The 57,671-nt window shown below is 55.9% G+C and carries 44 protein-coding genes (1 of these 44 running past the window's edge); 23 read left to right on the forward strand and 21 right to left on the reverse strand.

Going from position 1 to position 57,671, the window contains the following annotated elements:
• Positions 1-935: 935 nt before the first annotated feature.
• On the forward strand, positions 936-2,231 hold the full coding sequence (locus tag J3U88_RS17935; RefSeq protein ID WP_243436016.1) for an adenylosuccinate synthase: 1,296 nt from the start codon (positions 936-938) through the stop codon (positions 2,229-2,231).
• A 120-nt stretch (positions 2,232-2,351) separates the two neighbouring features.
• Here J3U88_RS17935 and J3U88_RS17940 read toward each other — a convergent pair whose 3' ends face one another.
• The gene (locus J3U88_RS17940; protein ID WP_207860312.1) at positions 2,352-3,443 is read right to left on the reverse strand and encodes a DUF6174 domain-containing protein; all 1,092 of its coding nucleotides are present in this window, start codon (positions 3,441-3,443) and stop codon (positions 2,352-2,354) included.
• A 615-nt stretch (positions 3,444-4,058) separates the two neighbouring features.
• Between J3U88_RS17940 and J3U88_RS17945 the strand changes: the two genes are divergently transcribed.
• A complete protein-coding gene (locus J3U88_RS17945; protein ID WP_207860313.1) occupies positions 4,059-5,453 on the forward strand; it encodes a PilT/PilU family type 4a pilus ATPase in 1,395 nt (464 codons plus the stop codon).
• 295 nt (positions 5,454-5,748) lie between these two features.
• Here the strand turns inward: J3U88_RS17945 and J3U88_RS17950 are convergent, their stop codons facing one another.
• Positions 5,749-5,940, reverse strand: a complete 192-nt coding sequence (locus tag J3U88_RS17950; protein ID WP_207860314.1) for a hypothetical protein — start codon at positions 5,938-5,940, stop codon at positions 5,749-5,751.
• A 393-nt stretch (positions 5,941-6,333) separates the two neighbouring features.
• Here J3U88_RS17950 and J3U88_RS17955 point away from each other — a divergent pair, with 393 nt between their 5' ends.
• The 9 genes from J3U88_RS17955 to J3U88_RS17995 all read left to right on the forward strand — a co-directional run bounded on the left by J3U88_RS17955 (position 6,334) and on the right by J3U88_RS17995 (position 15,404).
• Positions 6,334-6,708 carry a response regulator transcription factor gene (locus J3U88_RS17955; protein ID WP_207860315.1) on the forward strand — a complete coding sequence of 125 codons (375 nt, stop codon included), beginning with the start codon at positions 6,334-6,336 and terminating at the stop codon, positions 6,706-6,708.
• A gap of 13 nt (positions 6,709-6,721) precedes the next feature.
• Complete coding sequence (locus tag J3U88_RS17960) at positions 6,722-7,333, forward strand: hypothetical protein (protein ID WP_207860316.1); 612 nt, start codon at positions 6,722-6,724, stop codon at positions 7,331-7,333.
• A 3-nt stretch (positions 7,334-7,336) separates the two neighbouring features.
• Positions 7,337-9,697, forward strand: coding sequence for a response regulator (locus J3U88_RS17965; protein WP_207860317.1), 2,361 nt, complete (start codon positions 7,337-7,339; stop codon positions 9,695-9,697).
• 453 nt (positions 9,698-10,150) lie between these two features.
• Positions 10,151-11,167, forward strand: a complete 1,017-nt coding sequence (gene trpD, locus J3U88_RS17970) for an anthranilate phosphoribosyltransferase (protein ID WP_207860318.1) — start codon at positions 10,151-10,153, stop codon at positions 11,165-11,167.
• 136 nt (positions 11,168-11,303) lie between these two features.
• A complete protein-coding gene (gene trpC / locus J3U88_RS17975) occupies positions 11,304-12,092 on the forward strand; it encodes an indole-3-glycerol phosphate synthase TrpC (protein ID WP_207860319.1) in 789 nt (262 codons plus the stop codon).
• 19 nt (positions 12,093-12,111) lie between these two features.
• Positions 12,112-12,768, forward strand: coding sequence for a phosphoribosylanthranilate isomerase (locus J3U88_RS17980; protein ID WP_207860320.1), 657 nt, complete (start codon positions 12,112-12,114; stop codon positions 12,766-12,768).
• 34 nt (positions 12,769-12,802) lie between these two features.
• Positions 12,803-14,005 carry a tryptophan synthase subunit beta gene (gene trpB / locus J3U88_RS17985; RefSeq protein ID WP_207860321.1) on the forward strand — a complete coding sequence of 401 codons (1,203 nt, stop codon included), beginning with the start codon at positions 12,803-12,805 and terminating at the stop codon, positions 14,003-14,005.
• A 1-nt stretch (position 14,006) separates the two neighbouring features.
• On the forward strand, positions 14,007-14,765 hold the full coding sequence (gene trpA, locus J3U88_RS17990; protein WP_207860322.1) for a tryptophan synthase subunit alpha: 759 nt from the start codon (positions 14,007-14,009) through the stop codon (positions 14,763-14,765).
• Positions 14,766-14,927: 162 nt separating this feature from the next.
• Positions 14,928-15,404 carry a nuclear transport factor 2 family protein gene (locus J3U88_RS17995; protein ID WP_207860323.1) on the forward strand — a complete coding sequence of 159 codons (477 nt, stop codon included), beginning with the start codon at positions 14,928-14,930 and terminating at the stop codon, positions 15,402-15,404.
• Here the strand turns inward: J3U88_RS17995 and J3U88_RS18000 are convergent.
• Positions 15,393-16,043 (reverse strand): hypothetical protein, encoded by a 651-nt coding sequence (locus J3U88_RS18000; RefSeq protein WP_207860324.1) that lies wholly within the window; start codon positions 16,041-16,043, stop codon positions 15,393-15,395. The two genes, J3U88_RS17995 and J3U88_RS18000, sit on opposite strands and share 12 nt — an antisense overlap.
• Before the next feature lie 252 nt (positions 16,044-16,295).
• Here J3U88_RS18000 and J3U88_RS18005 point away from each other — a divergent pair, with 252 nt between their 5' ends.
• From J3U88_RS18005 to J3U88_RS18015, 3 genes are read left to right on the forward strand one after another with little or no spacing between them, the layout of a single operon-like run.
• Positions 16,296-18,308 carry a type I restriction-modification system subunit M gene (locus tag J3U88_RS18005; RefSeq protein ID WP_207860325.1) on the forward strand — a complete coding sequence of 671 codons (2,013 nt, stop codon included), beginning with the start codon at positions 16,296-16,298 and terminating at the stop codon, positions 18,306-18,308.
• Positions 18,305-19,621 carry a restriction endonuclease subunit S gene (locus J3U88_RS18010; protein WP_207860326.1) on the forward strand — a complete coding sequence of 439 codons (1,317 nt, stop codon included), beginning with the start codon at positions 18,305-18,307 and terminating at the stop codon, positions 19,619-19,621. Before J3U88_RS18005 ends, J3U88_RS18010 begins: the two co-directional genes overlap by 4 nt.
• The gene (locus J3U88_RS18015; RefSeq protein ID WP_207860327.1) at positions 19,612-23,601 is read left to right on the forward strand and encodes a DEAD/DEAH box helicase family protein; all 3,990 of its coding nucleotides are present in this window, start codon (positions 19,612-19,614) and stop codon (positions 23,599-23,601) included. Before J3U88_RS18010 ends, J3U88_RS18015 begins: the two co-directional genes overlap by 10 nt.
• 262 nt (positions 23,602-23,863) lie before the next feature.
• Here the strand turns inward: J3U88_RS18015 and J3U88_RS18020 are convergent, their stop codons facing one another.
• Positions 23,864-24,355 carry an MFS transporter gene (locus J3U88_RS18020; protein WP_207860328.1) on the reverse strand — a complete coding sequence of 164 codons (492 nt, stop codon included), beginning with the start codon at positions 24,353-24,355 and terminating at the stop codon, positions 23,864-23,866.
• Between J3U88_RS18020 and J3U88_RS35360 the strand changes: the two genes are divergently transcribed.
• A complete protein-coding gene (locus tag J3U88_RS35360) occupies positions 24,345-24,401 on the forward strand; it encodes a helix-turn-helix domain-containing protein (protein ID WP_423842064.1) in 57 nt (18 codons plus the stop codon). The genes J3U88_RS18020 and J3U88_RS35360 overlap by 11 nt on opposite strands.
• A 7-nt stretch (positions 24,402-24,408) precedes the next feature.
• Here J3U88_RS35360 and J3U88_RS18025 read toward each other — a convergent pair whose 3' ends face one another.
• Together J3U88_RS18025 and J3U88_RS18030 are read right to left on the reverse strand one after the other, a co-directional pair.
• Positions 24,409-25,662 carry a sialidase family protein gene (locus J3U88_RS18025; protein ID WP_207860329.1) on the reverse strand — a complete coding sequence of 418 codons (1,254 nt, stop codon included), beginning with the start codon at positions 25,660-25,662 and terminating at the stop codon, positions 24,409-24,411.
• Between the two features lie 470 nt (positions 25,663-26,132).
• Complete coding sequence (locus tag J3U88_RS18030; protein ID WP_207860330.1) at positions 26,133-28,790, reverse strand: BamA/TamA family outer membrane protein; 2,658 nt, start codon at positions 28,788-28,790, stop codon at positions 26,133-26,135.
• An 897-nt stretch (positions 28,791-29,687) separates the two neighbouring features.
• On the opposite strand from J3U88_RS18030, the gene J3U88_RS18035 reads away from it, so the two are divergent.
• From J3U88_RS18035 to aroA, 6 genes are all read left to right on the forward strand, one after another.
• Positions 29,688-30,113, forward strand: coding sequence for a YceD family protein (locus J3U88_RS18035; RefSeq protein ID WP_207860331.1), 426 nt, complete (start codon positions 29,688-29,690; stop codon positions 30,111-30,113).
• Positions 30,114-30,159: 46 nt separating this feature from the next.
• Positions 30,160-30,342, forward strand: coding sequence for a 50S ribosomal protein L32 (gene rpmF / locus J3U88_RS18040; RefSeq protein ID WP_207860332.1), 183 nt, complete (start codon positions 30,160-30,162; stop codon positions 30,340-30,342).
• 72 nt (positions 30,343-30,414) lie between these two features.
• Complete coding sequence (fabG, locus tag J3U88_RS18045; RefSeq protein WP_207860333.1) at positions 30,415-31,149, forward strand: 3-oxoacyl-[acyl-carrier-protein] reductase; 735 nt, start codon at positions 30,415-30,417, stop codon at positions 31,147-31,149.
• A gap of 58 nt (positions 31,150-31,207) precedes the next feature.
• Positions 31,208-31,444, forward strand: a complete 237-nt coding sequence (gene acpP, locus J3U88_RS18050; RefSeq protein WP_207860334.1) for an acyl carrier protein — start codon at positions 31,208-31,210, stop codon at positions 31,442-31,444.
• 91 nt (positions 31,445-31,535) lie between these two features.
• On the forward strand, positions 31,536-32,768 hold the full coding sequence (gene fabF, locus J3U88_RS18055; protein ID WP_207860335.1) for a beta-ketoacyl-ACP synthase II: 1,233 nt from the start codon (positions 31,536-31,538) through the stop codon (positions 32,766-32,768).
• A gap of 113 nt (positions 32,769-32,881) precedes the next feature.
• Positions 32,882-34,177 carry a 3-phosphoshikimate 1-carboxyvinyltransferase gene (gene aroA / locus J3U88_RS18060; RefSeq protein WP_207860336.1) on the forward strand — a complete coding sequence of 432 codons (1,296 nt, stop codon included), beginning with the start codon at positions 32,882-32,884 and terminating at the stop codon, positions 34,175-34,177.
• A 100-nt stretch (positions 34,178-34,277) separates the two neighbouring features.
• On the opposite strand, the gene J3U88_RS18065 is transcribed toward aroA, so the two are convergent.
• The 12 genes from J3U88_RS18065 to J3U88_RS18120 all read right to left on the reverse strand — a co-directional run bounded on the left by J3U88_RS18065 (position 34,278) and on the right by J3U88_RS18120 (position 50,924).
• A complete protein-coding gene (locus tag J3U88_RS18065) occupies positions 34,278-35,783 on the reverse strand; it encodes a glycosyltransferase (protein WP_207860337.1) in 1,506 nt (501 codons plus the stop codon).
• Between the two features lie 149 nt (positions 35,784-35,932).
• Entirely contained in the window at positions 35,933-36,592 is a 660-nt protein-coding gene (locus tag J3U88_RS18070; protein WP_207860338.1) for an anti-sigma factor family protein, read from the reverse strand.
• Complete coding sequence (locus J3U88_RS18075; RefSeq protein ID WP_207860339.1) at positions 36,582-37,196, reverse strand: sigma-70 family RNA polymerase sigma factor; 615 nt, start codon at positions 37,194-37,196, stop codon at positions 36,582-36,584. The genes J3U88_RS18070 and J3U88_RS18075 overlap by 11 nt, the downstream gene beginning before the upstream one ends.
• A gap of 356 nt (positions 37,197-37,552) precedes the next feature.
• Positions 37,553-39,619, reverse strand: a complete 2,067-nt coding sequence (locus J3U88_RS18080) for a tetratricopeptide repeat protein (RefSeq protein ID WP_207860340.1) — start codon at positions 39,617-39,619, stop codon at positions 37,553-37,555.
• 66 nt (positions 39,620-39,685) lie between these two features.
• Positions 39,686-40,417: a flagellar basal body L-ring protein FlgH gene (locus tag J3U88_RS18085; RefSeq protein WP_207860341.1), complete on the reverse strand. Its 732-nt coding sequence runs from the start codon at positions 40,415-40,417 to the stop codon at positions 39,686-39,688.
• Between the two features lie 21 nt (positions 40,418-40,438).
• Positions 40,439-41,386 (reverse strand): flagellar basal body P-ring formation chaperone FlgA, encoded by a 948-nt coding sequence (flgA, locus tag J3U88_RS18090; protein ID WP_207860342.1) that lies wholly within the window; start codon positions 41,384-41,386, stop codon positions 40,439-40,441.
• Positions 41,387-41,396: 10 nt separating this feature from the next.
• Entirely contained in the window at positions 41,397-42,182 is a 786-nt protein-coding gene (flgG, locus tag J3U88_RS18095) for a flagellar basal-body rod protein FlgG (RefSeq protein WP_207860343.1), read from the reverse strand.
• Between the two features lie 22 nt (positions 42,183-42,204).
• On the reverse strand, positions 42,205-42,975 hold the full coding sequence (gene flgF / locus J3U88_RS18100; protein WP_207860344.1) for a flagellar basal-body rod protein FlgF: 771 nt from the start codon (positions 42,973-42,975) through the stop codon (positions 42,205-42,207).
• Positions 42,976-43,821: 846 nt separating this feature from the next.
• Positions 43,822-45,798 carry a M12 family metallo-peptidase gene (locus tag J3U88_RS18105; protein WP_207860345.1) on the reverse strand — a complete coding sequence of 659 codons (1,977 nt, stop codon included), beginning with the start codon at positions 45,796-45,798 and terminating at the stop codon, positions 43,822-43,824.
• A 410-nt stretch (positions 45,799-46,208) separates the two neighbouring features.
• The gene (locus tag J3U88_RS18110) at positions 46,209-48,170 is read right to left on the reverse strand and encodes a M12 family metallo-peptidase (protein WP_207860346.1); all 1,962 of its coding nucleotides are present in this window, start codon (positions 48,168-48,170) and stop codon (positions 46,209-46,211) included.
• A 386-nt stretch (positions 48,171-48,556) separates the two neighbouring features.
• Positions 48,557-49,744 carry a U32 family peptidase C-terminal domain-containing protein gene (locus J3U88_RS18115; RefSeq protein ID WP_207860347.1) on the reverse strand — a complete coding sequence of 396 codons (1,188 nt, stop codon included), beginning with the start codon at positions 49,742-49,744 and terminating at the stop codon, positions 48,557-48,559.
• Positions 49,698-50,924, reverse strand: a complete 1,227-nt coding sequence (locus J3U88_RS18120) for a peptidase U32 family protein (RefSeq protein WP_207860348.1) — start codon at positions 50,922-50,924, stop codon at positions 49,698-49,700. Before J3U88_RS18120 ends, J3U88_RS18115 begins: the two co-directional genes overlap by 47 nt.
• A gap of 848 nt (positions 50,925-51,772) precedes the next feature.
• Here J3U88_RS18120 and J3U88_RS18125 point away from each other — a divergent pair.
• Positions 51,773-53,053, forward strand: a complete 1,281-nt coding sequence (locus J3U88_RS18125) for a pyridoxal phosphate-dependent aminotransferase (RefSeq protein WP_207860349.1) — start codon at positions 51,773-51,775, stop codon at positions 53,051-53,053.
• A gap of 287 nt (positions 53,054-53,340) precedes the next feature.
• On the opposite strand, the gene J3U88_RS18130 is transcribed toward J3U88_RS18125, so the two are convergent.
• From J3U88_RS18130 to J3U88_RS18140, 3 genes are read right to left on the reverse strand one after another with little or no spacing between them, the layout of a single operon-like run.
• A complete protein-coding gene (locus J3U88_RS18130) occupies positions 53,341-54,360 on the reverse strand; it encodes an MraY family glycosyltransferase (protein ID WP_207860350.1) in 1,020 nt (339 codons plus the stop codon).
• Positions 54,350-55,306 (reverse strand): NAD-dependent epimerase/dehydratase family protein, encoded by a 957-nt coding sequence (locus tag J3U88_RS18135; protein ID WP_207860351.1) that lies wholly within the window; start codon positions 55,304-55,306, stop codon positions 54,350-54,352. The genes J3U88_RS18130 and J3U88_RS18135 overlap by 11 nt, the downstream gene beginning before the upstream one ends.
• Positions 55,303-56,505: a glycosyltransferase family 4 protein gene (locus tag J3U88_RS18140; protein ID WP_207860352.1), complete on the reverse strand. Its 1,203-nt coding sequence runs from the start codon at positions 56,503-56,505 to the stop codon at positions 55,303-55,305. The genes J3U88_RS18135 and J3U88_RS18140 overlap by 4 nt, the downstream gene beginning before the upstream one ends.
• Before the next feature lie 825 nt (positions 56,506-57,330).
• Here J3U88_RS18140 and wecB point away from each other — a divergent pair.
• Positions 57,331-57,671, forward strand: the 5' portion of a protein-coding gene (gene wecB / locus J3U88_RS18145; RefSeq protein ID WP_207860353.1) for a non-hydrolyzing UDP-N-acetylglucosamine 2-epimerase. It continues 841 nt past the right edge of the window; the window shows 341 of its 1,182 coding nt (coding positions 1-341); the start codon lies at positions 57,331-57,333; its stop codon lies beyond the right edge, outside the window.

The following is a 57,671-nucleotide window of genomic DNA, read 5'->3' on the forward strand; positions in this document are numbered from 1 at the left end:
CGGTGACAGGTACGCGCAATTTGGCTTTGCGGTGACAGGTACGCGCAATTTGGCTTTGCGGTGACAGGTACGCGCAATTTGGCTTTGCGGTGACGGTTTTGCGGTGACAGGTACGCGCAATTTGGCTTTGCGGTGACAGGTACGCGCAATTTGGCTTTGCGGTGACGGTTTTGCGGTGACAGGTACGCGCAATTTGGCTTTGCGGTGACGGCTTTGCGGTGACAGGTACGCGCAAGAGTCTGTATTTGTGATGGTTGTGGATAAACGCAAGGCATTGGTTCTTTTATTTCTTAGGATGTGAGGATATTTAGAGGATGGGCGATTGAGACCGCCTGCTAGGTGGTCTCAATCGCCTTGGATGAAAACTTTACGGGAGTCTTGCGGTGACAGGCACGCGCAAGAGTCTGTATTTGTGATGGTTGTTTTGCGGTGACAGAACTTTCCGGTGACAGACAGGTGTAAGGGGCCGGCTTTGTTTGGACGGAAAGGGCAAGCGCAAGTGTTTTTGGGAAAAACGAAGGAACGGCCTTATCCGCATGCGCGATCCGTCATGCGAGGGAAACACAGCACCTCGCGATCCTGAATTCATCCTGGTTGCCAAGATCTACAGGACACCAAGTCATCCTCGATCCAAATCACCCTAACCCCAATATGTCATAGACTTTCATCGGCGGTCTGGTATGATCGGCCATCGGGTGTGAAGCGTTACGCGCGTCGTTTGGATGAACGATTGCCTGCTTTTTTTCATCACAGCTTTCGGCCCGAAAGAGACGTTTGGTGCGGTTTGTTGCCCGCCACCCTCTCTCCTCCGCCAAGCACGTGCGCCGATCCCCCAAGGCGCTGATCCGCAACCTTAGACCGCCCATCCGGGCCGCTTGGGTTTTGTCTGATTGGTTCATCGCCGGTTTCATTAACAACCGCTAGACGGGGGATTTATGAAAAACGTAGCCGTTGCAGGTGCCCAGTGGGGCGATGAAGGCAAAGGAAAAGTCGTTGACATCCTTGCCCAAAAATTTGATTTCGTCATTCGATACCAAGGTGGGCACAACGCCGGCCACTCCGTGGTTTTCGGTGGCAAGCGGTACGCCCTCCACGTATTGCCCAGCGGGGTTTTTCATCCCGATACGGTGAATATTGTCGGCAACGGGGTGGTCGTTGACCCTTTTGCCCTGCTCAAAGAAATTGAGGGGATGGCACAAAAAGGCCTGACGATCAGCCCTGATCGTCTCCTGATTTCAGATCGTGCCCACATCATTCTTCCCTATCACGGCATCATCGACCGCTGGCGCGAAAGCGGCCCGGGCAAACGTCACATCGGTACCACCGGGCGTGGTATCGGGCCCGCCTATGAATGGAAAGCGAGCCGTCGCGGCCTGCGGTTCTGCGATGCACGGGATAAAGACTTGTTCCGCAACCGAATCGAAGCGGAATACAAGGCGATTTGCGCGTTGTACGGCGATTTAGACGAACTCAAAGAATGGCCCGTCAGCCGTGTGCTTGAAGAATCCATCGCGGCCGTGGATCGGCTTTTACCCCACGTGGTTGATTCCGTTTATGTCCTGGCCGAGGCGCGCCGACAAAAGAAACGCATGCTTTTTGAAGGTGCCCAAGCGACTTTGCTCGATGTTGATTTCGGAACCTATCCCTATGTAACCTCCTCCAACTCCTGCGTCTCCGGGATTACCGCCGGCGCGGGTGTGCCGCCCGCGGCCGTCGAACGCACCATCGGCATTTGTAAAGCCTATACGACCCGTGTCGGCAAAGGCCCTTTCCCTACCGAACTCCACGATGATGTCGGCGGTCAACTTCGCGACGCCGGTCACGAATACGGCACCACCACCGGCCGGCCGCGCCGCTGTGGATGGTTGGATCTGGTCGCCCTTAAGTACACCCATCTCATCAACGAATTCACGACCTTGGCTATTATGAAATTGGATGTGATGGACAAACTGGAAGAGGTCAAACTTTGTGTGGGCTATACCATCGACGGCAAAGAGACCCAGCAATTCCCGGCCGCCCTTTCCGACTTGGAACGGGTAAAACCCGTTTACAAATCCTTTCCTGGCTGGAAAACACCGCTTCACGAGGTTCGTCGCTATGACGCGCTGCCGGTTGAAGCCAAGCGCTACTTGGAAGCGATTCAGGATTACATCGGTTGCCCAATTGGTTTGGTCAGTGTCGGCCCCGACCGTGAACAAACCATCTTCCACCACGCGGATTATTTCAACTAAATCCCATTTCTCGGGTTAAAAAGAGAAGGGCTGCGCAATAACTTTGCTGCAGCCCTTCTCTTTTTTTGCCTTTTTCTCTATTTTGCAACAGAAACGTTGCAGAAATACCCTCATCCTCGCCTATGGCTCGTTTAAGGCTTGGTTCACCAAGGTATATTCCTCGTCAGCCATACAATCAACCGGATCAACACTGATTAGGGTTGGGAACCCGGTTTCGGAATCAAACTCGGCGTACACGCCGTCGGCTCGGTCTAATTCGGCTTCGATTAAGGCGAACATTTCTTCAACGGAGTGGTACCGCTTTACCGCGGAAACGGGCACGGTTTCACCCGAATCGAGATAAGTTAAGGTATCAATCAGGGACCCGCTGACGGTGATTTGGGTGAATTGAGTTACGTCTGTTGGACAAAAACACCGATACGATTGCTGGAAGCGATAGCCGTTGGCGCGACCGCCGCCGAACCAGGTGTCTCGTGCTTTTTTCAACTCAGCACGCAAGTCCGGGAAGTTGTCCATGGCTTTGGCGAGGTTGCCCACCAAAAAACTCGTGGGTGCGGCGGCGTCTTTACTTCCTTTGACCGCGGTCGCCAACACACGGCGGTCCGCCTGCACTTGAACGTAGCTGTCGGCTTGACTTTGGAACAGTTCGCCGAGGTTCAAGGTGGCTTTGCCGCCGGGAGTGAGCGCCACCCGATGGGGTTGGCCGAGGGTGCTGCCGTCAGCCGCGTGATGGCTGACCGCGGCATTGATGTCAAGACACTGTGTGTTCAGCAGAATGAGGCCGTCAAAGGTATCCTCCCAATTTGAAGGATAGACACGCCAATGGGTTGCGGTGCGAACGGTTTCAGCAACACGCAAGGCGTTTTGTGGTTGGGCGATGGGTTCGTAAACGACACCGGCAATAACCTCTTCGGCCTTATCGAGGATCAGGTAATCAACCATCACATCCTCAAACAGATCGTGACGCCATTGCTTGGCACTTGTCCCGGCGGGGACGGTCGACTCCCGTTCCGCCACGATTTGGCCTTGATGGGAAAGGGCGCGGATTCGAATGGTCTGATCCTGGTCGGTGGGGTTTTCGAGCACGAGCGCGGAACGAAAGCGGGTATCGTCCTGAGTAATATGAGGAATATAGGTGCGGCTGCTCTGGAACGGATTAAATCCGGGTGGTTGGAAGGCTACCGTTAGCAGGAAGCCGGCGAAAACAAACATGATTCATCCTCCGAAAAACGTCATGCATGGATAAGGGGGCCGGCGATGGTGTCGGCCCACGGGGTGGGTTAAAGCGAGAGCCGTGCCGGCGAATCGACGGGGGTTTAATAACTGATACCGATTATAAAGCGCTCTGTTCAATGGGCTAATTGCGTGATGCCACAAAAGGAGCTTTTTTAAAAGCCTATTTTGTCGAACCTTGGGTGGGAGAGGGTTAGAAAAAACCGACGCGGCCAAACCGCATGTGCGGAGGGTTCGGCTTGTGGTGAAGGTTGGGTTCTGTAACCGGTGCAGGGAAGCGATGAGATGGTGTTTTAACCTAAGAAGCGCTGAAGTGAGGGGTTTGGGTTAAAGATCTGGAGCAAAATGGTTTGTAAAAAGCGGAGGTGCACCCGTTGGTTGCGGTGAGCATTTTTACAGGCCGTTGCAGCCCAGAGGTTTAGCCAAAATCGCCACGAGTTAACGCGCTTCTTAGGTTTAAGCGCGTCCCTCGATCTGCTATATTGTTGCTCTGCCTTTTTGTGATTTCGTGTTGGACGCCTTCGGACGAGGCCCTGCCGCGCGCACAAACGATTATGATCGAAACCTTTTAGTTTCAGGGTTTAGGGGGACTGATTGATTCAGCTCGATGATTTGCTTCGCGAGATGGTTTCCCAAAATGCTTCCGATTTACACATCAAGCCAATGCGACCGCCTTTGTTCCGTTTGGACGGCGTGTTGCGTCCCTCCAAGCACAACCCCATGCGGCCGGAGGAAATCAAACAAACGTTGGACGGTATTTTACAGGCCCGGCACCGTCGAGAACTTGAAGAACGCCAGGCGGTTGATGTCGGTTATTCCGTAAAAGGCGTGTCTCGCTTTCGTGCCAACATTTTTATCCAGCGAGGAACCTACGGCGCCGTTTTCCGTCGTATCCCCATTGAAATTCCCAGCTTGCTCGACTGGGGTTTGCCCAGTGTCATCGAAGAGTTCACCACGCTTCACCAGGGTTTGATTTTGGTGACCGGACCCACGGGGAGTGGTAAGTCTTCCACCTTGTCCGCGATGATTCGTCTGATTAACGAAACGCGCCCGGTCCACATCTTGACGATTGAAGATCCGATTGAATTTTTGTTTCGAGACCAAATGTCGGCGATTACCCAGCGCGAAATCGGTATGGATACACCGACGTTCCAGCAAGCGCTGCGCAACGCCATGCGCCAAGACCCCGATGTCATTATGGTTGGTGAGATGCGCGACACGCCGACCATGGAAACCGCGATTACGGCGTCGGAAACCGGACACCTTGTTTTGTCGACCTTGCACACCAACAGTGCCAGCCAATCGATTGACCGCATCATGGACGCCTTTCCCTCATCCCAACAAAAACAAGTCCGCTTGCAGTTATCGCAAGTATTGCAGGCGATTATGACGCTTAAGTTGTTGCCGAAGAAAAGCGACAACGGTCGGATCGCGGCGGTAGAGATTTGCCGCAATTCGCCGGTGATATCCAAGATGATCGCGGAGAACCGCATCAGCGAAATCGACGAGGAAATGGCGAAATCAGTCAACTACTATAAGATGCAGACCATGAACCAATCGATGATTGCCTTGGTCATTAACAGCCAGATCAGTGTTGAAACGGCGATGGCGGCTTCGCCGAACCGCGAAGAATTGGATTTGGCGTTGCGCAAAATTTTCTACAGTGCCGGCGCCGAGGGAGGCAACATGGGCGAAAGTTATTCCGACTTCTCAAAGATCGAAGAATTGATGGAATCCGCGCGTCTGTACACGGAGCTGCAAGACAAGTATAAGTTTGAGGTCGATTCCCGCGAGACCCGCATTCGTGAGTTGGAGGCCGAGGTCGGCAATTCCGAGAACCGCTTGCAACAGGCCTTCCAGCAATTGGACCGCCTGCTCAAAGAAAAAGAACAATTGGCGGCGGAAAAAGAAAAAACCCGCGAGTTTTACGAAAAGAAAATGGCCAACCTGCGCAAGCAGTTCCAAGAGCGCTTGAACCAAAAACGTTGATGAGGTTGCCGAAAGGCCTCCTCGGTGGGGGGGGCCTTGTTCGGTTTTTTGATTGGGCTTAAATCGGCAAATTTTTATCAAAAAGAACAGGATGCAGGGTGACATACATTTGGCGTGCGTCCGTTCCACATGGCAACCCGCGCGGTTGCACCGCGGTATTTAGAATGAACCAATCATGCGCTGGTTCGCGTTGTTTTTTTCGCGCCAAAAGGGTGTCCGTGGACGTTCCTTTTTGGAAGCATCAAAGGCCGGAGCGGTTGCTACACGGCCTTTGCACGGGATGACGCATCGCCCGTTAGGGGTAATAGCCGGTGGGTTCGGTGAGGTACATCAGCCAGGCAAAACCGAGGCCGGCGACAAAAAGAACACCGAAATAAAGGAAAAAATGGTGGTGCCAGGGATGGACTTTGCGGTCGAAATATAAATGATGGAAACTGGTGCTTAAGATCAAGCTGGTGATCAACATATGAAGTAAGTGGCTGTTCAACGGTATCCCCCCAGAAGGTGAATGAATCTTATACCACAAGGGCCTGGTTTTGAGATAGTCCGGCAAGGCTTGGGCTTGTTACATAAAAAAGTGCTGATGGATGAGTGCGATCGCTTAAGCTAATTCCTCGCGGTTCCCAAGAGAAAAGAGCGAAACGCAACCAAAAGGTTGCGTTTGGTGGGGCAAGGTCTCAATGCTTGGATAATTCAGTGCGGCTCACGCGTTGTAACATCCGTTGAAAAGGTGCGACTTTCCGGGATTGGTTCGGATTTGCTATACTCGGTCCATCTCTTTCCCATTTGGCTTTAACCATGGACCTGTTCCGCCGACCCGGCGGTGTCTGTCTCGCGCTATGGTCTCTCGGCGACCTGCCCCGCATAGGAGCGGAATTTAATGAAAAAGATTCTCATTGTCGATGATAGTAAAACCGCGCGCATGATGCTGAAGCATTGGCTAACCGCTTTGCGCCCCGATGCCACCATTCTTGAGGCCGACGGTGCCGACCAAGCTTTGGCGCATATGAAGCAACCGGAGGGTGAATGGATGGCCTTCATCGACTACAACATGGAAGGACTCAACGGGATGGAATTGGTCGAAGCCCTGATGCCCTTCATACCGGCGACGCGGATGGCTCTGGTGACTGCTAACTTTCAGGCCGCGGTTCAGGATCGGGCCCACGGAAAGGGTATTCGCTTTATGAAGAAACCAATGAACCCGAAGAAGGTTCAAATGTTGCTGAACCAAATGGAGCAGGCCGAGGTTCAATAATGGGATGTGAAGGTTGAAACTCTCAGAAAATCATGCGGATTTACTCAAGGAAACGCTGAACCTAGGGGTGGGGGCGGCGGCGGATGCCTTGAGTGAAATTGCAGGCGGTGAAGAGATCATCCTCACGGTACCGCAACTTCAGTTGATGTCCACCGCCCAGTTGGCGCGCCAGGTGTGCGATGTGTCGGGCGAAGAGATCTGTTCGGTAACCGAAACCTTCCGCGGCCCCTTTAGCGGGAAAGCGATGATGCTGTACTCCCAGCGCGAGAGCCTGGAGTTGGTTCGCTTGATGCTGGGTGACATGATTCCCGTGGAGCAAATTCGCGAAATGGAAGGCGAAGCCTTGTGCGAGGTTGGCAACATCGTGCTCAACGCCTGTTTGGCCTCCCTTGCGGATATGATTGGCTCGGAGCTCCAAACCGATATCCCGGAACTCAAGGTGGGGCAAATCGAGCAGGTGTTGTCCCTCGAGGACGAAGAACACAGCATTTTGTACCTGCGCATGGATTTCACCATGGCGCGTCATAACCTGCAGGGTCATATTGGTTTTGTGTTTGATTTGGACTCGGTTACGGCCTTGATTGCGTGTTTGGAAAACTACCTGAAATCCATTTTTGAGATATAACCTATGTCGAATCTACCGGAACTGCTCACTATTGCGGCCCAACAAAGCAGCCATGGCCTAATTGTGTTGGATGAATCCTTATCCGTGGTTTTTTGGAACGATTGGATGGCCAAATCCAGCGGTATCGCCGCCGAGCATTGTTTGGGCAAATCTCTGAATGACATTTTCGCCGACCCCATTGCGCCGCGGCTGCTGCACGCTTTGGAAGATGCGGTGACACGGGGTCAAAGCGCGGTGCTTTCGCCGGCGTTTACCCCCAGCCCCTTGCCTTTGGCGCACCCCAGTCATCATGTACTGCGCATGAAACAAAAAGTCGCGATTACCGCCTTTCGCAGCGAAGAGGTTCACTACTGCTTGTTGGACGTGACCGATGTCAGTTTGGCCGCCAACCGCGAGATCAAGTTGCGCGAACAAACCGAACTGCTCAACCGGACCCTCAACAAACTTTCCCACATTCTGGACGGTGTGAGTGAAGCGGTGCTGAGTACCAGTGTTGACGGGTACGTGGTGCAAACCGCGAACAAGGTGGCCGAATCCATGTTCGGCATGCCGGTTCAATCGCTGGTGGGTGCCGCGCTCGGCGAGTTGGTTGCCGATCTACCAGAACACCAAGCCGCCAAAACCGTGGTCTTAGAAACCGAAACCCGTTACGGTTGCGGCGAGAATCAGAAATCGGGGTTTCTCAGCATTACCGTGAACAGCCAGGACAAGTTCGATGTGCTGACCTGGGTCATCAAAGATATCAGTGCGCTTAAAAATACCGAGCAAACCCTGATCGAAGCCCGAAAAATGGCGGAAGATGCTTCCAACCAAAAATCGCGGTTCCTGGCCAACATGAGTCACGAGATTCGCACGCCCCTGAACGGCATCCTCGGGATGAGTGATTTACTCTGGGCGACGACCCTCGACGGCGAACAGCAGGAATACACCGAGATGATCCGCAAATCGGGTGAGACGCTGCTGGCCATCATCAACGACATCCTCGACTTCTCGAAAATTGAGTCGGACAAAATCGATTTCCAAATTGTGGATTTCTCCCTGACCGATTGGCTGGAAGATGTGATCGGTCTCGTTCGTCCTCAGGCCCATTTCAAGGGTTTGGAGATTGGTTACCATCTCGATTTCCCCCGCGGTGCCCGGGTTAAAGGGGATCCCCTGCGCATTCGCCAGGTCTTGTTTAACCTGCTTTCCAACGGCATTAAGTTTACCAACCGCGGCGGTGTGTTTGTGCGGCTTAGCATTGATATCGGCCTGGATGAACGGGCCTGGATGTATGTCGAAGTCGAGGACACCGGTATCGGGATCGACAAGAGCCGTCAGGACGAATTGTTCCAGCCGTTTGTCCAAATAGACGGAAGCTCGACCCGTCGTTTTGGTGGGACCGGGCTGGGTCTGGCCATCAGCAAGCGGCTAATTGAGCTGATGGGTGGTGAAGTGGGGCTAAACAGTGCCCTGGATGAAGGTTCTCGTTTTTTCTTCAAGATCCCGGTGGAATCGCTGCAGTTTACCCAGATCGCCCGTCCACCGATTGCGACCGAGGGACTGCATGTGCTGGTGTTGTCGGGGCATCCTTTTGCCGCACGCCACCTGGAGAACATGCTGGCTGGATGGGATTTAAAGGCAACTCTGCTCAGCAGCCTCGACGCCTTGGACGCCGCCGAAAAAGGTGCGCTCCCAGACCGTTTCCAATTGGTGTTCCTGGATTGTGATGAACGCAACATCGAGGTTTTGGCAAAGCTACGTGAGCGACCCTCCTTTCAAGACACGCGTTTTGTGTTGCTCCGTCAGGTGGCTCTGGCCCAGACGGCAAGTCAGGAAGGAACGGGTGACCCCAATGTGGTGTTTGTCCACAAGCCGCTTAAAAGCAGCGTTTTGACGCCGCTGCTAACCGGGATTCAAACCCCCGCGGGTAGCAAACCGAAGCGCGCTAAATCACCCTCCGGCAGTCGTTATGTGGAGGTTCATGTCCTGGTGGTCGAGGATAATACGGTCAATCAGAAGGTGATCAGCCGCATTCTCACCAAGGCCGGCTTCCATGTTTCCATCGCGGAGAACGGAGAGGTTGCCTTGTCGATGTTGGCCGACCAAGGTTTTGATTTGGTACTCATGGATTGCCAGATGCCGATCATGGATGGTTACGAGGCCACCGAAAAAATCCGTGAAATGTTTCGCGAAAGCAGCATCCGTGTTCCGATCATTGCTTTAACCGCGAGTGCGATGGCCGGAGATCGCGAACGCTGCCTGCGTGCCGGCATGGATGACTACTTAACCAAACCGGTCAAACAAGAGGCGTTGTTTAAGATGATTAATGAATGGATTGATCCCATGTTGCGAAACGCGGACGGCGGCACCTCCGAACCGTGAAACAGGGCACATTCCTGGTGTGGATCGCGACCGATACAGTTTCCGTGGTGGCGATGGCGATGAACAGCTGAGCAGGGGTCGGCCGGGTGGCCGGTTGCTCTTGATTCCCCTGCATCCTATTTTATTCACCGATCCAAAACCCTGCTCGCGCCGGCTTTAGATTATAATGCCCGTAAAAATGGTTGCCAGGTAGGTGGGTTGCCGGCCTTTTACCTAAGAGGCGGGATAAGAGCGAGGGATTTTGGCTAAAGATCTGGAGCGAAATGGTTTGGAAAAAGCGGACCGGGGTCGCGCCCGACCGCACCCGGTGGGTGCGGTGAGCATTTTTACAGGCCGTTGTAGCCCAGAGGTTTGGCTAAAATCACCGCGGCTTATCGCGCTTCTTAGGTTTTGCATCGGCCTTCTGCTCGTGAAACATCATCCCGCCCGTTCCTGGCCCGCGAAGGAATCACCATGAAAGAGATGCTCCGAGAAATGGCCTTGGGCCGTTGCGCCGACGGCGAAGAAACGGCCGGTGTGTTTCGTGCCCTGATGGCCGGTGAATGTGAACCGATCAGCGCCGCGACCTTCCTTGCCCTACAAATTCGCAATGGTATCGACAGTGCCCAGCTTAAGGCGGCCCGTGAAACCATGATGCGTTTCGCGCGGACCATTGATATCAAAGATGGAGATGCCGTCGACAACTGCGGAACCGGCGGCGACGGCGGCGCGTCCTTCAACGTCTCGACCACCGCGTGTTTTGTGATTGCCGGCGCGGGTTCGACCGTGGCCAAACACGGCAACCGAGCCGTTTCCTCAACGTGCGGCAGCGCCGATTTGCTCGAGGCGCTGGGAATTAATTTGGCGCTTAGCCCGCAACAGGTGGCCGCCTGTATCGACGAAGTGGGTGTCGGTTTCATGTTTGCGCCCGTGTTCCACCCCGCGGTGAAACACGCGGTTCCAATCCGTCGGGCGATGGGCATTCGCACCATTTTTAACATGCTCGGCCCGCTGGCGAACCCGGCTGGGGTGAAACGCCAGCTGATCGGTGTTTTTGCCGAGGAGCTGACCGAACTGTTCGGCGAGGTGCTGGCCGGGTCCGGCGCGACCGGCTTTGTTGTTTGGGGCGAGGACGGCTCCGACGAGGTGAGCCTCACGGGGCGCACCAAGGTCACCGAAATCAAGGACGGCCGCTTTTGGTCCCGTTTGTTTGATCCACGTCGTCACGGCTTTGATTTGGTGGAGCCGCAGCAACTGGAAGGCGGCACCTTGGCAGCCAACGAGGCCGTGTTCCGCGAGGTTCTAGAAAAGAAAAAGGACGGGCCCGCGCTCGACATGGTTGTGTTGAATGCCGGCTTCGCGCTTTATACCAGTGGCCGTTTCAACGAATTGGACGATGCCTTCGAGGCAGCGCGCCAAGCGATATACAGCGGCAAGGCTTGGGAAAAAGTGGAAGCGCTGATTGCGTGGACCCAAGCTCAAGAGGTTTAGCCCGGTTTCTCGGTCGCCCGCGCTTGGTTCCGGCCGCCAACCTCATGATGTTTGATGAGACCGGCCGCTTGACAGCGCCTGGGCGGCCCCTAATAATGCAATGCTTTAACGCTTCGTTTTCGAGTTGGGATGGGTTATGGATATTCTCAGTCAGATTGTCGCCGATACGGTGGAAACCATTAAAAAACGCAAACAAACTCTGAGTTTAAACGATTTGCAGGCTCGAGCCGGCGCATCATCCCATCCGCATCACTCGCTCAAGGCCAAGGTGGCCGCCGACCCGAAGCCACACATTATCGCCGAGTTCAAACGCAAAAGCCCGTCGCGGCCCAACATCAACATGAACGCTGATCCCGTGGCCGTGGCGCAAACCTACGAGGCCGGTGGCGCCTCGGCGATGTCGGTCCTAACCGAACCTGATTATTTCGCGGGGGCCCCGGAAGATTTACAGGCCGTTCGCCGCGCCGTCGCCATGCCGTTGCTGCGCAAGGATTTTGTGGTGGACCCTTACCAGTTGTTCGAGGCCAAGGCCTGGGGCGCCGATTTGGTGTTGCTGATTGCCCGCATTTTGGAACCCGCCCAGTTGGCCGAACTCAACGCCGCCGCCCAAGAACTCGGCTTGGAAACGCTGTGCGAGGTGCATAACCGTGAGGAACTGGCCGTGGTTGGTACCACGCCCGTCGATTTCCTCGGCGTTAACTGCCGCGATTTGAAAAAGTTCTCGACCAACCTCGACCAGCTGATCGACATCGTCGACGACCTGCCGGACCATGCCGTGTGGGTCGCCGAGAGCGGCATTGGCGGGCGCGAGGATGTCGCCCGTCTGGAAGCGGTGGGGTATCGCGCATTTTTGGTGGGCGAACATCTGATGCGCAACACCGACCCCGGCGCCGAAATCGGGAACCTACGCGGCAACCCCGCCTAAAGCAAATAAAGGAAGGACCATGACCCGCGGATCACACTTGCCACAAACAGCACGAACCCAAATCAAAATCTGTGGTCTGACCCGCGGGGAAGATGTCCACGCGGCCGTAGAAGCCGGTGCGGATCTGTTGGGTTTTATCCATGTGCCTAAAAGCAAGCGGTTTGTGGACGTCGACCAAATCGAATGCTTGCTTCAGTTGGTTCCCGATCATGTGGCAAGCGTGGTGGTGGTGCAAAACGCGGCCGAGGAAACCCTGGACATGTTGCGGGACCGCTTGCGTTTTAAGTGGATCCAATTTCACGGAGACGAGGATGTGGATGTGGTGCGGCGTTATCGCGGCTACAAAGCACAGGCGATTTACCTCGACCGTGACTTGGATGAGCCACTCGCCAAACTCGACCCGGGTGCCCCCTTTAACCTGTTGGACAGCGCCGTGGCCGGCGCAAGCGGCGGTACCGGTTTGACGTTTAACTGGTCCTTGCTGGCCGAATGGCCCGGGAACTTGATGGTTGCGGGCGGTTTAACCCCGGACAATGTCGGCGAGCTGATTCGTTCCTATGCACCCTGGGGCGTGGATGTCGCAGGCGGTGTTGAAGCCGCGCCCGGCGTCAAAGATCCTCAAAAAATACAAGCCTTTATCCAAGCCGTGCGCGACGCCGAAGTCGCGTGCGATTGACCTTCCCAAGCCTTTTCGTCTAAGGAGATGTCGTATGACACAGACCCAAGCAGAGACCTACCAGCAGCCCGATGCGTTCGGGCACTTTGGTCGGTTCGGCGGCCAGTACGTCCCCGAAACCTTGATGCCCGCCCTCCACGAATTGATCGAGGTCTACCACAACCTCGACGAATCCTTCTGGCGTGAATACCGTTCTTACCTTAAGGATTACGTGGGTCGGCCGACACCATTGTACGAGGCGAAGCGATGGTCTAGGGAAGCTGGTGGCGCGCGTATTTTCCTGAAACGCGAAGACTTAAACCATACCGGAGCCCATAAAATCAACAACACCGTCGGCCAGATTCTGTTGGCGCGGCGCATGGGCAAAACCCGCATTATCGCCGAAACCGGCGCCGGCCAACACGGCGTGGCCACCGCCACCGTGTGTGCGTTGTTCGACATGCCGTGCGTTGTGTACATGGGTGCCGAGGATGTCGAGCGCCAGTCGTTGAATGTGTACCGCATGAAGCTGTTGGGCGCGGAGGTGCGTCCGGTGACCTCTGGATCGCAAACCCTGAAAGACGCCACCAACGAGGCGATTCGCGATTGGGTGACCAACGTGGCGGACAGCTTTTACATCATCGGCAGCGTGGTCGGGCCACACCCTTACCCGGCCATGGTCCGCGATTTCCAAAAAGTGATCGGCGAGGAGTGTTTGCAGCAACTCGACGAACGGGACCTCAAGGCCGACGCCGTGGTGGCCTGTGTCGGCGGCGGTTCCAACGCCATGGGCATTTTCTACCCCTTTATCGACAAGGACACCCGTTTGATCGGGGTTGAAGCCGCCGGACGCGGGGTTGAATCCGATGAACACGCCGCTTCCATCAGCAAGGGCAAACCCGGTGTGTTGCACGGCGCCATGTCGATGCTGTTACAGGATCCCAACGGTCAGGTCGCCTTGGCCCACTCGATTTCGGCCGGGCTCGATTATCCCGGTATCGGGCCGGAACACGCGCATCTCAACGATACCGGTCGCAGCGCGTTTGTGGCCGTCACCGACGAACAGGCGCTGGAAGGCGTGGTTCGCGTTTCGCGACTGGAAGGCATCATTCCCGCGCTGGAATCGGCCCACGCCGTTGCCTACGTCGACCAGCTCGCGCGCACCATGCGCCCCGACCAGGTGATCCTGTTGAACATGAGCGGTCGCGGCGACAAAGACATGAATACCTACGAGAAACACATCAAGCCAGGAGCGTAACGTGAAGAAATTATTGGTCCCTTACCTCACCGCCGGTTTCCCGCAACGCGAATGGTTTGAGCCGATTGTGCGTGCCATGGACGAGGGTGGCGCCGACTACATCGAAATCGGTGTGCCTTTTTCCGATCCCATCGCCGACGGGCCCACCATCCAAAACGCCAGCCAGAAAGCGCTCGACAACGGCACCACGCCCCGCTGGATCTTGGACGAAATCAAACGCTTCCGCGGCGACCTCAACGCCGAGCTGATTTTCTTCAGTTACTTCAACCCGATCCTCGCCCTGGATGGTTTGGAGGGCGCGGCCAAACACCTCAAAGACGCCGGTTTCCACGGGGTGTTGGTACCCGACTTGTCCTTGGAGCAGGCCGAACACTTTGCCGGCGCCATGGCGGCCGAGGGCGTGCATTACATCCCGCTAATCGCCCCGACCACGACGGAGGAACGGCTCAAAAAAATCGCGCCGGTGACCACCTCTTTTGCCTACGGCGTGTCGGTGACGGGTGTGACCGGTGCCCGCAAAGGCGTGGCCCAAGGCCTTGACGAATACCTGGCCCGTGTGCGCAACTTGCTGCAACGTCCCTTCGTGGTGGGTTTCGGAATTTCCACGCCGGAAGATGCGCGTGCCATCGCCCGCCAAGCGGACGGCGTGGTCGTGGGTTCGGCCTTAATCCGCTTGATGGAACAAGCCGAAGACCTGGACGATTGCGTCAAGCGCGTCAAAACCTTTATTTCGGAATTGCGCCAAGCCATTGACGAATAGTGAGATTGGGTGATTGTTCCGATGGCCAACAACAACGGCGGTCCTTCCTCGGGGCCGCCGTTTTCCGTTGTAAGGGCTGTTTTTATTCACGCCGGTTCATTGGGTTGGCCGTTGTTCCGTGTTTTTTACCTAGTGTTGGTTAGACCCGAGAAGGAGGCGTTGATGCGAAGGATCCGTGTGTTGCTGTTGCTGTCCGTTGTTTTCCCGGTCGTGGCCGGTGAAGCCGAGGATAAGGCCGCGATTACCCAAACCGTGATGAATTACGTCGAGGGCTGGTACCAACAGGATGCGGAAAAAATGGCCTCGGCCATGCATCCCAAAATGGCCAAATTCCATGTGATGAAAACCAGAAAGGCCGGCGATGTGGTGCAAGTGACCAACCCGGAACAATTGACCAACTTCACCGATGCAAGCCGGGAGATGGTCAAAGATATGCCGTTTAAGGCCGACATCACCGTGCTCTACCAAGATGAACGCATGGCCATGGTGAAGTTGGAATCGTTGGTTTTCTACGATGGCATCGGTTTGATGAAACGCAACGGGGAGTGGAACATTGTTCAGGTCATGTGGGCCTTTACGGAAGAAGCCAAGACCTACTGGTCCAAAAAAGAAAATAAGCCGCTCGCGTTAGCGTTTTAGCCGCGCGGTGGCTTCTTCGAAAGCTTCTCGATCCAGGTAATACTTGGGGCATCGGTCTTTATCGAGGGCATATAAGGCGAATCCCGGCTGGGTCACGTTGACAATCATTGCGAAAGAACAGCCGCATTCACCGGCGGTCACCGAAAAGTGGTCATTGTCGTGCCATTCGAGGGAAGAAAGATCCCACACCGAATAACAGCCCTCCCTTAGCTCATGGATATCGGCCAGTGGCGTTGCCTCCCGTGGATCAGCAAAATCAAGCAATTCTTTCGTCGCGTAAATGCCGCCTTGGATGAACGCGTAGCGTCCATTTGGCGACCACATCTCGGTGGCGAAGGTGGTGCAGCCGCCGCCAATTTGGGTAATGGTCCCGCGTGACGCATTGATGAAATACGCCTTGCATGGCAAAAAGTGCGTGGGTGTGACAAATCCTTCAAAAACTTCGTAACTGTCCCAATCAAGGGTGGTTACCCAAACCAAGGGCAACGTGGGATGCGCTCCTATGTTGTGAATGCTCAGGTCAAACGCATAGGTTTGGGGTTCGCCCGACCCGTGAAGGGTGAGGACACAGTCTTCCGTTCGTTCGACCTGGATCGGCCCGGTCCAAAGCCACAAAGAGAAAAGGGCGGACAAAAGCATGGAACACCTCGTCCACCCATTTTAGTCGAAGGCATCAATCCGAGTGTGTTTTGCTGATTAAATGCACCCTTTTGGCTAATTGGTGGATGTTCTTATTTTTTTGACCGGAAAACGGCCCAGCGCTCGTGGTTTGACTGGGTGCGCGTCGCCCGGATTCTGATTGACGCCCCCACCCTACGCGTATTACTTTTGTGCGAATAAAAAACATATGGTTTTCCGCCCCGCCGGGCCCTGAACCGAGAGGATTCTTTTTTGCCGGATATCGCCAGCTTTATTTGGGGTGTTGCCGACCTCATTCGGGATTCGTTCAAACGTGGTAAGTACCAAGACGTCATCCTTCCCTTTACCGTCCTTCGCCGCATCGACTGCGTGCTGAAACCCAAACGCAAAGCCGTTTTCAGCAAATACCAAACCTTTCGGGAATCCTTGTCCGAGGACAAACTCGCCAAGGTTCTCCAACAAGCATCGGGTTTCGCCTTTTACAACGTGTCCAACTACGACTTTGAGAGCCTGCTCGCCGACGGCGATAACCTGGAAGCCAACTTAAGTAGCTACATCCAAGGTTTCTCACGCAACATGCGCGAGGTCATTGTACGCTTTGACTTCCTCAACACGATCTCCAAGCTGGAAGAGGCCGGCCTGCTGTTTAAGGTGATGGAACGCTTTAACCAAATCGACCTCCACCCCGATGTGCTGGACAACCACGCGATGGGCAGTGTCTTCGAGGAGCTGATCCGCAAATTCAACGAGGCAACCAACGAAAATCCGGGGGAACACTTCACGCCGCGCGATGTGGTGCGGCTGATGGCCCGGCTGCTGCTGGAACCGGACCGGGAAAAACTTCAGCAGGCGGGCAAAATCTGCGAAATCTGCGATCCCTGCTGTGGGACGGGGGGAATGCTCACCATCACCCGCGACCTGGCCGAGGAAATGGGATTGGGCGCGCGGTTTTACTTTTATGGCCAGGAAGTGAATCCCGAGACCTTTGCCATCTGCAAATCGGATTTGTTCATGCAGAGCACGGACGGCCGGGACGCGGAGAACATCAAATTCGGCAGCACCTTGGCGGAGGATCAGCACGAGGGCAAGGTGTTTGACTATTTGATTGCCAACCCGCCCTACGGCAAAGATTGGAAAGGCGATCAAGCCGCGGTGAAAAAAGAAGCAGCGCGGGAGGGCAGCCGTTTCTCGCCGGGCCTGCCGCGCATTAACGACGGGCAATTGTTGTTTTTGCTGCACATGGCGCACCACATCCGCCCCGCCTATCGCGGTGGCGGGCGTTTGGCGGTGATTATGAATGGTTCGCCGTTGTTCACCGGCGACGCGGGCAGCGGCGAAAGCGAGATCCGGGGTTTCCTGCTGGAACAGGATTTGGTGGAGGCGATCGTGGCGTTGCCGGAGCAGTTGTTCTACAACACGGGCATCGCCACCTACGTGTGGATCCTCAGCAGCAAGAAAGCGGGCACACCGCGCGAAGGCAAGGTACAGTTGATCCATGCGTCGGGCGAGGCCTTTTGGCAACCGATGCGCAAAAGCTTGGGCGACAAAAGGCGCGAGCTTTCCAACGCGCAAATCGAACAGATCGTCGCTCTGTACACGGCCTTTGAAGAAAACGAAAACAGTAAAATTTTTGACCGCGACGCATTCGGGTACCACAAAATCACGGTTGAGCGGCCGTTGCGCTTGAAGTTCCGCGCGGATGAAACCCATTTGGCGCTGCTGCGGGAGCACAAGGCATTTGCCGGTTTGGCGGTGAGCAAGAAAAAAAACCCGGGTCAGCAAAAGGTGGAAGAAGAAGCGGGCCGGCTGTTGCAAGAAAGCATCCTGAGGGCGCTGGGCACCTTGCCGGACGCGTGGATTATGGACCGCGCGGTATTTGAAAAACAGTTGAAGGAAGCCCTGAAGCAACGCAAACTGACGCTAAAGGCACCGGTGAAAAAAGCGATTTTGGAGTGCTTGGGCGAGCGGGATGAAACGGCCGCCATCTGCCGGAACAGCAAAGGCGAAGCGGAGCCGGACCCGGAATTGCGGGATACGGAAAACGTGCCTTTGACCGAGGATATCGAAGCCTATTTTGAGCGGGAAGTGTTGCCCCATGTACCCGATGCTTGGATCGATTGGAGCAAAGAGAAAAAGGGCTGGGAGATTCCGTTTAGCCGATATTTTTATGAATATATTCCTATAAGGCCATTGGGCGAAATCAGAGATGAAATACGCAGCCTGGATAGAGAAATAAGTACCTTAGTAAGAAAGGCGCTATTTTGAAAGAAAAATCAAACAAACATACAGCCAGCATGATACGCTTGAAATATTCCACCTCAATTAAAATAACCGATGGGCCACACGAGACACCTCAACTTATTGCCAAGGGAATCCCTTTTGTTTCCGCTGAAGCCATTAAAAATGGAAAGATAAGTTTTTCTAATGTCAGAGGGTATATTAGCCTTAAAGATCACAAAAGATATTCAAAGAAGTTCAAACCTCAGAAAAATGACATTTTCATAGTCAAGTCTGGAGCAACAACTGGCAATGCAGCCATAGCAGAAGTCTGCATTGATTTCAATATCTGGTCTCCACTAGCCGCAATCAGAAGCAACCATAACTTTCTACCTCGCTATCTCTTTTACTACATCAACTCCAAAGACTTTCAGGATGAGGTTAGAAAAAACTGGAATTACGGGACACAACAGAACATTGGAATGAGCACTTTAGGCGAGATACCAATCGCTTACCCTACCCTACAAGACCAAGCGTCAATAGTAGAGTTCTTAAATAGAAAAACAATGGTGATTGATGGGTTGATTGAGAAGAAGGAGCGCTTGATTGGGTTGCTTGAGGAGCAACGGCAGGCGCTTGTTACGCAAGCCGTCACCAAAGGACTGGATCCCGATGTCCCCATGAAAAACTCCGGCATCGATTGGCTTGGCGACATCCCCGCTCATTGGCAGGTAATTAAACTAAAACGCCTTGGACGTATTCGTTCTGGTTTAGCGATTGGAAAAAATTATGGAGATCGTGAAACAACGCCCTACCCCTATCTAAGAGTTGCCAATGTTCAAGATGGATTTTTGAACCTCGAAAAAATGAAAACAGTAAACGTGCCTACCAATGATGCCCTTCGCTACGCCTTAAAAAAAGGTGACGTACTAATGAATGAAGGTGGCGATTACGACAAACTCGGGAGAGGTGCTGTTTGGAATGAAGAGATTGAGAAATGCCTACATCAAAATCATGTTTTTGCTGTACGTTTATATGACCGATCTTTATCCACTTGGATATCTATTACCACTCAAACCAACTACCTAAAGCGATATTTTCAAGGGAAAGCGGTAAGAAGTACCAACTTAGCTTCAATATCATCCACAAACATTAAACATGCACCCATTGTTCTCCCTCCGAAAAAGGAACAGTTTGCTATTTTGAGTTTCCTCGATGATAAGCTCAATCATTCAGATCAAGCTAAACAACTGATAGAAAAGCAAATCGCTCTTCTCAAAGAATACAGGCAGGCGCTGATTACCGCGGCGGTGACCGGTCAGATTGATGTTAGCGCCGAGGAGCCGGACCCATGTCCCTAACACCGGATGAAACCGACTTTGAGGCCGCCATCGAAGCCGCGCTGATCCGAAACGGCTACAGCAAACGGCTGCCGGCCCACTACGACGAACAGCTTTGTCTCGACAGCGCGCTCCTCCTTAATTTCATCCGCGCTACCCAACCCGCGGCATGGGCCAAGGCGCAAAAACGCGAGACCCGCCCCGCCCAAGTGATCCTCGACCGCGTTAGCCGCGACCTCGCCAAACACGGCGCGCTCCACGTGTTGCGCCACAAGGTGCGCGCCTGTGGCGAAAGCTTCCGACTGGCCGCTTTTAAACCGCGCACCAACAAAAACCCCGCCGAACAACACGCCTACGCCGCCAACTGCTTCTCGCTGATCCGTCAGCTCGTTACCGACAAAGGCGAAGTCCCCGACTTGGTTCTTTTCCTCAACGGCCTGCCGCTGTTCACGGTGGAACTCAAAAACCAAACCAGTGGGCAAAACGTGAAACACGGCCTGCTTCAGTTCAAAAACGACCGCAACCCGAGCGGCGGCCTTTATGCGCCGGCACGCTGCCTGGCCCATTTCGCGGTGGACACGGATTTAGCCTACGTCACCACGGTCCTCGCCAAACAAAAAACCCAGTTCCTCCCCTACAACCGCGGCCACCAATTCGGCGCGGGCAACCCGCCCACCCCCAACGACTTGCGCACGGCCTATCTGTGGGAGGACCTGTGGACACCCGACAGCGTGTTGGAACTGGTTGATCGGTTTATCCATCGCAAGGAAGACAAAAAAGGCCGGGCCGGCAAAGGCGACCTGATCTTTCCCCGCTACCATCAGCGCGACGCGGTGCGCCGCCTGATCGCGGACGCGGGCCAACAAGGACCGGGCAAACGTTACTTGATTCAACACAGCGCGGGCAGCGGCAAAAGCTACACAATCGCCTGGCTGGCACTTCGCCTGGCGCAACTTTTCGACGACCAGGGCGAACGCGTGTTCCACACGATTGTGGTGTTAACCGACCGCCGCGTGCTCGACCGCCAGCTCCAAAACACCATCGGCGGCATGCAGCGGTTTAACGGCCAGGTCGAGAACATCGACCAAACCTCACGGCAATTGCGCCAGGCCATTAGCGACGGCAAAAACATCATCGTCACCACCCAGCAGAAGTTCCCCGTGATTGAGGACGAGGCACGGGCCACGCCGGGCAGACGCTTCGCGATCATCATCGACGAGGCGCACAGTTCCCAAGACGGTGAAACAAGCAAAAGCGTGCGCAAGGTGCTGGGCGACCTGGCCGAGGCTGAGGCGCTGGAAACGGCGGCACAAAACACGCTGGAAGACCGCGTGTTGCGGGAAGCGGAGGCGCGGCGCCAAGCGGCCAACACCTCGGTCTTCGCGTTTACGGCCACACCCAAAAAACGCACCCTCGAACTTTTCGGCGAGCAACAAAGCGACGGCAGTTTCCAAGCCTTCAGCCTGTACAGCATGCGCCAGGCCGTGGAAGAACGGTTTATCATGGACGTTTTGGCCAACTACACCACCTACCAGAGTTATTGGGAACTGACCAAAACCATCGAAGAGGATCCCCGTTACCAGGCGGGCAAGGCGGGTTCTCTGTTGGTGAAGTTCGTGGAACTGCACCCCCACGCGATTCGCAAAAAAGTGGAAATTATGGTGGACCATTTCGCCAACCACACCGCGCACCGCATCCACAACCGCGCCAAGGCGATGATCGTGACCCGTTCCAGGCTGCACGCGGTGCGCTACATTCAGGCCTTGCGCGGCTATTTGAAGGAACGCGGGTTGCCCTTCAAGGCGCTGGTTGCGTTCACCGACAAGGTCACGGATCCGAAGTCGGGCAAGGCGTTCACCGAGGCCCAACTGAACGGCTTCCCGGACAGCCGCACCGTGGAGACGTTCAAAGGGGACGACTATCGGTTTATGGTGGTGGCCAACAAGTTTCAAACGGGTTTTGACCAGCCGCTGTTGCACACCATGTACGTGGACAAAAAGCTGTCGGGCGTGGCGGCGGTGCAAACGCTGTCTCGGCTGAACCGCATGCATCCCGGCAAAGAGGAAACCTTTGTGCTGGATTTTGCCAACGACGGGGCCGAGATTCTGGCGTTTTTCCAGCAGCACTACCAACAGACGCGCTTGGCGAGGGCGACGGACCGCAACCAACTGTTCGATTTGGAAAACGAGTTGTTGGGTTTCCAAATTTTTGATGAGGACGATATCGGCCGCTACAACCAGATCCTGTTGACCGCCAAAAAAGCGGACACCCGCGCGGTGGGCAAACTCAACGCGGTTTTGGACGCGGTGGTGGAGCGCTACCTGGCGTTGGAGGAAGCGCGCCAAAAAGAATTCAAGGGCGTGGTGCGGGATTACGTCAAGCTGTACAGTTTTTTGGGGCAACTGTTCGATTACGCGGAAACAGGTTTGGAGAAACTCTATTACTTCGTGCGCGATCTGGCGCGCAAGCTGCCGGTCACGCGAGAAGAAATGCCGACGGCGATTTTGGATCAGGTCAACATCAAAACCTACAACCTGCGCCGCAAACAACAGGTCCCCCTGACACCGGAAAAGAAAAACGCGACGGTCGAACCGGTGGCGGGGCCGGGCGAACGGGGCCAAGGTCGCGAAGATATCGAACAGGAACTGTCGACCATTCTGGAGGATCTGAACCAAAAATTCGGGTTGGGCGAAACGCCGGCGGGCGCGGTGGCGATCCTTGCGGCGGTGGTCAACGAGATGGTCACGGATTTCAGCCTGGAAAACGCGGAACGGGCCAACGCGGAAGACAAAAACAAGTACGCGCTGGCGTTCAAACAGCTGTTTGAAGACAAGGTGATTGAACACAGCACGGAAAACAAGGCGTTTCTCGACCAAGTGCTGGTGGCGAGTTACGGCGAGGAACTGGCGTCGCGCATCATGAACAACCTGGTGCTCGATCCGTTGCACGAATGGCGCCGCCAAATTAAGGGGCACGAGGGGAAAAAGGTCGAGTTCAAGTCGACGCTGCGCTGGAACCTTCGCGAGGGCCGCAAAGACGATGTGATGATTCATTCCTGCTTGAAAAGCATCGCGGCTTTTATGAACTCGGAGGGCGGCCACCTGTTTATCGGGGTCGACGACGACGGCAAATTGCTGGGCATTGAACTGGACCAGTTTGAAGACAACGATAAGTTTGGTTTGTTTTTGGCGGAGAAGGTGCAGAACCATCTGGGAACCTTCGCGGCGCAAGACATTAACGCGGAATATCGGGCGATGGAAAACAAAACGATCTGCCGGGTGTTGTGCAAGCCGGCGGTGGACCCGGTGTTCCTGAAATGGAAAAAGCTGCAAAAAAACGCGGACGGCGATTTGTACGTGCGCACGGGGCCGTCCTCGCGCATTGTGCCCAAGGAAGAATTGAGCGATTTTATTCGGCAACGGTTCCCGACCTACTGGGAGCTTAACTACGCCAATAAATCGCGTGAAGCAAACCCAGCCAAGGCGAAGAAAAAGAAAAAGCCGGCAGCGCTTGAACTGGTAACGCATCCACCGCAAGACCAGCGCTTTACCACCTGCGTGCCCAAGGTCGACCTGCGCGCGGCGGCGGGCCTTTTCAGTGAATCCCAAGACACGGGCCTGGCCGAACTCAATGAAGCGACGACCTGGGTTAAGGTCAACCGCAAAATCGGCAAGGGCTGGTTTGCGGCGGAAGTTCACGGGCGCTCGATGGAACCCACGGTCGCCGACGGCAGCTTGTGTTTGTTTGCCCCGATCCAAGGCGCAAGCAAAAACAACAAAACGCTGCTGATCGCCTTGCGGGATCACACGGACCCGGAACACGGCGGACGGTACACGCTCAAAATTTACCGAAGCGAGAAGCAGGCAAACGAAGAGGGTACGTTGCACAATACACGCATCACCCTGGCACCGAAAAATCCAGAATTTGAAGAGATGGTTTTTACGGAGGAAGAAGCGGAAGGCCTGCGCGCCATCGGGGAGTTTCGCGGGGTTCTCGGATGAAACAGTGCATCTGCTGGGTGAACGGCCTGGTGCTGACGGCGTCTTTCGGTTGAAAAGGCACGGCGACTTGCCGATCCGCTTCAATGAACCGTCGCTAATCCGGTTACTTGCCTTTGGGAGGACCCTATGTGCGTTGAGGCGGATTTATCCAATGCCGATTGTGGGCACCCCTGTGCCGTCGCTCGGTCGTTTTCTTCGTACTCACAAGGCTTTCAGCTTCTTGCGACGAATCCTTGTGAGAATTGCGCGCTGGTCGAAAGCATCAATCCGGCCGCGTTTTGCCGATTAAATGCACCACCTTGGGCGGGTCGTCACCCTGGTGGAACGCGTTTAACCGGTCCTGTACCAGGCGATCATCCTCCGTGACCCGCTCGTGTAAGCGCAGGTGGTCGACCCAGTTGCGGTTAAAAAACGACGCCACCAAGCAGCCCGAACGGTCCGGGTCGCGGTAAACCCGCCAGCCAAAGGCACCGGAACGCAGGCGCATCTTGCGCACCGCTTCCGCCGCTTGGAAGAAGGCCGCTTCCTGATTTTCCGCGACCGCGTAGGTAATCAATACCTGAACCGGGCCGTCGTCGTCGCTTTGCGCCAACTCGGGATCGGGTGCCGGCCAATGACGGGAAGGCAGCAGGTTGGGACCGGCGCCCCGGGGTAATTTGAACCACAAGGCGCTGAGCTGCATGGTGAACAGCGCCGCCGCCGCGACGGACAAGGTCGCCGGCAACCGCGGCCGCGCCGCCGACATGCTGGGCATGAGCCGTTCCACCCTATGGCGAAAAATGAAAAAGTGGGGGCTTTAACCCGGGTTTACTTATTTAAAGATAGGATTTTTATGCCTTTGCCTGGTTCGACGAATGCGGCCAGCAGGGTTTTGTCCGGTAGGATTTCGATTTGCGGAAAGCCGCTGCCGCGACCGCCGGGGAACGGGATGTCCCAGTGTGGGAGCAGGTGTGTTTGGGTTTGTTTTGCCCGACCCTCGAACGGACGAACCCAGAGGCGAAGACCGCTTTCTGTTTCTTGGACCCAGCTTGCCCAGAGGCCGTCTTGGGTGAAAAGGAGGTCGGTGCGGCCACTTTGGTTTTTTTCACCGGTGTGGATCTTGTGCCAGGAGGTGCCGCTGTTGTCGCTCATTGCGACGCCGATGGTGCCGTCGTCTTTGCCTGAGAACCAGGCTGTTGCGATGCGGTTTCCGTGAGCGGCGAGGGCGGGGCCGTTGACCGGGCAGCCTTGGATGTTCCATTGTTCATTAAAGGCGGCCGTCATTTTTTCGGCTATGCCCGCGCGGTAGCGGATGAAGTGGATGTCGCGAATTTCGTTTTTGTCTCGATTGCGGTAGGCCGCGACCAGATCCCCGTTTTCCAAACGAACCAAATCGGTGCCGCAACATTCGCAGGTACGGTCATCCCATAGTTGTTCCGGGCTCAGTGTTTGCTTGCCGATGATGCGGAAACGCAACTGCATGTCGCCGTGTTCCTCGGCGTGGTGTTCGTGTCCGCCGCCTTCCTTGGGCTGCGCCGGCATGGCGCGGCCGTCCAACCAAATCGCGGCGATGCGTCCGTCGGCCAGGGTTGCCATCGAAACAAAACCGTGTTCCACCGGTGCTTGATCCTCATGGAGCCATTGCGATTCGGACCAGGTACGGCCTTGATCGAACGAGCGTGCGAAGCGCAGGCCATAGGCATACTGGTGTTTCATCGAAATAAATTCCGGCCAGACCCAAACCCAAAATTTGGGTCCGGGCTGCAAACGGGGATAATCGGCCCAGTTCACCAGCATCATGTCGCGTTTCGGGCCTTGAACGGGCGGTCCGAATTGGCGTTTCTCATGATCCCACTTGGCAAAAAACAGGGTGCCGCCTTGTGCGTGTTTCTCAGCCCAACTCATCAGGCGTTCGTCGCCGTGGCGGCTAAAAAAGGGAACACGGGCTTCGCTGGAGGCGTTAAACGGGACGGCGGAAACCTGGCCACTCTGTCGTTCGGAAGGTTTGGAGCCGGCCATAACCGGTGCCCCCAAAAAAAGAAACAAAGCCATCAGGATCATTATTAATGAAGAACGTTTCATGGTTGGGCAGCCTCTTAGACCAATAATCGAAACAACCCGACGACGGGCTCGCTCATCATACCCCATGCATTGGTGTTTGGTCTGACATGTCTGGTGGATCAGACAACACGGATGGAGGATGACGGGATGCGGATGATTGTGGGTGCCCTTGGTTGCCGGTACCCAACGCGGATGAAGGGGTAACGTCGGTGTGCGGGCCGGCGGTTGTTCCTCAATGATTCAAGCGATGCGGGTACGAAACAAGGTCTCTATCAAAGCCCAAGGTCCCAGGTGGACCCATTCATCCCAAGCGGAACAGGCAAAACCAAGCAGGTAAAGCTCAATCGCCTATCCTGTAAATAGCCCCATATCCTGAGAAATACCGAATACCAAGCCCCGCCCCACCGAAGCCCTCCCATCCGCCCCATCCCAAAACGAAAGAGGGCGGCCTTCGCCACCCTCAAAAAAAACCAAGCCTCAAACCATCCTCATCAGAAGATTTTGAGGAACAAGATCTGACCCGTGAAGTCGCCCGCCTCGTCCTCAAGATCCGCGTCGATGCCGTAACCGACGTTGGCGCGCAAGACCGTGCGCCACGGACCGATGAAGTTAACGCTGACGCCGATGCCGTACAAATCAACCGGATCCGCGCGGACCACCGAGCCGTCGGCCAAGAACTCGTCCCGCCAGGTACGGGCGCCGTCAAGCGAGAAACCGAGCTGGATCAGTTCCGCCACGCCCAGGTCGTAACCCAAACGCAGACGAACCGCCTCGTCGGCCTCAATCCCCGACGAACCAAAACCGGAAACCGAATTCTCGAAAAAGCCGAAATCGAAACGGGAGAAGCGGTCCTGGTCCCAACCCTTGAGGTATCGCACGTCGGCTTGAACCGAGTGGAACCCTTTGAAACGGTGGCTGTAGCTGGCGTCGAATTGCAAGGTCGACCAAGTGTCCTCCAGGGGATCGGTATTGTCAGGCAGGCCCCAGGTCTCCCACTCGCTGCGCGTGGCCGTCGAATATGCCAGCGCCGAAACGAAACGGCCGCGGTTGAAGGTCAGGCCCAGGGTGCCGGAGTGCTCCAAGTGATCGCTCGGCAACACGAATGCCTCGGCTGTGTCGTCCGCGGTGTCGTAGGATCGCGTGGCCACCGCGTAGTTGGCCGAGAACTTGAAAAAACTGTTGATGGGGATGCCGAGCGTTAGGTTAAAGGACTGATTGAGCGATTGAACCTCTTCTTCCTCAATCTCCTCGTCGCCTTGGTACACCTCATCGCCGAACTTGATCGCGGAGACAAACAGCTCCGCGGTCAAGTCCCAGCCACGACCCAGAAAGTCGGGGTTGGAGATGATGGCGTCGTTGACCAAACCCGCTACGAAGAAGTTGGCTTGCCAGCCGCGGTCGAGGAAGTCCAAGTCAATATAGTTAAAGCCGCCAAGGGGCAGCGGGAAATCGAAATTGGGATCCATCAACACACCGCCCAGCAAAAAGCGCTGTGGTGGTGTGGTTTCCTGAACGACCTCGCGTCGGCCGTCCTTTTTCTTAAGGTACCGGAACCCTTGCGCCGTATCGCGCAGGATAACCCAGTCCTCCAAGTAAGCTTGCGCCAAACGGGTTTCCAGGTCTTCTTGGTCGAAACGAAAGTTTTCGCGTCGGGTTTCAACCTGGAGGGGGATGGTTTCGCCCACCACGCTGAGTACCTGCAAGTTCTCCTCGCGTACCTGCACCCAGTAGCGTGTGCCGTCGACCGCGACCCAATCAAAAAAGGCGGTGGTTTCATTGCCGATCACCGGGGGTTCCAGCCCGCTTTGCGTAGCGCGCAGGCGGCGGTGGGCGCCGGTTTCTTGGTCGATCCAGACCGTGCCCGTGAAGAAATCGCCTTCCCCCTTGGGTTTAAAGCGGACCCGCCAGGTTTTGGCACCGTCGATGGTGTCCTCGCCCGCGTAGGTGTATTCGTAGGACTTGTCGAGGTCGATCTGCAAGGGTTCTTTGTCCAGCTTGTCGGGTTCGATCAGCGGCAGGTCGGGCAACTTTTCGTAAGGCCACTTCACGCCGCCGAAATACAAAGCGCGGCGAATGCGCTCGGTAGGTTGGTCGGCACGCATGATCAGGTCCTCGTAAAAGGTGACGTCGATGGTGGCGCCGCTGGGACCTTGGTAGCGATAGTTCTTTTTTTCCAGGGCTTCCATGGACGAGAACTTTTTGCTTTCTGCATCTTTAAAGACCTGATTGCGAACGACCAACTCGTAAGGGTCGACCGATTTGGCCTCGACAATTTTCAAGGTCTCGAGGGTGGGGCCGGGTGAAGCGGGGCGTAACTGGAAAAGATAGTAGTGCTCACCTTTGGCGAGGAAAAACTCCTGGAGCGTGCCGTAACTTTTGTGGCGATAGTCGCCATTCTCAGGATGGAGCAGGGAGACTTCCAAGCCCTCTACCAAGCGAAAGGAAAAGAGTCGGTCGGCTTCCGCGTCGCCGTAAACCGCGAGCTGGTAGTCGCCACTGCCGGGATTCAAGAAAAGCAGCGCCTCTTCCGCCGGCATGTTGGCAAAGGTGGGTTGGGTGTCGAGGCTCCCGGTATCGAGGGCGTCGATCGCTTCCAGGAACCGTTGGTGGGCCGGGCTGAGATTCAGGTTTTTGAAAACCACCGTGTTGATGCTGAGCGAGGAGGCTTCGACCAGGGTGGTCAACACCTGGGTGGTGGGGACGTCCACTTCCTGCCACAGCCGGCCGGTATCGTCCGCATCGGGAATGAAAGGATCCTCGTCAAACAGATAACCGTCGATGTAGGCGGCGGTCTCGTGTTGCATCAGCCCGTTAAGCTGGGCTTCCGAGGCGTGGATGCCCACTTGCGCCCGTTGCGATTTGGCCTTGGCGGCAACAATTAGGGCCTTTAGGTCGAAGGCGGCCTGTTTCCAGTCGGGGCGCCAGTCGGCGTCGACCCGTACAATAATATGGGTCAGGTCGGCGCGGTCAGGCGGCGTCTTTTTGAGGTCGGCGGGGACGCTGAGTTCCAGCAGGCCGGTTTGGCCGTCGTTGAGGCCGACCCAGGCGGGGAGGGTATCGCCGGCAAGCAGCGCCGGTGTGAGCAAGATGCCGACCAGGACCGTGCAGAGGAGCCTGGTGGGCGAAAGAAAGGGGCGTTGTTGAAACATCGCGAGGTTCCTTAAATGAAAAAATCCATACGGGGGAAAGTGAGAGGCAAAGGTCATGCCGGACCGAACGGCTTGGAAAATCGGTGGTGGCCCGAGCAAATGGGCCGAATGTCATGCGCATCAGCCTAAACCGATCAGTCTAGTATCCCATGCTTCGAGAACAACAGGCGGGCCGCATCTTCTTCCCGGGCGCGCTTTTTTGGCAAAAGTCGCGGGAACGGTACTCGCGGTCGTGGCAAACAAGCCTCGGGTGCTTTGGCGCCAAGCCGCGCGAGAAGCGGTGCTAGCATGCCTTTCAGTTGGTGTTGCCAACCCGCGAAATCCTTCGCAACGCCGTGAAATCCCTTGCGGCGCTGAGAAATTGGCGGGAGGGCTGGTAAAAACGACCTGTTTTTCGTACAATGGCCGGCTAATGTCTCGCATCCTGGATGCGGACGGCGGTTGGGGTTTCGCCCCGCGCCTTGTTGCTTGAAACCTAAGCGGCTCGATAAGAGTGAGGGGTTTTGGCTAAAGATCTGGAGCAAAATGGTTTGGAAAAAGCGGAGGCGCACCCGCCGGGTGCGGTGAGCATGTTTGCAGGCCGTTGCAGCGCAGAAGTTTCGCTAAAATCACCGCGAGTTATCGTGCTTCTTAGGTTGAACCCGCCTCGGCGGGCGGTACGGCCGCGGGGGGGGGTGAAACCGGAAAAACCGGGAAAACGGATCCGCGCCGCGGCGCTTTTTAGGGGATCGTCTGTGATCCAAGTGGATTTCTTGTTGGAAATTCACCTTGGTGATTGACAGGAGAAAGCGATTTCCTATAATGAAGTGTTTCGCTGCCGGGTCGGGGGATACTGTGATCAATCTGGCCACCCTTCAATCGGACAAACCACTCAACCGAGATTGTGAGTGGGAACGAATGACGTGGGAGACATCGTCGGGCATCGCCGAGTTTCATGATGTTACCTGTTCGTTTCGAATTCGCACGGACCCCATGGGGTACGTCGTCAAATACGAAGTGAAAGCCAACGTTGAAATCCCTTGTATTCGCTGCGGTCAAGCGCTGCAGATCCCGGTGGAACACGCCGATTGGGTATCCTTGCGGACGGGTCGACCCGAAGAGGGTCATGTCGTTCTCGGCAACGACGAAATGAACATCCGTTTTATTAGTGAACCCGCCTTCGACGAGGAGCAGTTTGTGGGAGAAGCCATCGAATTGGAATGTCCCACCTACCCCCGTCACGAGGAAGATGATTCTTCCTGCAAGATGTCAAACCAAGAACACCAGGAAGAATCCGAACCGGCCTCACCTTTTTCGGTGTTGTCCAAGTACCTCGATACTTGAGCGTTTTTTCCTTTTCGCGAAGTTAAGATTTCAAGGAGCTATTGTCATGGCAAACCCCAAGCGCCAAACGTCGAAACGGCGTCAACGCCAACGTCGTTCTCACCACGCACTGACCGCCACCGCCACCACCAACTGTTCAAACTGTGGTGAGCTGGTACGCCCGCACCGCGTTTGCGGTTCTTGCGGTTGGTTCGGCGGCAAGCAGGTTGTTGCTGTCGAAGAAGACTAGGTCGAGACCCTTGCCCCATTCTAAGGCGGGGGCCCGCCCCCGTCCATCATCCATCACATTGAGAGCAAACCCATGAATTCCAAAGTTGCACTTGTAACCGGCGGCTCCCAAGGGATTGGCCGCGCCATTTGTCGCCGGTTGGCAGCCGAAGGTTTTTTGGTTTTGGTTGCGAGCCGAAACCTCGAAAAGATTACCTCGGTAGCCGACGCAATCTGTGCCGACGGTTTCCAAGCGAAGCCGGTCCAATTGGATGTTCAGGCCACTGATTCCTTCAAAAATGTGATCAAAGAGATTACAACCGCTCACGGTGGGCTCCACGTGTTGGTCAACAACGCCGGAATCACCGCCGATAACTTGATGGCCCGAATTAAACCGGAAGCCTTCGACAGCGTTGTGAACACCAACTTGCGCGGCGCTTTTTTTCTGAGCCAAGCGGTTCTGCGCCCCATGATGAAACAACGCTGGGGACGAATTATCAACATCACCTCCGTTGTGGGGTTGATGGGGAACGCCGGCCAAGCCAATTACGCGGCTTCCAAGGCCGGTCTGGTAGGTGTCACGAAATCACTCGCTAAAGAAGTGGGTTCGCGCGCCATTACCGTCAATGCTGTTGCTCCAGGCTACATCGAAACCGACATGACCGGTGATCTTTCCGATCAGGTCACGTCCGCGTTTATGGAGCAGGTGCCACTCGGTCGAATGGGTCAACCGGACGACATTGCCCACGCTGTTGCGTACCTCGCAAGCGAAGGGGCGGCTTATGTCACCGGTCAGGTACTCACCGTCGACGGGGGACTTTACATGTGACGGCTGGACCGACGTCGGCCATGAAATTTGCAAAAGAGCTATTCCCTGGGAGGAAGTTATGTCAGACATTTTCGAACAAGTAAAAGTGGTGATCGCTGAAGAATTGGAAGTGGAAGAGGGTCAGATCAGCATGGAATCCATGATTGTCGACGACCTCGGCGCTGATTCTTTGGATGTCGTTGAGTTGATCATGCGTCTTGAAGAAAAGTTCGAAATTGAAATCCCCGATGAAGATGCTGAAAAAATTCAGACCGTCGGTGATGCGGTTAAATTTATCGAAGCTCGCAACAGCTAAGCCGCGTTTTGCGACCGCTTTTAGAACACCTGCCCGCCATTTTCCATTCCTGGCCGGCAGGTGTTTTTGCATCTGATTTTGGGAGGTTTTCTTGAGAAGAGTTGTCATTACCGGTCTCGGCGCGATCAGTCCCCTTGGACACGACGTCGAAACAACTTTTGCGCATCTTCTTCAGGGGCAATCGGGAATCGTTCAGATTTCTAAATTTGATGCGGCCAATTTTCCCAGCCGGATTGCCGGCGAGGTCCGTGACCTTGATATTTCGCCGTTTTTCTCGAAAAAAGAGGCCAAAAAGGTGGATGATTTCATCCAGCTTGCCGTGATCGCGGCCCATGAGGCCTTTGCCGACAGCGGCCTCGATTTGGAAAAGGTTGACCTGGAACGGTTTGGTACCATCATTGGCTCCGGCATCGGCGGGCTTCCCATGATCGAGCGCCAATACAAAGTATTGCTGGAGAAGGGACCGCGTCGCGTGACGCCTTTTTTCATTCCCTCCCTGATCATCAACCTCGCCGGCGGCCAGGTTTCTATGAAGTACGGGCTCAAGGGACCCAGTTCCGCGCCTGCTACCGCTTGTGCTACCGGAACCCACGCCATTGGCGACGCCTTCCGCTTGATTCAGTTCGGCCACGCCGACTTGATGGTGGCCGGCGGCACGGAATCCGTTGTCTGTGAACTGACCATGGCCGGGTTCGGCGCCATGAAGGCCCTTTCCACCCGCAACGATGAACCCCATCTCGCCAGCCGTCCTTTTGATACTGCCCGCGATGGCTTTGTTTTGGGCGAAGGTTGCGGTCTGTTGATTCTCGAAGAATACGAACACGCGGTGAAACGCGGTGCCAAGATCTACGCGGAAATTACCGGATACGGTATGTCCAGCGACGCGTACCACATTACCTCGCCTTCCGAGGACGGTGACGGTCCCGTTCGCGCCATGCAAGCCGCGCTTAAAGACGCCCGCATCAATCCCGAACAAATCGATCTGATCAACGCCCACGGCACCTCGACGCCGGCGGGCGATGCGATTGAAGCCCTGGCCATCGCCCGGGTGATGGGTGACCATGTCGGCAACGTCGTGGTTCATTCATCGAAATCGATGATCGGTCACATGCTCGGCGCCGCCGGTGGCATCGAAGCCGTGATCGTCGCCAAAACGATTGAAACCGGCAAGGTCCACCCCACCGCCAACTTGGAAAATGTCGACGAAAGCGTCCATTTCGACCCCATGCAGGGCGATGCGCGCGACATGTCCGTGAACATCGGGCTCTCCAACTCCTTTGGGTTTGGCGGTACCAACGGCACCTTGATCTTTCGTAAAGTTTAAGTTCAACCCATCGCAAATCGTTTGGCCGCAAGACACGCTTTGGTTCCGTGTCTTGCGGCTTTCGTTTATGATGGGCTTTCCCTGATCTACTCCGTTCCCCTGCGAGGATTGAGATGGTTTCACCCTTCGACCTGTCCCAACCGCACGCGGTCGTCTCCCCCGCCGCGCCCGTCGCCACCCGTGCCGCTGTTCCCGGCTCCAAAAGTCTGACCAATCGTTATTTGCTGCTGGCCGCCGCCGCCGCCGGTACCTCTTTTTTGAAGAACCCACTCCATAGCGACGATACCACCTACATGCGCGCCGCGCTGAAGGCGATGGGGGTGACCATCGATGAACAGCCGGAGGGCTGGTCGGTTCACGGGCGCAGCCCGTGGCAAAACCCCACCGAACCCCTGTTCATCGGCAATGCCGGCACCGCCATGCGTTTTTTGACCCCGGCTTTGCCCGCCCAAGGGGTTGCCGCCACCATTACCGGTAACGAACGTATGCTGGTCCGCCCGATCAAAGACCTGGTCGACGGTTTGCGCCAACTCAAAACCGAGGTCGCCTACCGCGGCGAGGAAGGTTTTCCACCGCTGCAATTGCAACCCCCGCTAACCGGCGGCGCCTGTCGCATCCGCGGCGACGCCTCCAGCCAGTACCTCTCCGGCTTGCTCATGGCCTTGCCCACCGCACAACAAGATTCGCTGATCGAGATCGAAGGCCCCCTGGTTAGCCGTACCTATGTCGCCATGACCTTGGACTGTATGGCGCGTTTGGGCGTGACCGTAGGCGTAAACGAGGACCATACCCGCTTCGAAATCGCCGGCGGGCAGACCTACCGCGCTACCGATATCGACATTGAACCCGACGCCTCTACCGCTTCTTATTGGTTCGCGTTGCCGCTCATGGTCGGCGGGACCCTGACCGTTCCGGCTTGTCCCGAACAAAGTCACCAGGGCGATTTCGGCCTGGTTGGGCTTTTGGCCGAGATGGGTGCCCGCGTCACACGTGACGGTGGTGAACTCACCATCAGCGATGCGCCCTTGAACGGTGTCGATGTCGACATGAACACGATGAGTGATGTGGCCCCAACCCTGGCCGTGGTCGCGACCCGTGCCCAGTCACCGACGACCATTCGCAACATCTATAATATGCGCATCAAAGAATGTGACCGTATCGAGGCCCTACAAACCGCTTTCGATCAACTCGGGCTCAAAATGGAAAACGGTCGCGATTGGATCAAAATCTATCCCGGCCGGGTGACGACGCCGGCGCTCGTTAACCCCGAGGATGACCACCGCATGGCGATGGTTTTTGCCCTGCTCGGCCTCGCCGACGGTGGTGTCGGCATCCGCGATCCCGAATGTGTCGCCAAAACCTATCCCACTTTTTACGAGGCGTTTGGCGCGGTGTTGCACCGCAAATAACGGCTGGATGCTTCACCGGGTTGTTCCCACCGCTTTGTCGCTCAATGGCTGCCGTGGCATGAACGCCCCCGCGTAAGATGGCGCCATCGTCCGATGCGGGTTAAGTGCCGGCGGGGAGTTCTTTGGCGAGTGAGCGGCGGGCCCGGTGTTGCTGCCAGGACTCCCAAATCGTCATGCCGCCGATGAAGAGGAAGCCGTTTTGGAACAGCATTAGGAACGGAATGCTGCCCCACACCCCTTCCGTGATCGCCCATATGATGGCGGCCGTGTACATCAAACCGATGGCGAACTCAAACAAACCCCAGCCACCCTTGGGCAAGCGATAGGTTTTCTTTGGCGCCACCGCGTTCGTGCCGACACTGCCCGTTTTGGGTGTGCGCACGAATTCGCTTTGTTGACCAGCCAGTGCTTCAAGTACCGCGCGGGTGTTGTTCAGGCCGAGGCCGAGGCCGATGGACATCAGTGCCGGGATGTAGCGGCGCCGGCCCTTGGCCGTGCCGAACACCGCCCGTTGGCTGGCCATGTAGAACCAAATGAAGGAAAGACTGGCGAGTGTGAACACCGGTCCATCGATCAGAATAATTTGCCACCAATCCCAATGGCCGCGCACCACCATGGAGGGGATGACCAAGAACAAGGTGTTGATCATCATGAGTACGTAAGCCAGGTTGCCCGTGAGGTGGAAGGTTGCTTCCATTTTGACCGCGAGTGGTACTTTGCCGCGCCAAATGTTGCCCAGACTTTTGAGCATGACCTGAATGGAACCTTTGGCCCAGCGGTGTTGCTGGGATTTGAAGGCGCTGGTTTCGATGGGTAACTCGGCCGGGCAAACCACGTTGGGCAGAAACCGAAAACGCCAGCCTTTGAGTTGGGCGCGGTAGCTGAGGTCGAGGTCCTCGGTGAGGGTGTCGTGGTGCCAGCCGCCCGCGTCGTCAATGGTGGCGCGGCGCCAGATGCCCGCGGTGCCGTTGAAATTGAAAAATAGGTTGGAGAAGCTGCGCGTGGCGTGCTCGATGGCGAAATGGGCGTCGAGCATAATCGACTGAACCTGGGTCAGCGTGCTGTAGTCGCGGTTGAGGTGGTCCCAGCGGGTTTGCACCATGCCGACCGCTTCGTCGGCGAAAAAGTGAATCGAACGGTGGAGGAAATCGGTTGGCGGCAGGAAGTCGGCGTCGAAGATGGCAATCAATTCGCCCTTGGCGCCGCGCATCGCGTTGTCGAGGCCGCCCGCCTTAAAACCCACGCGGTTGGTGCGGTGGATGTGTTCGATGTCCAGGCCGCGCGCCGCCCATTCGGCACATTTCGCCGCCGCCAGGGCTCGGGTTTCGTCCGTGGAGTCGTCGACCACCTGAATTTGGAACTTGTCGCGTGGGTACTCAATCGCGGCACAGGCGTCGATGATGCGCTCGACCACCAGCTTCTCGTTAAAAACCGGAATTTGCAGGGTGACCAGGGGTAGGTCGTCAAAGCGTTGTTCGGGTTCGGGTTCCCAAACCACGTTCTTGCGGAACAAGCGGGTTAAAATCAGGCGGTGTGCGCCAAAAATACACAGCACGGCCAAAATCGAAAAGTAGCCGGCCAGGATTAGGCCCGCGTATTCATCCATGAACGACCTCGGATTCCAGCGACACGTTGGGGGTGTTCGCCCGTTTCTCGAAAAACAAAAAAACTACTCTACCGCAAACGGGAAACACGGGCAATTCCCCGCGGCGGGCATGCGTGTCGTGCGCCCGCCGCGAGTCGATCAAAACCTGATTAAAATTCTTCGACCAACGCCTTTGTGTTCAAATCTTCTTTTTGAAGCAAAGCGTGTTGCTCAACGGTTTTCTTGAGATTTTTAATGCGCAGTACGTGGTACTGGTGTTGGACCTCGCCAAAAACTTCGACCTCGCTGTTGATGATGGTGTAGTCGCGAATGAAGTTTTTGCCCACGTCATCGACGGCAAAGCGGTATAAGTCGCCGCCGTCCGTACGCAAACCGAGACGGTGGCCGTCTTTGCACATCGAACCTTTGGTTAAACCCGCCATCTCGGCCAACGAACAATCGTGGCAAACGATATGGCCGACGATGGTGGTGTCCTCGAAGGTATGGCCTTGGGTCCACAATGCCGGTGTCAGAAGGCCGATGACCAAAGCCGCCGCCAACGCCAAGCCGCCGTAAACCGCCCGTTTGCGGAACATGCGCACCGTGCGCTTGCGTTCAAAGGTGCGTTGGATACGCTGTTCCAGACTTTTGGGCATTTCGACGATTTCGGCGTGCGCGCGAATGCGCTTTTTGAGGGCGCCGAAATATTCAAGCTGGGCCTTGGCCTCGGGATGAACCTCAATATACTGTTCGACCGCCATGCGATCCGCCGGGTTCAATTCGTTATCCAAGTAAGCCTGAAGTCGCTCCTCCCAATAATCACGATCCATATTGAGCTCCTCCGACCGATTTTTGATCCTTCCGGGGCGGTACCAAATTGGCGACTTTCCCCTTGATAATGCCCTTTTTACGGGCCAGTTCTTGTAATTCACCTTGGAGCGTTTTGCGAGCGCGGTGCAAGCGGCTCATCACCGTTCCGGGTGGGATTTGCAATACCTCGGCGGCATCGCGGTAACTCAGGTCTTCCATGTCGACCAGCAAAATAACTTCTAAGTAGTGCTTGGGCAAATTGGCCAAGGCGTCGCGGAGTTCGCCGTCCAACACATTGCGGAACAAAAAGTCCTCTGGGTTCTCGGGCAGATCACGGGTGTCTTCCACCAGGAGGCGGTCCACACCGGCCGCCATATCTTCGAAACTGACTTGGTGGCCCTCGCGCTTTTTCTTGCGGTACTTATTAATGAAGATGCTGCGAAGGATGACCAGCATCCATGCCAGTGGGCTGGTACCCGACTGGTATTGTTCAAATTTGTTGTACGCGCGCAGCAAGGTATCTTGAACAAGATCCTCGGCGTCCTTATCGTTTGATGTCAGGCGATAAGCGTAGCGATACAGACGATCCGACAATGGAAGGATCGCGTCGTAAAATTCCTGCACGTCCAACCTCCTCGTGCAACGGAAAACGGGAGAAGTTGGACAAATATTCCCATGGTTCCCCAAATTCCCCAAGAAAATTGCGGCGGGGATGCGCGGTGTTTTTGCTTTTAAGAAGAAGGGTTATCCTGTTTTTACCTAAGTTGATTGAGAAGTCAGCGGCCATATTGCGTTTTAAAAAAAGAAAGGCGCTCCGAGGAGCGCCACCCAATCACGAAAATAAAAACCATGCATAAATGAAAACGAACCAGTTATGAATCCATTGAAAGGTAAAATTTGTTTGTTGCCTGTTAATTTAGCAGGAACCATGCCCGTTTTTTGTTCTTGACTTAGTGACAGCTTGAATTTTTAGCAAGAGGCTAACTTGCACTGAGAGACAACAGGGCTTCTTGAAAGGCGACCGCCGCTTCTTCGCGTTCGACGAGCAGGTGACAGCTATCTTTAATTGCTTTGCGACATTGGGTTTGTGTGACTTTGTCCGTGGCAAGCCGCAGAATTTTGGTCACCCAGTCATCCGGGTCCTTGGCGACACACTGGTCGAGCAAAAGGGGATGACCCATTTGTTGGTAGCAGCCATAGGTGAAACGGCCCCGTAAAAATGTTCCGGGTAGGGTGACGATGGGGGTGCCCATCGCCAAACCTTCGAAGCTGGTATTGCCGCCGCTGAAGTGGAGACTATCGAGCAGCAGATCGCATTGCCGGACCAGGGTAAGGTAATCTCCGTAGTCGAGGCGTGGTAGGAATCGCATGCGTTCGGCGTGTGCACCTAGGTTTCGTTGCCATCGTTTCTTTAACAATGAGGTCCAGTTTTTGCGTTTCCCTTCGACAAAAACAAGAGAAATAGCATGATTTCTCTCTAAAATTTTTTCCAATAGATGATCAAAATCGGGGTGAATTTTAAATAAATTTTGTGGACAAAAAATAAACGGTTTGTCCTCGGGTATGCCGAAATCGCGGCGATTTTTTTCGGGTTGTGCACCCTGTTTCGGCGGTGTGTAATAACAGGGAATGAGCGGGAGCTGTACCAGTCGTTCGCTGTAATGATCGGGGTTGGTATCCTGCCAGGACGTTGCCGTCAGGTAGGCATCGATTGCCGGGACGCCCGTGGTTTCGGGACTGCCCCAAGAGGTGCATTGCCGTCGCGCTACCCGGAGCAGGGCCAAAAAATAATTGAGCGAATCGGAACCCACCTCCCAAAAGTAAACCAGGGAAAAGCGCTGACGGCGGATCTGCTGCAACGCTTCAACCACCTTTTCGCTAACCGGAAGCCAGGCCAAGTCTTCCCGTTGCAAGGCTTGGCGCAACCGAGCCATGGCGGCTTGTGGGGCGATGACGGTCAGCGGTGCCTTTTGTGTATCCCACTGCATAATGAGGCCTTTGCAGCAGGCGAGGAATATGCCTTCATGCCCGTGGGTGACCAGCATGCCGATGTGGTGCCCGTCCGGCGCTCCCGCTTCGCGCCAGGCAAGATCTCCTGGCTGAAACAATTGGGCGTATTGCTGTTTCAGCGCGCGGTTGTTTTCGCCTTGGTAGGCCAGTTGGAACGGGGGATGGACGTTGCTTTTTTCCAGTTCGCCCGCGTAGGCGTCCAGTTGGACCGGCGCTGTTCTATCCAGGTTCTTTTGGAAGCGTTTGCGGGCGTAGCCGACGGCTTTTGGCGATGCTGGAATCATGGGGAACACCAACAGCGGCCGCAGATTTTTCAGGGCATGATCCGGTTGATCGGCCGCCGCTTTTTTTAAGTGAACGCCCGCCTCGTGGTCACGGCCCTGCAGCAAATACACAAACGCCAGGTTTTCGTGGGCTTCGATCAACCCATCGTTGAGGCTGACCGCTTTCAGTAACCAGTGTTCCGCTTCCTCCGTTTGTTTTTCGGTTAACAGGACCGCCGCCAAATTGTTGCATGCCTCGGCATTATGGGGATCGCGCTGAACCGCATCGCGATAAAACTGCTTGGCCGCTTGCGAATCGCCCTGGGCGCGGGCCAGGTTGCCCAGATTGGCAACCACCTCGGCGTAATTTGGTTGGTGGCTCAGGGCCTGTTGGTAGGCAATTTTTGCTTCGTCCGGGCGGTTGAGGTAGACCAGGGCCGTGCCGCGATGGTTGTGGGCCTCCGCGCAGGTCGTGTCCAGCGCCAAGGCTGCATCGCAGGCCGCCAATGCCGCCGCCGCTTGTTTTTGAACCAGGAACGCGGCGCCTAGATTTGCGTGGTAAAGGGCGACCCGGGGACGGACGGAAATGGCTTTTCGAATCCAAGCAATCGCCTCATCCGCGTTGTTTTGTTGGAGATAAACCCCACCCAACAGGTGCAATGCATCGGCGTGGCGGGGCTGAACCGCGAGCAGGGCGCGGTAACCCGCGGCGGCTTGCTCCAGTCGGCCCGCTTGGTGATGGGCCAAGGCTTGTTCGAGTGAGGGTTGCGACAACGGCGGCTCTCCTGGGAAGGGGTTTGACCAAATTCTAGCCGGAGGACCGCCGTTTGGCGAGGTTGCTTAGAATGGCCAAATGGCGTGCATCACGCGGGACAACCAACCGGGATTTTGGAGTGCGCTGACCACACCACGACCGTGGTAATACACGTTGAGATCGGCGATCTGACTGGAAGTAATGCTGTTGTCTTTCTCAACCATCAACGGATTGACGATGCCTGACAGGAAAAACTGGACCTGTTCGCCGTTGACGCGCAGGTGTTTTTGGCCCTGCACCACCAGATATCCGTTGGGCAGGACTTGAATCACCCGGCCCGCCACGCTGCCCGTGAAGGACTCACTGCGTCGGGTCGTGCCCTCGCCCTCGTGGGAAGAATCGCTGGAGGCGCCGACCAGGGTTCCATCCGTGGTGCCGGCACCGAAAAACTGCGTGTGGGTTTTTTCAAGACCCAGCAAGTTGGGGACCTTCAATGAGGTTGAGTTGGTGCGTTCTGTGTCCGTGCTGGCATCCGTGGTCGCATTGAAATTCTCTTGGATGCGGATCAAAATGATGTCGTTCATGCGAAAGGCTTTGGTATCCGAGATCAAACCCGATGCCAGGTTTTGATCGCTGAACAAGCTGCCCGGTGCATAAACTTCCGGTGCCGGCGTGTAGTCGGCTTCGAAGGGTGAAACCGCCGGGGGTGGGCCTTCAATTAAGCCGTGGTGGCGCAGGGCACAGCTTTGGGTGAGCAGTGCGCAAACCGCGCACAAGGTGGTTAACCGTATGATTTGTTTTGCTTTCTGAGACATCATGACGTTCCTCCGCGTCCCTGCTTAAGGTGTCAGTTCGACGACCACGCTGCCGTCGGCGTTGACGAGGCCGACGAAAATTTTTCCGGTTTGTAGGTTCTTGAGACGGACATGGTCGCCCGCCGAGCCGTTGTCCATGGCCATCGCTTTCATGCGTACCTTCAGGCTGCCGTTGCGGGCGGTGACGCGGGTCGGTTGGTTGCGGATCACCAAGGGGGTGATCGCGACTTGGTGTTTGGTCAGGACCGAACCCGCGCGAATCATGGTGCGTGCGCTGATCTGGGAAAACTGTTCCGGGGTCACGAGCGGGGCGTTGATGTGGTCGAGGCGGCGGTAATCCCAGGTGACGTCGTCTTCACCAATGATTTGGCCTCGTTCCATGTCGCGGTTGAGCGTGGCTACCAGGCGTTCCACGCTAATCGTGGTTTGCACCAGCACCGTGCGGAACACCCGGTCGTTGACACGCAGGTCCACTGAAAGCGAGTTGCGACCCACCAAACCGCGGTTGCCGCGTTTGCGAATGTTGTAGGTTAATTTTCCCGGCGGCACTTTGCCGATGCGTGGGGTGACGATACGTTCCATGCGGTAATCGTTTTCGGGTGATGATTGCTGCTCGATCCAATGACGTACCGCCTCCTCGAGGTTTGCGGGCGAGAAGTCGCGACCGGCACGACTGACCAATACCGAACGTGCGCCCTGCCATTGGTAGTTGCCGCGGTAGCCGTTGACGCGCAGAATTTGCTCCACTTGGAAGGTTCGCAGCACCCGTTTTCCTTGGATCGGCGGGGCCGAGGTGATCGGGTAATTCTTGAAACCCATTTGCTTAACGCGTTGGTAACTGTCGCTTTGAAGAACGTCGGAAAGCGTGACCTTTTCGGCGTTGACCGTGACCTCTTGACGCAGGGCCAGCGAGAGCACGTTGTTTTCGGCGTTTGCCCAGAGCAACATGCAAAATCCCATCAGTGTCATCATGACCCGCTCCTTATCGCTTCAGACCGGTGATTTCACCGAGGACCGTGTCGGCCGTTCTCACCGAACGCGAGGTCACCTCGAACGCACGCTGGCCGATGATCAGGTTGATCATTTCTTCCGCCACATCAACGTTGCTGCTTTCCAGGAAGTTGGACTGAATTTCCCCGATGCCGGGGCTGCCCGGAACCCCTGTGACCGGTGCGCCGGAGGCGTTGGTTTCTTGGTAAATGTTGCCGCCCATTGCTTTTAAGCCGCTGGGATTAATGAAGGTCGAGAGATTGATTTGACCCAGGTTTTGCAAGTTGGCGTCGCCCGTGTCGGCGGTAACCGTGCCGTCCGTACCGATGACGATGCTGCGTGTTTCCTGGGGAATCGTGATGTTGGGGTTGAGCAGGTAACCCTGGGAGGTTACCAACTGACCGGTTGCGTCCAAGGTGAAGCTGCCGTCGCGGGTGTAACCTGCCGTGCCGTCGGGCAGGGTGACCTGGAAGAAGCCGGAGCCCGTGATCGCTAAATCGAGCGAGCGGTTGGTGTTTTTGAGGCTGCCTTGGTCGAATAAACGGTTGGTTGCCACGACTTTGGAACCCAAACCGATTTGAATGCCGTTGGGGGTTTCCGTTGTGTTGCTGGTGCCGGAGCCCGGTGCCGCCAGCGTTTGGTACAACAGATCGTGGAACTCGGCGCGGACCCGCTTGAAGCCCGCCGTATTGACGTTGGCCAAGTTGTTGGAAATCGTATCGAGGTTCTTTTGTTGGGCGTTCATACCCGAAGCCGATGTCCAAAGTGCTCTCATCATGGCGGTTACTCCTTAAGCTGCCTTAGCGTGGGCCGAGGCTTTGAATCGCGCGGTCGTTCTGCGCGTCAATGGTTTTAATCGAGCGGGTATTCATTTCGTACGCGCGCTGCATTTCGATCAGGCGCATCATCTCTTGCGCCACGTTGACGTTGCTCATTTCCAAGCTGCGTTGGTTCATCTCGCCTTGCGGCTGTTCCACGTTGACCTCGACCGCTTGGGGATCGAGGTTGGCAAGGAGGTTGTTTTCCTCCGGGACCAGCGCTGCTTTATCCTGAAAGGTCACCAGCGCAATGCGGCCGACCTCGTTTTGTTCTTGGTACACCCGGCCTGATCTGTCGATCACCAAATCGCGGGCGTTGGGGTTGAGGGTAATCGGGTTACCGTTACGTCCCAGTACCTCGTAACCTGCTTGGGTAACCAGGGTTGCGCGGTTCGCCTCCGCGCCGTTGGGGCGAATGGTAAATTGGCCGTTGCGGCTGAAACGCGGGCCGAACGGTGTGTTTAATTTAAAGAAACCCTCGCCTTGGATCGCCAAGTCCAGGTTGTTGCCTGTTTGGCGGATCGCGCCTTGCTCTGAATGAATAAAAATCCCGCCCGCGACGGGTTGGTTGTTCGTGGCGCCGTTGAGCGGGTTCCGGGGGCCGTCTTCAAGCGCAAGGTTCAGCGTGCGGAAAAACGGCGTGGTTTTGCGAAAACCCGTTGTATTGATGTTGGCCAAGTTGTTGGACGCGGCGTCCAGTTCCAATTGGCGGGCGATTAAGCCCTGCGCCGCCGTGTACAATTCTGATCGCATCGTTCACCTCGCGGCGAACTTCTAAACCAAGAACTGTGCCAAAAGTTGCAGGTTTGGGTGCTTGCCTTTTTAAGGTTTTTAAAATGAATGGGTTGTGGTCGCATTACGGCGAGGCTCTTAGCAGGGTGTTTTCCGCGAAAAAAGGCTCTGTGTAGAGTAAGTCATTTTAATAGAGTGGCTTGGGTCGCTTGTTTCTGGTTCTGGGAGAAGCATGTTGCCGGGATGCAATTTTTGCCGGGTTACTTTGGCGCTCTTTCGCGCTGAGGGGGAAAGGACCGGCTGTGCTTGATGAACTCAGATGTTGACATCGTTGGTTACGCATCTTGCGACTTAAGATGATTGCTCAATGAAAGATAAGTTAGGCGGTCATAATTCAGTGTTAGTAATATGAAATCGGCGTTTGTGAACCATGGTTGGGTTGTGTTTAGTTTTGCGTTTTTTCGCTACCCGCGCTTCTTAGGGTTTGCCCCCTCCCCACCAAACCTACTTCCCTGTCTGGGGGCTGACGGCAACAAAGGGTCGAACACTGTCGGCTTCCGAAAAGGCTGATTCATGAGAATCGAATAGAACAACCCGTTTGAGGTAAAAGATCAGGGGAAGTCTATTGATATCATTTGCTTGCGAAAGACGGTCCCGCGTATGTGGCTGGTTTTGGTTTAATTCGACCATGTTGGTTGGTTCTCAGGCAGACCCCGTCGGGATGCGTGGAACGAGATAAGGCGTGGGAAGGTATGGGGGAATAACATTATTTTAATCAGATCGTTATGAAAAACGGTTCTAACAAATGGGGCCTGCGGGAAGGTAACCCGCCGGGTCCTTGGTTGTGGTGCCCGGCGGATTGCTTGCTTAGTTACAGGTTTCGTCGATGTTGATGTACAGGAAGTCGCGCAGGTCGATCATGCCGTCGTTGTTGGGGTCACGGGCGACTTGGCGGCGCCAGTCTTGAATCAGCTCGCGCAGATCCTTGATGTCACTGCAGCCGTCGCCGTTCACGTCCTCGAATGCGTCGTCGGCCGCTACCAAAATTCGCGCTTGGGCCGTGCGTTGGTTGGGACCGTCTTCGCCGACGCGTAATTCAACCACGGTCGTTTCCGTCAGGCGCGGTAAGGTGATTTGTGCGTCTGATCCACTCGCCAAGACACGATTTGAAGTGACGTCAATCCATTGCCATTGAGTGCTTCCGCTCATGCATTCGAATGCCGCTTGCAGTTGCACCGGCCTTACGCCCTGCGCCGTCAGCCGTGGACGCACTTGGACATTGGCCGCGTCCACGCCGACCATCGCTGTTTCCGTGGTGAGATCGCCGCAGGCACTGGTGATCACGCAATAATAGGTGCCCGCACCATCTAGGGAAACGGTGCCCAAGGAAAGCACCGCGCCGGTTGCCCCGTCGATGGGTTGGCCGTTTTTCCGCCATTGGTAACCGAGGTTCAGCCCGGTAGCGTCGACGCGTAATTCAGCTTGGTCCCCGACGCACAAAGATAAACTGGCCGGCTGGTTTTCAATGGTGGGCGGGTTGCAGGTGGTGGGGATACAGTCGGGCTCTCGTGCCGCGACCCGTTCCACGTGGCCCAGCATCTGGGCAGGCACCCGTTCCGGGCGGTCGCCGTGGGGATGATCCAACCCCATCGTCAGGCTGATGTTGCTCATGCCGCCCGACAGCAGGTGGCAGTAGCTGAGGATGGTGCCGCAGCCCGCGCCGCGTTCATCGCAGGGCAAGGTTTTGTCTTCATTCGTGCACTGGTCGTAGCACTTATCAATCGGTGGGTTGTAGCAGTGCGTGTGGCCCGAACCAAAGTTGTGGCCCAGCTCGTGCGCCACAACGACAATGTCCCAAACCGAACGGGGGTTGTCGAAGTTGAAACTACCTGAAAGGTTGGCGCTGACCGAATAACCGTTACTCCGAGAACAGAGTTGGCTGCCCCAGGCCACGCCGCCGCCAAGCCCGCGTGAACTGAGGAAGGTCGCCAGGGTGCGGTTGACCTCCGTGCGGTTGGCGCGCCAATAATCGCGAAATTCATGCAATTGATCACCCGTGTTGCCCGCGGTCCAAGGATCGTCGCTGGTCTCCCACAGGAAGGTGTCGCCCACCAGGGTTTGTGTGCCGAGTTCGCGTTCGTATATCAACGAGGTGTAACCGATTAAGTCGCCGATGTAGTCCAGCGCGGCTTGGCGACCGCCCAGTCGCGATAAAAACTCGTGATCCGTTTCCACCGCGATGGTGGTCATGTACCTGGCGCTTAATAACTCGGCGGGAATCGCCAGTTGTTCCGGGTGCAGCATGGGTGGTGCGCCCGGTAAGTCCACGGGCGCCTCGATTTCGTCAGCCTTGCATTCAAACGGCGGCATTTCGGCCAAGCTTTCCCTTGCCAAGGGGGTTGCCGCGATGACCGGATCCTGAGCGCGGGTTTGGTCCCACTGAAGCGACCAGAACTGGTTGGCGTCGGCAATCAAGCCGCGCACATCACCGCTCTCCGCCACCGTCATGAAAACCCGTGTTTGAGGACGGCCGGCAACCGTGCCGCGGTAGTAGGCATGCTCGGGTGGTGCGCTGATTTCCTCGCCTTGGTCGGTAGCGACCACCACGCGGGCATTGGGGTGAAAAACGAGAAAGCGTTCGAGAACCAGGCTCGTTTCCTCGCCGTCGGCTTCAAGCTGGAGGCCGTGGACCACCAACACGTCGTTGACTGCCGGTGAGAAGGCGTCCAATTCGAAGTTGGGCGCGGCGACATGGGTTTCGGTGGATTGGGCAGTGGCCTGCAAGCAGCAGAGACACCAAAATGCGAAAACCACACGTTTGAAGGGTAGAACATACTTGAACAAAGGAATCCTCCCAAAATTGGTCCAATAAATGGATGGTTCGCCCGCGATTCGATTCGCGGGATCGTGGTTGAGAGGACGGTCACGCAATGGAATGAGACGTGAGGGTGGCCGTTCGCCCCATGTGTGGCGAAAAGAAAGGCAATCCCCTAAATTGGCAGGATAATTTTTCCGTCTGTAGAACTATTAATGTGAATCCATAAAAAAGGATCGAAACGGCGTGACACATCAACCATCTGATAATAAAAAAGCATAGCGAAGAGGAACGGGTTAATGGTGAAAAAGCCAAGGCCGGTAGAATATGTCACAATTGAAACCATGTTATGATCTAATTTGACACAGGTGTCATTAAAAATAGTTCGTCGTTTGCTTTTTAAACTATATAAAAACCTTCAGCTTTGCCGTGATTCGGCTCACAGGCAACCATCGTGGGTGTTGAGGTACAAAAAGTCCAACACCGAGAAGCGGCCGTCGCCGTCGGGGTCGTTGTCTGCTGATCGGGGCCAGTTAACGGCGAGGGCCGTGATATCCCTGGGATCGTTGCAGCCGTCGCCGTTGACATCGTGGTGCCCTTCATCGCGGGCCGCCAGCACCCGTGCCGTGCCGATCACCACCGCGTTGGATCCTTCGCCAAACCGTAAGGCCACGGTTGTTGCACCGGGCAACGCGGGCAAGGTTGCCGTGGCCTGATTGGTAAAACCCAGGGCTTGTCCTCGCGTCCGGTCGAACCAATGCCAGTTGGAAAAATCACTGGTGCATTCCAGGTTGGCGCGCAGGGTGATTGGTTTTAGGCCTTGAATCACAAACGACGGGGCAACCGTCGCCGCGTTTTCAGCGACTTCGATTTTAGCGGTGCGGCTCGTAACCATGCCACAAGCCCCTTCGATGACGCAGTAATAGGAACCCCTGTTTTTCTCATCTACCTTGTTAAGTTCGAGTTGTGCGTGGGTCGCATTCGGTATCGCGTGGCCCTCTTTGAACCACTGAAACCTTGTTTGGTCGCCGATCACTTCCACGGTTAGGCGGATGCTGTCTCCGAAACACAAGCGGGCGTCCGCCGGTTCCCGGGCGATTTTAGGAGCCGCGCAGCCGCGTGGGAGGCATGTGGGTTGTTGGTTGGCGACGGCTTGCACGCGGCGTTGCATGTTTTGGGGAACCCGCTCCGGCTGGAACCCATGGGGGTGGCCGAGTCCTAGGGTGAGCGCGATATTGGCTTGTCCGCCGCTGATCAGATGGCAATAGCTCATGATGGTGCCGCAGCCGCCACCCGCGTCACCGCAGGGTAATGATCGCCGCTGGGGTACACATTCGTCGCTGCACTGATCCACGGCAGGGCTCATGCAGTGGGTATGCTCGGCGCCGAAATTGTGCCCAATCTCGTGGGCGACAATGGTCAGGTCCCAGGTGGTAAAAGGGTTATCTGTGTTGAAGGCGCCACTTAGGTTGGTCGAGACCGAATAACCGCGCCGTGGATCACAGAGTGCGTCGAGCCAGGCATATCCGCCGCCCAACCGTCGACCGCTTAAGAAAGTGGCCAGGGTGCGTGGTGTCCCGCGATGTTCTTGGTTCCAATAATCGCCGAACTCCTCGATTTGGGCGACCGGATCTGTCGCGTGCCACGGATCGAATTGATCCGACCACAACGAAACATGGCCGATGGATAGTTGGGTTGATAGTTCTCGTGTGTAAATGACTGAAACCGCGCCGATTAGATCGCCGAGGTAGTCCAGTGCCTGATCCGCGCCGCCTGCTTGATGGTAAAACTCGAAATCGCTTTCAATTGCCAGTGTCGCCGTGTAAGTGTCGCCCAGGAGTTCTTTAGGCAGCGGTGCCGGTGCAAGGGGGCGGTGCCAAGATGGGGGAACCGCGGGGCCGTGTTCCTTTGCCGCGCCGCACTGATAGGCTCGGGGAGCAGAAGGCTGGTGAGAAGTGCGGGCTAGGGCGGTAAGGTTTTTGCCGGCAGCTTCTTCGCCGAATTGCCAGGTAACCCCGCCGTCAGTGATCAGGCCGCGTTTGTCGCCGTTTTCATCAATTGTGAGGAACACACGGGCGTTGGGTTTGCCGATGATTGAGCCGCGGAAATAGGCGTGTTGCGGTGCTTGGAGAAGGGTATCGCCGTCGCGGCCGTGGACGACAATTTCGCTGTCCGGGCGAAACACCAAAAAACGTTCCAACTGCAAATCAACGGCGGCTTTGTGTCCTGGCAGATGCAAGCCTTGGATGGTCCAAGCTTCATGGATACCGAGTGAAAAGGCATCGAGGGCGAGATTGGCGTCGCCTACGTGAGAAATGATGGGTGTGGTCGACCATAGTGGTGTCAGCCACGCGCAAAGCCACAGCAGACGCCACGATTTCCAAACAGGGAAACGAAGCAAGGATTGTCTCCAAAAAATGTTAATAGATAAGCCAAAAAAATCGGCTTAATTTTTGTAGAGCGAGTTGTTCAAAACCTGCATGAGAAATCATAAAAAACAGGCGTTCTGAAGTGGCCTGAGGTTATGAAAAGACCGGTATGATTTGCAAAAGAAATGAGCAGGCCGGCTTAGCCACATGTGTTGGTTGCACCGTGACGAAAACGCATCGGAATACCGATGTTTTGATATTTTAACGGGTGCTTCTCTGGTGGAAAGGTTTAACCCCTAAGCGGTAGAAAAGATCACACAACAAACTACAAAGCGACTCGAAAATGACGATCCGGGTCACATTTTTGTGGCGTCTTAAGGGGGCAGTGATGCGTCAAGCCGGTTGGAAGACGTTGTCTTTATGTTGGTTCCCCGCTGCCTAAATAAAGTTTGCTGCCGGCGCTGGCACCGCGAATATGGTTGACCACCCAAATGCCTGGTTGCGCCGCCTGCTCGCGCGGGTTGCCGGCGCTGTCGCGGATCTGCTGGATGGTGGTTGCGGTGATTTTGCCTTCCGGGTTTTGGATGTGAATCTTGTCGCCGACCGCGAAGGCCTGCGCGCTTTTGATCGCCGTGTACTGTTTCTTTTTGGTTTCGAGCACTTCGCCCAAGTAAGCAGCATCCTCGCGCACGGCGAGGAACGGATTTTTGAGCCGCTTGAACTGTTTGTCCGTTCGGTTCGATTTAAAAAAGCCGCGCGAGAGACGCGGCCCCAGCAAGGCTTTGACCGCCGCCAGGTTTTCGTCCACGGCCGTTTCAAGGTACGCCTTCAACGCCGGGAGCAGGGCCGTATCGTCAAAAAACTTGGCGTCGAGGCGCGCGTAGTCGATACCCGCATCGGCCATTTCGGCCAAGTAGGGCACCAAAAACAAATCCTTCTCATAATACATAAAGGTACCGTGCTGGTTTTCGACCAGGGGGTAGTGTTTGTTGGCGTGACCTTCGTCTTCTTCCGAGGTAATAAAACGCTGGATGGTTTCCGGGGCCTCGTCGAGTAAAGTGCTCACCGGCGAGACCAGTTTTCGCGGTGTGTAGAAAATCAACAGGCGGCCGAGCGCGATGTATTCGAGTTCTACCGAAACCGCCGCGCGAATTTGGCGCACCAAGCTCATGGGTAATTCATTCGACAGCACGACCCGTTCCGGTTGAATCGACGCAATCCAGGTCACAATGCCTGGCAAATTATGGTTCCCGGTTTCCAAGACCAGTTGGCGAGGCAGGCCGGGGAAACATTCAGCCGTATACCGCGCCACGCCCGCGTCTTGCACGCGAATCGCGTCAAAAAGGGTCAAATCCAAACCGCGCACCAAAGCCGCGCCGGCGAGGAGTTGGTTATCGGAAACCAGTAGGTCCCAAACAAGGACCGTGCGCAGGCCGTGTTCGCGGGCCGCGCGCGCCAAGGCGAGGCAACCTTCGCTGTCGAGGAAGCCGACGCGGGCCAGATCGCGGTGTTCAATCAGGATCTCACGGCAGTGCGGCAGCTTTATCGCGTGGTTGAGATTATCCGGTTTGGCTAAGCTGAGGGTGAGTTTCGGCGTTTGGGGCATGGCGTTTCTTTCTCAAAAGGTGGCCGACTTGGGCGGCCGGATGTTTGGGCAGCAGAATCACGCGGTTGGATGAAACGCGGTCAAAGGCTTTGCCGGTGATGTCACGGGCGGCTTCGGTTTCCAGGTGGACCACGCCTTGGCGTGGGACGAGCATTTCGATCATCTCGCCGCGTACCAGTGGGTTACGGGTGAAAAGGGTCATGTGGCTGTCGGTGACCTCGATCAATGAGCCCATTAAGTCGTGACTGTGGGGGAGGTGGTCGTCCTCGTGAAGGTAGACCGAATCGGCGCCCGCTTTTTGGACCAAGCTACCGCTGGTGTAGTCACGGTGGCTCATTGAATTGAGTTCGCGCATCAGGGCTTCGACTGGTGCGCCGGATTGCTTGAGCCAAGCCGCGTCGCGAGCCGCCGTGTAGGTTTGGACCGTGGTGGCGACGTAGAGTTCGCTTTTCATGCGACCCTCAATTTTGAGGCTGTCGATGGATTGGGCGACGAATTGATCGACCACCGCGACGCCTTGTAAATCTTTGGAGCTGAGGAAGTAACCCGCGTCACCCGCGCCGCCGCGACGGTCGCTCATGCGGTACTTGAAGCGGCAGGATTGGATGCATCCGCCGCGGTTGCTGTCGCGGCCGGCCGTGTAATTAGAAATGGTGCAGTTGCCGGAATAGGCCATGCACATAGCGCCGTGACCGAAGAGTTCGACCTCGACATCGGCCTCGTGGCGGATTCGGGCGGCTTCTTCGATGGTCACCTCGCGTCCGAGCACCAGACGTTTCACGCCTTGGTCGCGCCAAAACTTGGCGGCCTGGGTGTTGAGCGCGGAGGCTTGCGTCGAGAGGTGCAGGACCAACTTGCTGTGGCGCGCGACCGTGGCCATGACGCCGAGGTCGGAAACGATGACCGCATCGACGCCCGCGTTTTCGAGGTCGGCCAAAAAGGGTGGCAAATCGGCGAGGTCCTCGTCAAAGAGGAAGCCGTTGAGGACCACATAAACCTTGGCGCCATGTTGGTGGGCGAAGGCGCACGCTTCGCCGATTTGCTCGGATGAAAAGTTATCGGCGGCGGTGCGCAGGCCAAACTTTGGGCCGGCGAGGTAGACGGCGTCGGCGCCGTAACGGATGGCTGTTTGCATTTTGGCCATATTGCCGGCCGGCGCGAGAATTTCAGTTTTAAGCATGGGCCGACCTCCGAGCAGGCACAAGAACTAGCCCTAAAAACGGGCCGAACCCGACATTATAGCGAAAAAGTCGCGGTTCTCCAAGTTAGGTAGAAGAGAGGTTCTGAGTCGCAGCGTGAGAAGCCGAAACGAGAAGCCAGGCACTTGCGCAAAACAGGTACCGGGCGAGAACCAAAAACCAGATACTTACGGAAGACTGTCACCGCAATTCCCAGTCACCGCAAATGTCACCGCAATTCGCTGAGTTGCAACGCGGGAAGCTGAAACGAGGAGCCAGGTACTTTACGCAAAAGAGGTACCGGGTGAGAACCAAGGTACTTGCGCAAAAGAGGTGCCGGGTGAGAACCAAAAACCAGACACTTACGGAAGACTGTCACCGCAATTCCCATTAAAGTTAAACGGTTACGGAAGACCGTTGCCACAATTTCATTAAAGCTAAACGGTTACGGGAGACTGTCACCGCAATTTCACTGTTTATGGAAGACTGTCACCGTAATGCGACGGAGGACTGTCACCGCAAATCCCGCGATTGTGGGGTTGACCTTAAAAATCCGGTACTTATTTAACGACCGTCACAGGGTTGTGTTGGAGGAAGACTGGGATGAATAGGTATTCTCAAAGGACCAAAAGGTAAAACAGAGTAAGGCCATAAAAAATAGTGGTTTATGAAAGACAGTCACCGCGCTGGGTCGAACATCAGACGCAGCTCAATCATGGCTGCCCCATTGTCCCTTTCACAGCCGCACCAAACATGCACCTTTCCGGTTGCGTGGAGGAACGCCAGCCTTCAGAATGAGGGTTTCGTTGACGCACACGGCGTTCCTTCATCCATGCAGAGAGGTTCAGTTATGAATGTTCCGCACAATGGTTCTTCTCATCCCAGTTTCCCCAGCTTTCGCGAGGTCCCACGTACCGGTGTGATTTACGTGATGGCGCGCGCGCAGGAACGCGGTTTTTATTACCGCAACCCCGAATGGTCCAACTTGGGCCAAGGCGCACCGGAGACGGGCCTGCTCGCGGATGCACCGGAACGCCTGCACGAAATCGTCTTGGCCGAAGAAACCCATGAATACGGTCCGGTGATGGGTTTGACCGAGCTACGTGCCGCGGTGGCGGAACTTTACAACCAGCGTTACCGTCGTGGCAAAGCGTCGCAATACACCGTGGACAATGTCGCCATCAGTTCCGGCGGACGTTTGGGCTTGACGCGGGTTGCCGCTGCCTTGGGCAACATTCACCTCGGTCACTTTCTCCCCGACTACACGGCCTATGAGGAACTGCTGGGCTTGTTCCGGGCATTTGTGCCGATCCCGATTCTGTTGAAACGCGACGAGGCTTTTGGCTTCGATGTCGATCGCCTGTACCGCGATGTTGTCGGCCAAGGGCTGGGCGGTGTTTTGATGTCTAACCCATGCAATCCTACCGGCCAAGTATTGTTTGGCGATGACCTTGCGCGTTGGGTGGAAATTGGTCGCCAGCATCAGTGTGCGCAGATCTACGACGAGTTCTACAGCCACTACATTTATGACGAATTGGCACAAAATCAACCGTCACTTAGTGCCGCGGCCCACGTTGACGATGTCAACAAAGATCCCGTCATTATTATTGACGGCCTGACCAAGAACTGGCGTTACCCCGGCCTGCGACTCTCTTGGACTGTCGGCCCGGCTGAGATCATTCGCCGCATCGGCAGCGCCGGTAGTTTCCTCGACGGCGGCGCACCGCACGCATTGCAGAAAGCGGTGCTGCCACTAATCAACCAAGAATTTGCCGATGCCGAGGCGCGTGCCATTCAAAAACATTTCCGCCACAAACGGATGAACATGATCGAACGATTGGGCGAAATGGGTTTCCGCATTAAATCGATTCCCAAGGGCGCCTTCTACCTATTTGCCAGTCTCGAATCCCTGCCGGAACCATTGCGCGACGGCATGGCTTTTTTCGAGGCGGCCCTCCAGCACAAGGTTATCACCGTGCCGGGTGTGTTCTTTGATGTGAATCCTGGTCAGCGTCGTAGCCACATGCCCTCCCGCCTGACCAACTTCGTTCGTTTGAGCTACGGCCCCAATGAGGATGAACTGGATTTAGGTCTCGGTCGCTTGGCCAAAATGATCGCGGACTATCGTTAACCTCGGCCCCCGGACTCAGCTAAGACGTTTTAGTTGAAGTTTGCTTTTGCCTTCCAAGGTTTATTCTTTAAGGGTTAATGGCCGGAAGCCTGGCTTTCGGCCAAAATCGGACCGCTTCGTTCTCTGTATACTTCGAGTGTAAGTTATTTTTTTGTGTGGGTTATGGAAACTCTAAGGGTTGGTGAATGCGCTGATCTGAACGGACACCGACCCTCCATCTGACCTGGCAAACACCCTAGGTTCTGGGTTGCCGGTCCGGCCCCTTTGGTGCCGATACGAAAAACAGATTAAGCTTTTGCGGGCACTGTATCTTGGCTTTTTTCTTCGCGGACGACCCAGGCCCAATAGATCCCGAACAAGCCTAGCGCCGTCACCGCAACCAACCAAGCATGGGTGTCCAGACTCAGGCCGGACCACACGAGTACGGCGAACAACGCGGCTTGGAGCATGGCGACCAACAGGACCACCTGGCCGTGCGACCGGCCGGCGATGGTGAGGCGTTGGTAGAGATGAGAACGGTGTGCCTGCCATATTTTTTCGCCTTTGCTGAGGCGGCGCAAGATGGTGAAGGTCCCGTCGGCAAGGAAAAACCACAGCAACATGGCCATCACGAAAATGCTCTCGGCCACCATGGTCGGACGCAGATAAAATGGAAGACAGGCGAAGAGGAATCCCAGACTTGCCGAACCCACGTCACCCATAAAAATTTTGGCGGGGTGCCAGTTGTGGACGAGAAAACCAAGCGCCGCCGCCGCGATACAGGCGCCGATCATGGGTTGCCCCAGGATCAGTGCCACGCCGAGGCCGACCCACAGTGCTTGGGTCCCCGCGAAGCCGTCGATACCGTCGAGAAAGTTGTAGAGGTTAAGCACGCCGATCAGCCAAAGGAAGGTCATCGGGTAGGCGAACCATTGGAAATCTCGGTAAATTGGCGCGGGCAAGGGGATGAAGTTCATCGGGCCGCAATTGATGACGACCAACACCGCGGCACCAACATGGACCGCCATGCGGATTTTTGCCGAGAGGTCCAGTTTATCGTCGATCAAGCCGACCGCGATCACCATGGCCCACGCGGCGAAAAACATCGGGGTTAGATTGGTTGTTCCCGCGGTGCTCGCTGCACCTAGCCCCAAAAACAAGGCGCAGACCGGGGCGAGCCCGCCGCCGCGTGGAGTGGGTATTTTGTGGGACGAACGTTCATTGGGATTGTCCATCATGCCGCGGCGGCGCAGAAAATGCGCCAACCAACCCGTACCCAACAAAGAGACGATCCCTACCGCGAAGGGGATGATCCATTCAACCGACATCAAAAACCTCGTGGACGTGTTCCAAAACGGTGTGAGGATTCCAGCCCAACGCGCGGCGCGCACGGCGATCATCAAACATCAGATGCGCCTCCATTTTCTGAAGGCGCGCGCTGTTGAACGGTGCTTTGAGGACCGGCAAGGTATCGATCACATCGCCGCACCATGCCGTCAAACGCGCGACGGTTCTTGGTAATACCAAACCTCGCGGCTTTTGGAGGACTTTGCGCAGGCCTTGTTCAATCTCGAAAAAGGAGGGATGAGCGCCGTCGGTGAGGTTGTAGGTTCCACCCGCGCCCGACAAGCTGAAAGTCAGGCGTGCCACGTCTCGAGCCCAAACCCAAGAGCGACGGCCGCCGCCATTACCGATACGACAGTAATAGCCTGCTCGAATCGCCTGGATCATGGCGCCGAGGTTGCCTGGCGGATCGCCGCCCGCGATCAAGGGCAGGCGTAGGTTCCAAACAGGAACGCCGTGTTGGGTTCCCCACCGCGTGATGTTCTGTTCGGCCGCGATTTTTCCGGCACCGTAGGGATCTTGTGCATTGAGTGCCGTGGATTCGTCGATCTGGTCGCCTTCCTGCAGGCCGTAAACGGCAACGGTGCTGATAAACACGAACCCGCGTAGTTTTGCCGCATGGGGTGTGAGTGCTTGGAGTAGATGGTCCGTGCCGGTTTGGTTGACCGCGAAAAAAGCCGCTTTCTCTGCTTCGGTTTTTGGGACGCGGTGCGCAAGTCCGGCATTGTGAATGACCAGGGTTCCCGCGGGCGGTGGGCTGATCGCCGGGGGCGCCGCGGCCAAATCACAGGTGATGTGGTTGGTTTCGGTTAGGTTTCGTCGGCCAAGTGTGGTGGTCTCCTGGTTGCGGTGACGCGCCTCGGCCAAAAAGTAGCCCCCGAGAAACCCGGAAGCACCCGTCAGAATCACGTTGCCGGGTGTCTCCGTCACGGCACACGCTCCATTAATTCCTCGAACCCACCTAGGTAGCGATCCGCGAGCCGGTAAATGTCGAACTCGCGGGCTGCCACCTGTTTTGCGTTTTCGGCATATTCGCCGCGTTTCTCGGGATCACCCGCCAGCGTTTCCAGTACCTCGATGAGTTGATTGGGGTCGGTCGGGCTCACCGTAAAGCCGCAGCGATTGTCTTCCAATAACGTTTTTAACCAGCCCGTCGTGGTTTGAACCGCCGGGGTACCGGCAGACAATGCCTCGAACAATTTATTGGGTGACGAGGTTTTCAAAATGGGTTTGTCGGCGAGTGGGACCAAGGCCACCGTCGCGTGTTGCAACCAACTAATGATTTCTTCCTTGGGTTTTAAGCCCAGTACCTTGATGGTACTGAGGCGCTCGGCGGTTTCCATCAGCATTTCGGAGTCTTGGCCTTTGCCGATTAGGACCAGCAGGATGTCGTCGCGTTGGCGGCGTGCCAGTTCTTCAGCGACTTGCTTAAGGAGGTGGGAGCCGTTGGTGGGACCAAGGTTGCCCGTGTAAAGGAGTAAATGCTTACCGCGTGCCCAGTCTGGGAGTTGCCAGGAATCGCGTTTGGCCGCGAAGGATGCCGTGTTGGCGCCGTTGGGGATAACCAAGGTGTTTTTTACTTTATAGTGCGCGCGTTGGTGGTCGCCCATGTCGGGAGAAAGGGGCACCACCGTGTGGGCGGCGCGATAGCATCTGCGTGTAAGCCAAAAGGCGAAACCGCGCATCAAGGCATTGTTCAGGTGGCCGAGTTCAATGGCGCCTTCCGGCCACAAGTCACGTGTTTCAAACATCAGTCGTCGGCGACCGAGGTAACGACTAATCAGTGCCGGCAAACCGACCGTGATCGGCCCAGATGAAACCAGTACCACGTCTGCTTTTTCGAAGGCCGCGTACCAACTGGCGAATAAGGCGTAGTGGATGAACCCGCCGACGCGGCGCCAGAATGAAAGGCGGTTGCTGATTTGGGCATTAATGACCTTGAGTTTTACCCCGTCGATGTGCTGCTCACTAACCCAGCCCTCGGCGGTGAGATCGGATTTGTCATAACAACTGGTGACGATGGTGACCTCGTGGCCGGCCTCCACCCAGCGTTTGCCGAAATGGTAGTAGCGTGTGCTCCAGGATCCCTTGGGCGTGGTGTAGTACTGATAGAAAACCAGGATTTTCATGCATGATCCATTCATTAGCGACCGGGCCTAGGCGGTTGGAGATGCTTGCGCGCCGGCGGCCTCGGGTGGTGTGGCTTTGTTCTGAAGTTGGGTACGGAGCAACTATAACCCGAGAGCGTTGATGATAGGAAGGTTGGAAGCGTCAGCCGGCGATCTGAATCGTGATTCGTGTGTGTCAGATGAAAAACCAGACACTTACGCATGACTGTCACGACACTTGGTCACCACTTACGCATGACTGTCACGACACTTGTCGCTTACGCATGACTGTCACGACACTTGTCCTTACGCATGACTGTCACGACACTTGGTCACGACACTTGCGCTAGGAGGCGAAGGCGGATCTTTGCCAACTCGAGGCGCAAGGTTTGAAACCGTATCGCTTATTAACCGTGTTTGAAAAGAGATACTTACGCATGACTGTCACCGTTCGGAAGGTGGCGAGGAGAGATTATTGCCAAAGAGAACGGCGGGCATCCTAGGAGGCGAAGGCGGATCTTGGCCAACTCGAGGCGCAAGGCTTGAAACCGGATCGCTTATTAACCGTTAGTGAACCGTGTAAATAGCTGCCTTTTGACCTACAACCGTACCTCGCTTACCACGAGGACTTCGCCGGTATATTTGGCATTGTGGGGGGTAGAGGCCTGTGCTACGCTGAAAATCTTTACTCCATTTGGTATGCAAAATCCCCATAAATTTGGCGAAATGCTAAATCGATCCTGTTGTCGTTCTCATATCCGGTCTCTCTTTGGCGTCCTTAATGCTTTTTCAGGGAACGGGGACAGTCCTGCAACGCACGCGCCATGAACCGTATTTGGAAGGAACATGAGTACCGCAACCCACCAGCCCAACCCCCCTACCAAAGCCGCCTCGGGGCGTGCCAAGGTTCTGCTTATTTTTGGTACCCGTCCCGAGGCGATTAAAATGGCCTCGGTTTATCGCGCCTTGTCCGCTGAAACCGCCTGGGAAACTAAGGTTTGTGTGACCGCACAGCACCGTGAAATGCTCGACCAAGTGCTGGATGTTTTTGGGATCCAACCCGATTTTGACCTCAACCTCATGAAACCTGGACAGACACTTGTCGGCTTGACCAACAACATTCTCAACGGGGTGAGTCAGGTGCTGGCCGATTACAAACCGGACTGGGTGTTTGTGCATGGGGATAC

The organism is Acanthopleuribacter pedis, assembly GCF_017377855.1.
In the GTDB taxonomy this organism is placed as follows: domain Bacteria; phylum Acidobacteriota; class Holophagae; order Acanthopleuribacterales; family Acanthopleuribacteraceae; genus Acanthopleuribacter; species Acanthopleuribacter pedis.

What these genes read in the sequence shown, in the direction of transcription:
- J3U88_RS18070 (WP_207860338.1), bottom strand. Translation starts at nt 36,592, where the DNA reads ATGGATCGTGATTATTGGGAGGAGCGACTTCAGGCTTACTTGGATAAC.
- J3U88_RS18015 (WP_207860327.1), top strand. Translation starts at nt 19,612, where the DNA reads ATGTCCCTAACACCGGATGAAACCGACTTTGAGGCCGCCATCGAAGCC.
- J3U88_RS18140 (WP_207860352.1), bottom strand. Translation starts at nt 56,505, where the DNA reads ATGAAAATCCTGGTTTTCTATCAGTACTACACCACGCCCAAGGGATCC.
- J3U88_RS17980 (WP_207860320.1), top strand. Translation starts at nt 12,112, where the DNA reads ATGACCCGCGGATCACACTTGCCACAAACAGCACGAACCCAAATCAAA.
- trpB (WP_207860321.1), top strand. Translation starts at nt 12,803, where the DNA reads ATGACACAGACCCAAGCAGAGACCTACCAGCAGCCCGATGCGTTCGGG.
- J3U88_RS17995 (WP_207860323.1), top strand. Translation starts at nt 14,928, where the DNA reads ATGCGAAGGATCCGTGTGTTGCTGTTGCTGTCCGTTGTTTTCCCGGTC.
- flgA (WP_207860342.1), bottom strand. Translation starts at nt 41,386, where the DNA reads ATGATGACACTGATGGGATTTTGCATGTTGCTCTGGGCAAACGCCGAA.
- J3U88_RS18125 (WP_207860349.1), top strand. Translation starts at nt 51,773, where the DNA reads ATGAATGTTCCGCACAATGGTTCTTCTCATCCCAGTTTCCCCAGCTTT.
- J3U88_RS17935 (WP_243436016.1), top strand. Translation starts at nt 936, where the DNA reads ATGAAAAACGTAGCCGTTGCAGGTGCCCAGTGGGGCGATGAAGGCAAA.
- aroA (WP_207860336.1), top strand. Translation starts at nt 32,882, where the DNA reads ATGGTTTCACCCTTCGACCTGTCCCAACCGCACGCGGTCGTCTCCCCC.
- J3U88_RS18065 (WP_207860337.1), bottom strand. Translation starts at nt 35,783, where the DNA reads ATGGATGAATACGCGGGCCTAATCCTGGCCGGCTACTTTTCGATTTTG.
- flgF (WP_207860344.1), bottom strand. Translation starts at nt 42,975, where the DNA reads ATGCGATCAGAATTGTACACGGCGGCGCAGGGCTTAATCGCCCGCCAA.
- J3U88_RS17965 (WP_207860317.1), top strand. Translation starts at nt 7,337, where the DNA reads ATGTCGAATCTACCGGAACTGCTCACTATTGCGGCCCAACAAAGCAGC.
- J3U88_RS18115 (WP_207860347.1), bottom strand. Translation starts at nt 49,744, where the DNA reads ATGCCCCAAACGCCGAAACTCACCCTCAGCTTAGCCAAACCGGATAAT.
- acpP (WP_207860334.1), top strand. Translation starts at nt 31,208, where the DNA reads ATGTCAGACATTTTCGAACAAGTAAAAGTGGTGATCGCTGAAGAATTG.
- J3U88_RS18120 (WP_207860348.1), bottom strand. Translation starts at nt 50,924, where the DNA reads ATGCTTAAAACTGAAATTCTCGCGCCGGCCGGCAATATGGCCAAAATG.
- J3U88_RS18085 (WP_207860341.1), bottom strand. Translation starts at nt 40,417, where the DNA reads ATGATGTCTCAGAAAGCAAAACAAATCATACGGTTAACCACCTTGTGC.
- trpD (WP_207860318.1), top strand. Translation starts at nt 10,151, where the DNA reads ATGAAAGAGATGCTCCGAGAAATGGCCTTGGGCCGTTGCGCCGACGGC.
- fabG (WP_207860333.1), top strand. Translation starts at nt 30,415, where the DNA reads ATGAATTCCAAAGTTGCACTTGTAACCGGCGGCTCCCAAGGGATTGGC.
- J3U88_RS18030 (WP_207860330.1), bottom strand. Translation starts at nt 28,790, where the DNA reads ATGTTTCAACAACGCCCCTTTCTTTCGCCCACCAGGCTCCTCTGCACG.
- flgG (WP_207860343.1), bottom strand. Translation starts at nt 42,182, where the DNA reads ATGATGAGAGCACTTTGGACATCGGCTTCGGGTATGAACGCCCAACAA.
- J3U88_RS17955 (WP_207860315.1), top strand. Translation starts at nt 6,334, where the DNA reads ATGAAAAAGATTCTCATTGTCGATGATAGTAAAACCGCGCGCATGATG.
- J3U88_RS18000 (WP_207860324.1), bottom strand. Translation starts at nt 16,043, where the DNA reads ATGCTTTTGTCCGCCCTTTTCTCTTTGTGGCTTTGGACCGGGCCGATC.
- rpmF (WP_207860332.1), top strand. Translation starts at nt 30,160, where the DNA reads ATGGCAAACCCCAAGCGCCAAACGTCGAAACGGCGTCAACGCCAACGT.
- trpC (WP_207860319.1), top strand. Translation starts at nt 11,304, where the DNA reads ATGGATATTCTCAGTCAGATTGTCGCCGATACGGTGGAAACCATTAAA.
- J3U88_RS17940 (WP_207860312.1), bottom strand. Translation starts at nt 3,443, where the DNA reads ATGTTTGTTTTCGCCGGCTTCCTGCTAACGGTAGCCTTCCAACCACCC.
- J3U88_RS18130 (WP_207860350.1), bottom strand. Translation starts at nt 54,360, where the DNA reads ATGTCGGTTGAATGGATCATCCCCTTCGCGGTAGGGATCGTCTCTTTG.
- J3U88_RS18035 (WP_207860331.1), top strand. Translation starts at nt 29,688, where the DNA reads ATGACGTGGGAGACATCGTCGGGCATCGCCGAGTTTCATGATGTTACC.
- J3U88_RS18020 (WP_207860328.1), bottom strand. Translation starts at nt 24,355, where the DNA reads ATGCCCAGCATGTCGGCGGCGCGGCCGCGGTTGCCGGCGACCTTGTCC.
- J3U88_RS18025 (WP_207860329.1), bottom strand. Translation starts at nt 25,662, where the DNA reads ATGAAACGTTCTTCATTAATAATGATCCTGATGGCTTTGTTTCTTTTT.